Genomic DNA, 56,971 nt, shown 5'->3' on the forward strand with positions numbered 1-56,971 from the left:
AGCTGAAAATCAAACTGCATTTAGATTACAAATATGGCTTCTCAGTTACAAAACTCTACATTTCACTTGCAAAAGTGGCTTTTCGTTTACAAAGTCTTACTTCTCGAATACAAAAACTGCGTTTCGAATTACAAAGTGGCATCTCGTGCTACAACTCAGTTTTTATTTTTCCTACAACGTTATAATATCACTAATTCAAAATAAAAACAATATAAATTTATCGTAAATCGATATATTTATATTATAAAAGTATATATTTATTTAATTACAACTGAATAAAAAGCAATTCCCAATGCAATTCCCCCTATTTTTTGCATTTTATCATTAAAAACTTCATTGGTGGTTTATCTTTATTATCACTATCTATTTCATCGATCTCCGAAAATTCTACAAGTCCATATTCTTGGAATTCCTTTTTTATTGATTCTGTATCATAAAAAAAGATTTTTACTCCAGCCATTGTTTCATAATAGTTTTCATCAAGTTTTTTGCCTTTTCCAAACATAGGAGCTTTTTTTGAAACAGCTGTAAAAATCATATATCCACCTTGTTTTAATTGCGTATAACAATCACTAATAAACTTTTCTCTCTCACTTTCATTTAATAAATGAATCAGTGCATAACTAAATATCCCATCATAAAGTTTATTTTCAAAAGGCATACCAGCGACTGAACCATGATAAACATTACTATTAATCCCATACTGTCTTGCCAAATCAATAGCTGTTTTTGAGATTTCAATACCTGTAACAGTTATATTATTTTCAATAAATACTTTTGCATTCCTACCATAACCAAAACCCGGTATTAATATATCTTTTATATTATTTTCAATAAAAATATCCTTGGCAATAATGGCTGATTCAGATGGTGTAAATCCCCACATTATTTGTTTTTCTATAAAGCTTTTTTCCCAAAACTCTGTTATATTTGATCATTCCTTTCAAATAATTTGTTAACTACAAAATGACATATCAAAAGATTTAATACTATAACACTAAAAATAATAAAAGTAGCTTCAACTATATCTATGAAATGATAAGCATATAAATTTATCATCTTATAGGCTATATATATAGAAATACCTCCGGATATAATTCCAGTACTTAACCCCGGAATATATTTCTTGGCTACTAAAGCTTGAATAATATGAACTATTATATGAAAGGTATATCCTATCACAACTCCAACGAAAATAATATTCTTATCGGTTAATACTACATAAATTAGTGAACCCAATAATAATAAATATTCCTCTAGCACAATCAATCCAAATTTCACTTCATCCATTTCTTTAACAATCTTATTGATAGGTCTCTTTCTAAATTTATTTTTTAAAATGTTGCCATTTTTGTTTAACCACTTGGTCAAAAATAATACTTCTTCAAATTCATGCATAGTAAAAACTATTAAAAAAAGCAGATAATACACAAAGATCTCTTTCACTATATTTTCCTCCATGATTAGAATAAATTCAACTTAAAGTATACTTCATATTGATCTGTACATAATAACTTTGTAGATTAAGGTTACTCACTCAAACTTCACATTCGAAGTTTCCCTTCGTAGCTAACAGCTATAAGCGAAGTTTTTTATGTTTGAAGTTTGAGTTAACCATAATAAAAATAAAATAGGAAAAGGTATAAATTATGGATAGCCAAAACTCAAGTGTAAGTAATAAAAACAATTCAGGTAAAGGAAATGGTAACTCGATAATCAAACACGAAGCCCCAAAGAATTCTACTACTAATTATGTAAGTGGTGAGGTTCCAACTTCAACAGCCCACAAGTTTCAATCAAGTACTCAAAACGAAGCTGAAGATATGAAATAAAATTCACTTTTATTTATCAAAAAATGTTACACAAGTTCATTTACCTGTGTAACATTTTTTATCATCAAGTCGTAATCCATTACACGATATTAAATTCCTTCATGCTTACCTGATGTCTTATAATCGTCTCTTGCCCAGTTTGGAGCATTAATAGTACCAGCCTTAGCATGCCCTGTTTTAGCAGCTCCCTGGATCTCAGGTACCTGTTCCTGAACATTCTTAGGGTGATGCATACTATGTTGATTCTCTGTTCCATGATTTTTTGAGTCATAAGGACTTGGTCTTCTCATACCTGCTTTTGCCATCGCGATACCTCCTATTCCTCAAATAGTATTTGTAGCTTACGAAAAACTATTCACTCTAGGGTTTTCTGTTTTCCATATATCGAAGCATTTCCACTAAACACATGTGCAATTGCACATACACCTAAAAAGTATGGCAAATAAGAAAATCCAAACACCTCTGCTCCAATCAATACCGGCGCTAAAAATGTATTCGTTGCACTACCAAATACAGCTGCATATCCTAAAGCTGCAATCATCATACTAGGAAGTCCCATGATTGAACCAAGCACACAGCCCAAACTTGCTCCTATAGAAAAAAGAGGAGTAACCTCACCGCCTTGAAAACCAGCTGCCAAAGTCAGAATAGTTATTACTAGTTTTAACGCCCAGTCCCATCCGTAAATAGTCTGTCCAGTAAAACTTGCACCAATTAGATTGGTACCAAGGCCTGCATATCGACCGATACCAAACAATACTATATATATTGAAATAATACAACTGAGAGTGGCGATCTTAATATATGGATTCTTTATCTTTTCTGAAAAAAACGACTTAGTATATTTCAATCCTTGTGCAAAGGTTGCTCCCACCAATCCAAATAAAATTCCACAGACAATTAACTTAATTAAGACATTAGGTGTGAAATTCAGTGTATCCTGTAACACTACTGTAAATTTCTCAAGTCCACAAAGGTGAGCTGTATAACTTGCCGTATATGAAGTAATCATAACTGGAATTAATACAGAGTACTCCAACTTCCCTATTGTTAAAACCTCAAGTGCGAAAAAGGCTGCTGCTGCCGGTGTCTGAAATAATCCAGAAAAGCCAGCTGCCATACCAATAACGATCATCTCACGTCTTGAAGCAATCTTTGTTTTTCTCTCTACTGCACTAGAGATAGTAGCTCCGATTTGGACTGCAACACCTTCACGTCCAGCTGAACCTCCAAGCAAATGTGTGATCCAAGTTGACAGTACAACTAATGGGATTAGACGAAATGGTATCTTCTCTTTCTCATGATGTCCCACAGAAAAAACTAGCCCCATTCCTTGCATACACTCAGCTCCAAACTTCTGATAAAGAAAAATCGTAATGAAACCTCCAACTGCCAAAAATGGTATTAACCATAAAACATGGGCATCTCGAAATACTGTAATTCCCAAAAGTATTCTTCCAAAAAAGGCATCTAATAAACCAACACTAATTCCTATAAGACCTGCAAGTAAGCAAAGTACTATCTTCCTCTTAATTATCAATATTCTTTCTTTTTTATTATGTAAGACTAAGTAATTTATTTTCATTTGTTTTACCTTTAGCTTTAAATTAGAATGATTAAAGAATTCCTATATCACTCAAAACTATACCCATTATATTCCTCAAAAGTAATTCTAGCAAGTCAACTTTTTTGTAACCCTTTTCTCTCCTTCACTCCACAAATAAATCATCATATTTAATATAATCCTTGACATAAAAAAAAACTTTGTATATCATGTGTAAGTGAAAATTTTTATTTATTCAATAACTGAAGAAAAACGGGTTGAAAGTTTACAATGAATGATTTGAAGACAGAAAATTTATTATCAATTATTAATACAACAATGAATTATATGAGTAAGGATCTAATAGGGCATTGTATGCGTGTGACTTATAATCTAGTTTGTATATTACAAGACGATCCTAGGTTTACATATCAAGAAGTTTGTAAAATTGCTTGGACGGTTTTATATCATGATATTGGTATTTTAGAGGAACGATCTGTTAGAGATTTATTAGAAGAAGAGTTAGAAATAAAGAATGGTGGCTTTTCTCATGCTGAATATGGATGTTTATTTGTTAAATATTTTAGTTCGTTTCCGGAGTACTATGAAATTATTAAGTTCCATCATTCTGCATATAGAGAATTCAAAGATTTAGACATCGATGATAAAATAAAAGATGTAATAGTGACATTAAAAGTAATAGATACTATTGATTTATACAATATATATAAACAGCAATTAGATATAGGTAAAATGAAATGGGATGCTTATGAAGTTGCTATTGCAAAGAAAGTGAATACTTATTTTGAAAATAAAAAAGAAATGTCACAAAAAGAAATAGAAAATAATTTAGCATGTTTTTTAAAAAATATGATACTTTCTCCAATTCAAAAGTATAAGATGTTGAAGATACTCGCTTATTCTTTTGATTTTAAAAGTCGTGTTACCGCTGTGCATTGTACTACTGTAGTAGAGATAAGTAGTATGCTAGCGAAATTATTCGAAGTGGATGAGCGTACGTATAAAAACATATGTATGGGGGCTTTGCTTCATGATCTAGGTAAAATAGCAATTCCACATCATATATTAGAGTCTACAGGAAAATTGAACGAAGAAGATTGGGCAATTATGAAATCTCATGTAACGATTACGGAAGAAATATTAAATACCAATGTTGATAATGATATTCTTCAGATTGCAATTAGACACCATGAAACATTGGATGGTATGGGATATCCATATGGAATCATTGGTAGTCAGTTAACATTGCCACAAAGAATAGTTGCTGTTTCAGATATCGTAAGTGCTTTATCGCAAGAAAGAAGTTACAAATCACCTTTATCATTAGACAAGATATGTAGCGTCTTGAATGGTATGTGTCAAAATAATAAAATTTGTCCAGTGGTGTTACAAATGTTTTTAAAGAATAAAGATAAGATTTATAAAAGAATACTACACATAACTTATGAGACAAATATAATGTATCAGAAGATAAATGAAGATTACAATGATGCTATGAGACAAAAGGTATGATTAGTACTGCAAATCACTCTAATACTGGACCTACTAAAACCGTATCACTTAGTTGTGATACGGTTTTAGTGCACTGATTTTCTTTAGATAAGCATCATGCTCTTCCCGGTTTCTGGTAATGAATTCATACGTGATATATTCAGGTTTCATCTCCTCTATAAACTCTTCCAGCCCTTCACAGACAAAAGGTTTGTGTTCATCCAATTGAAAGATATATTCATAAACCTGATACATTCGTTCCCAATAGTACTGTTTCAGTTCAACCTTACTATAACTTATTCCTTTTACTCTTTCACCAGACAAAGACTGATGAAGATGGAACCCCTTAATATATTTTTGCAATGAACTATGTTCCTTAACAATTGTTTTGATATATTGTAAGGCTTCTTCTGGTGTCTTTAATTCTTGATTCGTATTCATAAGATGCCCAGTATCAAGCATAAGTCCTTTTTTAGCATAGTTCACCCCAGCCATTAGTCTTTTTGTTACGAAAGGATTCTTATAATTTAATCCTGGCCACCAAAGGTTTTCCATTAAGAAATCAAACTGATATGTTTTACCATCTAACAACTCGTTTATTAAACTACAAGATATATCAATAACTTCCTCATCCGAATGATTGAACTTACCAGTAAACGATTCCTCAATCGATACATCGCAAATATGAAATACAACATATTTAGCTCCAATGCGATCTGCGAACTCTAATTGTTCGTTATATAATTTTATTAAGGCAGACTTATCGGAGCCTCCATAGATTTGTTCTACTACTTCCATGGTTCCATATTCTTTTAATACCTTATCCATTTCACCTTTGTAAAAATCCACCCATGTATTAAAAAAAGGAAGATGTATCCCCATAATCATATCCTGATGCAGATACTTATCCTGTAGTTCCTGAACTTTCTGCAATTCAATTCCATCTATCCCGTACTTAGAATAAAATTGGATTAGATCTTCTTTATCTGCAAAACGCTCAAGTTCTGAATCATAATTAACTAAATTAATCATTCGAAGCATCCTATTCACCTATTAGTTTCTTAATCTTGTTATTCATTAGCATTATGCTAATACTGTTCATAATATTCATCTAGATACTCATTATCAGTAAACGCTGTCTTAGCATGTGTGTTGAGATGTACCTTTTGAGTATCAAACCGTTATCTCAATCTGATTTCCCTCAATTCCTATAATGCAACTTTCATAATATCCATCACCAGTAGTTCTTGGTCCACTTATCACATCATATCCATCTGATTTCAATTTCATTGTTAGCATATCAACTTTTTCAATACTTCCTACACTAAATGCTAAGTGTATATAACCTGTTCTTGTCAGAGTTTTCTCATCATCTTCCATTTGTGGTTTTTTCATAATTTCTAAACGTGCTCCATCGTCAAATGTTAGAAAATATGATTTAAAATCCGTGTTTGGGTTATGATATCCAGTATTTGATTTGGCATCAAAATACTTCTCAAAAAAAACCTTGGCATTCTCTAAATTATTTACATACATCGCAATATGTTCTATCTTCATAATGTCCTTATTTCTACAAAGAATTGTTGCTATTTCTGATTATAAGTGCTTTATCCCTAGACAGAAGTAACAAACACCTTTATTTATCATTATCTGTTCCAAATTTATTTAACAAGTTACGGTTTAATTTTTCACGATAATTATCGGTCCATTTTTTCGTATCACGTATAAATTCGTCGCAAAAGCCAGCAACATCTTCACCTGTCACTTCAAGAACATGCTTGCCCTCTGCTGCGCTAGTCTCAAATAACTCTATCAATTCCTGTTGGGTTTTCAACATATCAGAACCGTCTCCTCCCGCGAAACTCCACATGTATCCCTGCATTTTTTCAAATACAAACCTATAAGCTTCTGGCATTGCTTCTATTCTTGCCATTTGCTCTTTATACTCTTTCTTGTCACCAATCATTTTTTGAATACGCTTTATCAATATTATCGCCCCTCCTTATTAAATTTTTCCATAATCTCATTATTTAGTTTTTCTCGTAATGTATCAGAATCAGTAATATGTGCACACATAAATTCATCACAAAACTTATCCACATCACTTCCAATAACATCTATAACCTTTCTTCCATCTGCCGCGCTAACTTCAAACAGTTCTACTAAATCCGTAAACGTGTTCATATTCGAAAATATTGCCATGCTACCGCAAGGTGCGCCAACCGTATACATATACTTTTGTATTTCTTTTAATGCGAACCTATACTCTTTTGGTAATGCATCAACCCTCTTCATCACTTGTTTATATTCACGCTTCTCATCTAAGTCTCCTATTACCAATTTGATGAAATTATCAATCATTTTTTCTCTCCTCTTTTAATTGACTTATTTTGGTCGCAACAAATTCCCATTTCTCCCAGAATTTATCTAATTCTTCGCGTCCCGCATCATTCAGAGTAAAAAACTTTCGTGGCGGTCCCAACTCGGATTTCTTTTTCGTAATTTCTACTAATTTATTTTTCTCTAATCGCAACAAGATAGTATATACAGTCCCATCTACAACATCTGTAAATCCAATCTCATTCAGCCTCCTAGTAATCTCGTAACCATATGTTTCCTTATGACTGATTATCTCAAGTACACAGCCTTCTAATACACCTTTTAGCATTTCTGTAATATTTTCCAAATAAGTCACCTCTTCACTATCTAGTATTACTTGTATTCAGTAATACTTACTACCGCTATATAGTATCACTTACTAGTAATGTTGTCAATAGATAATAAAAAAGTAGGAGCATCTGCTCCTACCCTTGAAGTTCTTTCTATAAATAAGTTCTTATTAAAAATATTTTTTTCTACTCAATAAATTCCTATATAACTTTTAGTATTTATCAAATCACTTTGCTATATGCAATTACATCTATGCATTTCTTAAATCCTACACTGCTATATAATCCAATAGCTGCTTCATTATTTGCCGATGTATCAACATATGCATAATGGAATCCACGCTCTTTTAAGATGTTAAGCCCATACTGGATTGCCCTTGCCGAAATACCTTTTCTCCGATGTACATGAATACAAGCAACTGGATTTAGCATTGCAGTATTACTTTCCTCATCTAGCCACCAAGAATAATATCCCATAAGATTACCTGCAACCTTATCGACCACAACAAAATCTATAACGTGTTTCGCATCATCCGTATTCAGATATTTCTCGAATCTATCCTTAGTAATCATTGACCCTGTTGGTAAGGAAGAATACTTTACCCTTTCGTCAATGTCTTGCTCACTTATAATCCTTATTACTTCTAAATCCCATTGTACTTCTTCTGGACGATAATTATTTAAATCGATAGAAGCCGAAAACGTTTCTTCACCATCACTAACGTATCCTAAGTCAATTAACTGCTTCTTAACTAGTTTATCATTGCATACCGTACGAATACTTTGTCCTTTCTTAAACAGCTTCTCAATCTGTGGTACAATTTCTACTATCTGTTCTCTAAAGCCGGATAAAAGCCACATATTATATTTATAATCCTCCAGATAAACAAGAGCATACCCAACTAGATTATTCTCTAGATAAATCAACTTTCCATATTCATAAATCTCATCATTTTTGTCTCCAAAGAAATATCGATCTATCCCAATCCCTCCAAAATGACAGTGCCAACGCTCTGGCGTCTCCTTACAAATTAAACTCTCAACAGAAAGTAGTAACTGATAATCTTCTTCATTTTTTACTGGTGCTATTTGAACCATATTTTCAACTCACCCCTTCCAACTATCTCCTATTATACTGTGCTCAGGGTTCGCTGCCAATCCAAAATCCAATAAAATAATTCTTCTTTTATATCCCTTTTCTACCGTTCACTCCATAACTAAGAAAAGAGCGCTATCATGCGCTCTTTTCTTAGTGTTACGGTTCCCCATATCGTATAACTGCCTAGTTCGTTGTTTACATAAACAATCTTGTTTAATTACTTCCGTAAAATCTTATCCATCGCTTTTCCCTTGGCTAATTCATCTATCAACTTATCCAGATATCGAATTTCCTTCATAGTTGGTTCTTCAATGTCTTCTACTCGGACACCGCAAACTACACCTTTGATTAAAGCCCTAGAAGGGTTCAGCTTAGGAGCCTGCTCAAAGAAGGTTTCAAAGTCAGTCTGTTTTTCTAATTGTTCTACTAACCCTTCCTGGCTATATCCTGTCAGCCAACAGATGATTTCGTCTACTTCTGTTTTCGTCCGTCCTTTTCTTTCCGCTTTCGCAACATAATGGGGATAGACACTAGCAACGCTCATTGTATAGATATTATGTTTAGTCATGTTACCTCCTTTTTATAAAGTTTCCTTTATTGTATTACGAATAATATTTATATTCAAATTAAATTCGCCTGTATTTTATTCATACATTTTATTAGACAATAAACCCTCTAATATCTGGAGGGCCGTGTCATTTTAATAAAATTATTATACCACTATCTTTCTTCTTCTATTAAAGACTTCATCGTTTCTTTATTCATAGCACCTGGAATATATCTTGTTATAAATCCTTCTTTATTAATGATAAATGTGGATGGAAATGCACTTATCCCATATCCATAAACCATTGAGGCTTCATCATCAAAAACTACTGGGAATTTGTGATCATTTTCTTCTAAGAAATTCTTAATATGTTCTTCTGATCCTTCTCTTCCTAAATTAGGTGCTGCCACTCCAAGTATGACTACATCATCTTGATTCTTATTATACTCTTCATACAATTCATCAATATACGGCATTTCTTCTTTACATGGTGGACACCAAGTTGCCCAGATATTTAGGAAAACTACCTTGCCTTTATACTCACTAAGTGTATGTGTTTCTCCATACTGATCATATAGCGTGAAATCTATTGGTAACAATCCACTGTCTTCATTTGTTTCGTCTGTTTCATCAACTTCATCTGCTTCACCTTTTTCATCGTCTTCATCATTTACAGTTTGACTACTTTGACTTTGATAATTATTTTTATATGCTAATGTTCTATTTATATTAGTAACTCCATTTATCAACATAATTACACCAGCAATTATAATAAAAGCACCGCTTAGCTTTTTAATTTCGTTCATATACTTTTTAATTGTATTAAACCTTTTATAAAGTTTACTATAAAATAAAGATGCAATTATAAATGGTACTATAAATCCAATCGTGTAAGTTAATATTAATAAATTTGATGTAACAATATTGTCTGAACCTGATGCCATAACAAGTACTGATGCCAAAATAGGCCCAATACAAGGTGTCCATCCGAAACTAAATGTAAAACCTAATACAAATGCTGAAAACGAAGACATCTTATTATGCTTAACATTTAATTTCTTTTCTCTATTTAACAAATCAATTTTTATTATTCCCATATGGAATAATCCCATAATGATTATTATAAATCCACCTAAAATCATTATAATATATTTGTTATTATTAAAGAATGAGCTTAAAACACTTATTGATGAACCTAATATAAAAAATGTAGTAGAAATACCTAGTACGAATAATATGGTATTCTTTATTAATACTTTACTCTTAAAATCTGAACTCTGTATATCATCTATACTACTATTCGATAACATACTTAAATAAATCGGCAATATAGGTAAAATACAAGGCGAAAAAATTGATAAAATCCCTTCTACAAAAACTATAAAAAAATTAATATTCTCCAAAACATCTCCTCCTATTGTTACTGTTATTATTTTTCGTTTTTCTCAATTCCACATCCTATTCCTATTAATATTTCTTCAAATAACTTATCTTCATTGAATTTATTTATGTCCTCTACAACTCTAATTGCACCTACTAAGCTATAGTCAATTATTATTCCGTAATTTTTATCTGTATCTAATTTGGCCTTTGTTGAAAACTTATCATCTATATATTCCATAGGAATCATACTTCCATCTGAAGGATCGATTATATATACATTCCTATCTGAACTTACTTCTTCAAGATAAATAGTAAAATTGTCTTGAACCCTAGCAACGGTAATAAAACTGTCTAAATATTTTCCATCGTATTTTTTATTAATTACATCTTTTTCAATTATTTCAAAAGAATAACCTGATACAACCTTCCTATTACTTCTTCCAGAATTAACTACAATTCCTATAATTCCTCCTGCTATAACAACTACTATTAGAATAATTATTGTTAATTTTTTTCTATTCATCAAATCACCACACTATTAATTAATCATCTTCATCAGGTAAACTTTGGTCGATAATATAAATATTATTAAATAGATGTGTAGAAAATATGTAAATCGAACAAATAGTTGATACAAGAAAAAAGACATATGAAAACCATCAAAGATTTCAAATGTCTTTTTCAAGTAAAGCTCATCCACTACAATTACATAACTCTAATTTTCTACAGCACTAACACCATATTTTGCTTGTTCGCTTGTAAATCCTTCAAACACAAGTTGATCTATTAAGCCACTTTTTGAATATGAAGATATTGATAAGTAATCCTTTGCTTTTTTAGCCGCTTGTTCATTCCAATCAGCTCCACATTGTTTAACGCCGTATTCTGCTTCTTTACTTGTAAATCCTTCAAACTCAAGCTGTTTTACTAAGCCACTTCTTGAAAAAGCACTTAACGATAGATAATCTATTGCTTTGTCTGCTGCTTGTTCTTTCCAATCAGCTCCGCAATTATCTACTCCATATTCCGCTTCTTCGCTCGTGAATCCTTCAAACTCAAGCTGTTTTACTAAGCCGCTTTTTGAAAAAGCACTAAATGATAAATAATCTTTTGCTTTATCAAGTGCATTTTTTTCTCCCATTGTTGCTTTATCTGTTTTATCTTTTGTTTCTTCTTTTTCTTTTTCTTTTTCCTTTGTTTTGTCTTTTTCTTCTTTATCAGCTTTTTTCTCTTCTTTTTTGGTATCTTGTGTATCTACAGCTGCTACATCTGTTGAATTGTTTTTGTCTTTATAATCATTAAGTTCAGAACCACCTACAATTCTTGCTACGATAATAACTATAACAACCCAAAACCACCATCTTTTTAATATTGACTTTTTTACCTTTGTTTGACTCATCTTATTAATAAACCCTCCCTATGATTAATGTTTCCTAATAATGATAATTCCCAAATGGAAATACCTGTTCTTTATATTACCACATTTAACCATATTATGCATGCTTTTATGCACAATAATTGTATTTAATAACTTAATCGCATAAACTCTAGTTGCTATTGTATCCCATACTGGTCGAACGCAAAAAAAGGACTGTCACACTAACCGATTAAAATCAGCAGTGCACAGCTCCTTTTATCTTTGCTATATCTGAAATCTTTTCACAATCTGAGCACCGATTCGTTTACCGATGCTGACTAACAGCTCTTCTCTTTTCTCCTTAAGAACCTCTTCCTCATCTTTTGCTAAAATGTAAATATAGAAGACAGGCAGATAATCGGAATCAAGTTGTAAAATATCAGCAATCCCACTGATATCTTTTAAGGTAGAGATTGTTCCCTTATGGTTATAGAAATAAATTGGAGAATCTAATCCAAGAGAAATCCGTTTAAATAAAGTAACCGTATCATAAGTCTTAAGATTGGTCACGATACGGTTTGTCTCCTCTTTGACAATTTCACTAACCATTTGTTCAAAAGACTCAATTTTCATCTCCTTACTATGTCTCGTAATAAAAGATAATACAAATCCAGAAGAATTTTTCACCGTATTCTCTAACATTTGATGAACCAGCTCCGTAGACTTTTCCCCAGAAGATAGTTCATTTTCTTTCTCTAGAAATACTTCAATCTTGTCTTTATTCTTCATTAACTCCAGTTTTACAGCGTCATCAATAATCTTAAAATTCTCACTCCGCTTAATCAGAGAATGATACCGTTTGCTATTACGTAGCAATTCCGCCAGACGTTGTGCTAACACAAAGTCCTCCGTACCCTCTATAATCTCTTTATTATGATAATATTCGGTATAATAAATCTGACGGAGTACGGTCGTTAACCAGGAATCATTCCATTGAGAAAGTGCATTTGCTTTGATTGCTGACTTTTTATCCCCAAGTGGAAACCAAAGTCCTGAGATGTCAAATGGTATTAATACTTCGTTGTCACGATGTTTTTCCAACACTGATTCATTCAAATATTTCTTCACCAAATCTTTTACGATTCCTTCCAAAATATAATCAGATTGGATGACTCTATGATGATAAATAATATCTTTATAGCTATTATATCTACGCTTAACAAAATCCTCAACCGAACTTACAGCTTTTAATGGAACACAGAAAAAAATCTCTCCATTCTCCACAATCAACTGCATATCATTAATAATTCTGCTATACTCTATCTTTCCAGAATCCTTTCCCGAATTGATTACATCTCTCGTCGCATAATCCAATCGGTCTCCGTCCAAACTAGAATCAATAATTCTATGAAGATACCCGAATGCTCCATCTTCTGCAAATATTCTTTTTACACTCTCTAGTACAAGCAGTTCAAATAAATTCTTATCGTATTTCTCATCATCCTCTGAGATAGGTGCAATAATTTTGCTTAAAATACCCTCACTGATCTCGTCACCCATTTGTTCGTGTAATTTCTTATCACCCTCAAAGTATTTCGACATAATCTCTACGAATTCTTTTGCATTTTTCTTTTCACTAATTTCTTTGTCTTTATATTCTAGGTAAACATCCTTAAGCGCATATTCGACAATATGACTAAATGGAGGATGTCCAATATCATGTAACAATGCTGCTGCCCGAATGGATTGAATGAGGATAAGGTACATAACCGTATACTCATCCGGGATATTGTTTGGTATAAGGGAATGTTGTAACTTATCTAGCTCAATCTGTGGCATTGCCTGTGGTAGTCTACTACCTAATTTTTCTTCACAAACCTCCGTCTGCTGTCTTACTCTATCTAAAATCATGGCATATTCTCTATCAAAGATATCAAAGAACTCACCTAGCATGGAATCCGTTGTATTCAGTAACGATTGAAAAAACATATCAGAGCAAAGTTTCATCGTACCAATGGAGTGTTCAAATCGTTTGGTTCGGTTAGAAGGAAATGTAAGATATACCGTAGAATTTTGATATACGTCATGGAGACGATTAAATCCAAGTGTTGAAACAATTCTTCTTTCATATTCGGTTAATGGAATCAGTCCATGAATAGAATCGTTTAAATAAATTCCTTTTTTCAAGTTAAGCCTCCTATTGTTTTTTTCTTTATTATAAAGTATCTCCGCTTATAATTCTAGTGATTCAGTGTAAATGTGTCACATATCAATTATATTTCAATACGCCTAATCAATTATAATTTAAATTATAGTTTGCTTCTTGCTAACCTTATTATAAATAATCAACATTATAAATAAAGCTATTATACCTACTATTGTCATTACATAAGGATACGCTACTATCTTTCCAAATAAATTAAAGGTAATATATTCACCGAAAATACACTTTCCTCTAAGTAATTGAGTAAAGTTTATATTATAAACAAACCTCATTATAGTCGCTGGTAGCCTTAGCATATCGGGTAACAAAAATATTGCTAATGGTAAACCAAATGATACTAATATATTTTTAGTAAGTAATGATAATAAAACAATTAATATGCTAAATGCTATAGTTCCTAGATAACTTAAAACCAATGTTCCTATATAATATTCGTTTATGCTCATATTATATAGCGAACTAAATATATAGCTTGCAGACTTATTTCCATTTGGTAATCCCAGTGTAAATCCTCCAATATGATATAAACTACTTACAAATATAAATACCAAAGTTCCATATATCAAAGCTGAAATTATTTTGGCTGCGTTTAATTTAGTCTTACCTTTCTTTGTGCTTAGATTTAAATATGCTACTCTTGATTTATATTCTTCAGAAAAAACACCTGCTAATCCCACTACTAAGAGTATTAGCTTCATAGTTGCTGCTACATTAAAATCAAAAACAGTATTCCAATCTCCTAAATATAAGCTTTCCTGCTTATCTAAATTGGTTAGCATTTCTTTCTCTTTTAATAAACTCTCATAATCGGAGGTATCTTCTTTGCCGTTGTTTTTAAGTTCTTCCAACCTATTATCTATATCTTTTAACCCTTCTGTTCTTATATCCTTATTAACTTTAATAAAGTCACCTGAATAATAAAGCAAGAACTCCTCATCTTTGCTTAACTCTCCTTTATTATTGATCTTATTTATCGCACTTTGACGAATATCATTGATATCCTCAACTGTATATTCATTACTGATATACTTTTCTGCTAACACTTCTATCTCTTCTCTTCCATTGAACGTCTCCTTAAACTTACTATATCTTGAAAAGGGATAGATTAAAACAAATATAGATATGCCTATTGCAGCAATATAAATCAGTTTATTGTTAAATATCTTTTTTAATTCGAACTTAATTAATTCTATCATTCTTGCTGTCCTCCTTCCCAAAATAATATAAGAACAAATCCTCTAAATTTGGTTCTTGTAATACTGCCAAATCACCTGGCTTCTTATCACTAACTATTCTAACTTTAATACATTTTTCTTCTAGCCATGTATTTGCTACCTTGTACTCTTTATTTAAAATATCAATTTCATCTTCGTCTACTTCTAAAGTCCATACTCTTCCTCTTATTTTTTCTGTTAGCTTTGAAGTTGTATTCTTCTCAAGTAATTTCCCATCTTTCATGATTATTATATCATTAGCTAAAAATTCAATATCAGACACTATATGAGTAGACAAAATGACTATTCTGTTTCTAGATAGGCTAGCAATAAGATTTTTAAATCTTATTCTTTCATTGGGATCTAATCCTGCCGTTGGTTCGTCTAAAATTAATATTTTAGGGTCATTTAGTAAAGCTTGTGCTATTCCTAACCTTTGCTTCATTCCACCTGAAAATCTACCAATTTTTCTTTTTCTATCTTCTTCCAAATTAACAAGTGCTAATAACTCATCTATTTTTTCTATAGCATCTCTTTTTTCTATCCCTTTTAATGCTGCTACATAATATAAAAATTTCTCAGCAGTAAAATTACTATAAAATCCTATATCTTGAGGTAAATATCCTATTAAATCTCTATATTCTTCCCCCATATTCTTTTTATCTCTTCCGTTAACATAAATTCTTCCTTTAGTTTCATTCAACACATCTGCTAATACTCTCATTAATGTTGTTTTCCCTGAGCCATTAGGCCCAAGTAAACCATAAATTCCATTATTTAGAGTAATAGTTAAATTATCTACCGCTATTTTATCCTTAAAAGTCTTTGTTATAGACTCAAGTCTTAACTCCATGATAGTTCCCCCTCATATTTTTCTGCATAATTGTAAAACTTAGATATTGTAAGTAAAAATCCCCCTATAGAAATTGATATTGTAATAATTAATGATAACAATTTAGCTCCTTCTATAAAATTAATTATTTTCTCACCGCCTAATACTAAAGTTATAATCCAAAGAGCTGTCGTTATCATCATTGAATAATTGCTTGATACCTTGCTTGATATTACTATATTCACCAAAAATATAATAGAAATTGGCGCTATCCAAGCTGTCATAATCCTTATTAATTCACCTGATTCCTGCCCGCTACATATAAGTAAACTTATAAGCATGGTAAGTATGGTACTGAACGATAGGATTATTAATATTTTTATAACCATAATCTTGCTATAAGAATGCTTAAAACTCTTTTCTAGCTCCCACATTTTTTCTCTCTTACCTCTTTCAGCTTCATATATACCAAGGATTATTGGGATTGGTGAAATACATAATAATGTTTCATAGACAGAATAGTTTTGTTGGTTTGTAATAATAAAACCAAAAATAATTACTAACATTGATATTATCCAATACATTCTATTTACATATGTAATTTCGTTTTTAAATAATTTTAATAATTTATATTTCTCTTTTGCTCTTGGCATATATTCTCTTAATACATCAACTGTTTTATCTATCTTCTCTTCATCTACGGCTTTAGCAGTATAAGAAGTTAAAATTTCACTTATTTCTACCTCCCAAGTAGCATCATTTAATAAATCTTTTTTCCCATTCATCCTCATCACCCCCAATAACTTTCTTTAAATTCTTTATTGCGTTAAATAATCTCGATTTCACAGTACTCTCTTTATATCCTGTTATTTTGCTTATCTCATTAATCTTTAAATCATGATAATATCTAAGTATAATTGCTTCTCTTTGAAGATTCGGCAATTCATCAACAGCTTTTTTAACAGCTTTCCTTTTTTCATTTTTCTCTAAAATATCTATTACAAACTCTTTAGCTTCAATATCCAAATCCTCTATATTCGAACTTTCATTTCTCTGCTTAAAGCAATTACTCCTAAAATAATCCTTGCAATGATTACTAGCAATTTTAAGTAGCCAACTTTCAAATTTTCCATCTTCAAACTTAAACTTGTTTAAATTCCTCATCATCTTAATAAAAACCTCTTGCGTCATATCATATGAAAGGTTGTAGTCGCCAATAAATCTATAAATAAAACTTTGAACCATACTATAATTTTTCCTTACCAAAAGCTCCATTGCAGCTTCATTACCTTTTAAAATTTCTTTTATCAGTGCTTCCGAACCTTGCCCCAAATTAACTCCCCCTTTCACTAATATAACGACTGTTACTCTAAAAAGGTTTTATATTTTTTAATTATTAAATCTTATTCTATAAAAATATCTCTTTTATCTAATCAACCTATTACTTATGATACGGTATTTTTGTAAATTAAAATAGCCTTAACCAAATAATTTCAATGGTTAAGACTATAAACCTTTCATATTTCTAAAACCTTCACGTATACTATTATCTATCTACTTTAGCGAATGCAGTTGTAGAGCTACTACCCTTTCAACTTTACCTCCCCAATACTGCTATATGTCAAACTTCCATCCCTATACTCCGATTTCATGAGATTAATTGTTGTTACCTTCATACGTATTGGTACTATCATTTTTGCAAATTCTTTTTCATCAAAATTAGAATTCATTCTACATCTTCGTCCAAGTGTAATATGTGGCTTAAACGGCTTATCATCTACTAAAAATTCATTTGCTTTTAATCCTTGAATTAACGATTGTTGTAACTTGTCCAGTGTTTCATTTTCACGAATTCCACACCAATATAGGAACTCCCCTTGATTGATAAATTTACCTAATCCGCCTATTTCTATCTCAAAAACATCGAACCCAAAAGCTGTTTGATTTATTATCTTCCTTATATCATGAAGTCGATTTGAAGATACTTCTCCTAAAAACGCAACAGTCAGATGAAGATTTGAGATTCTAGTAAAATTACCACTTACCGCTTCTTTACTTAAATCCTGTATTGCTTTATATAATTGCTCTTTTACTTCTGGTGTAAAATTAATTGCTATAAATAGTCTCATGTTAATCACCTCTTTCCTAAGGTGTTATCTTATCTTTGTTTCTTAATGTTACTTTTTATTTATATATTATAATCATAACTTTAATATTGACATCATATGCCCCCACTACTCATTTTTTATCCTATATTATATTAACAAAGCAATGCACTTAAAGTCACCCATTATTTGGATTTTTCCATAAAAAAGAAGCCAATCAACCAACCATAAACCTAAGGTCAGTTTATTGACTCCAATAGTTATAAATACAGTAAACTACTCTTTATCTATTTTTACCCTTAACATTTCATTTTTTACTTTAATTGCATACTTCAATTCATATGCTGGTTCACCCAGGCTAATAGCTTCTACAATTTCCTCCATTTCCTTTTTTATATTTTCTTCATCAGTATACCAACCAAGTACAATTGATTTTTCTCCCCATATTGCTCCGCTATTAACACCAATCAACCAATATTTTGGCTCATCATCTTTTGCTTTATACATCACATGTGATGCTAAAACCTTATAGCAATTTACAATTGATTTTCCATCATATGATTTAATCGTAATTTTTCCGGTTGGTACAATTATATTATTAGCTTTATTCCTTTCGATTGACTCTACCTCGCCTAACATTAGATAGTCTAAGGATACATTAAGTTTTTTAGACAGCAAAAGTAATTTTTCTATCTCGGGATAACCACTTCCCTGTTCCCATTTAGAAATTGCTTGTCGACTTACCCCCATTATTTCTGCTAATTCCTCCTGTGATAAATGCCTTTCTTTCCTTATTGACTTTAAATTCTCCGCAAAGCTCATAATTACAAACCTCTTTTCTTAATTATTATGTTAAAATTATAATAATTTTTGCATATAGTTAACACCAATCTGCATTTGCATATTTGCAACCTGAGGTTGCAGTTGTTAGGATAATTTACTATTTAATAAATCTTTTCCCAATACCTGCATTGCTTCTAATATAGGCATAAATTTTTTCCCTTGATCTGTTAATGAATACTCCACTTTTGGTGGTACAACTTTATAAACTTCTCTGTGTACAAGCTTATCTTCCTCAAGCTCTCGTAATTGTCTAGTTAAGATTCCTTTTGAGATGCCTGGTAACATTCTCAATAATTCATTAAATCGAATTATTTCATTTTGACTCAAATGCCACAGTATAATGATTTTCCATCTTCCTGCTATAACATTTTGAGTAACAGTTAATGGGCAAATTTCTTCCTTTAAATCCTCTGAGATAGGTTCCTCTCTATAGCTATAGCGCGCCATATATTACTCTCCTTCCTTCTAGGTACTATTTAGGCTATTACGAAACTCTTAGTAATGTCGACAAACATATCAATGTGTTTTATGTCTACCTTTACCATTTCCCTGAATTGTGTAAACGACCCATACAATGATTTTTATTGTATGGGTAAGTAACACAATTTTAAGAGAAGTGTAGTAGGTAGCCTTAAAACACAGATATGTTGTCGACATGGAGAAGAGTTTCGCAACAGCCCAAGGTACTATTTTTGTGACTAGGTTATAAAATAATGCCTACTTGTAAAATCATTCCCTAAGAATTATTATATACGAAAATATATAAAATAAAAACAAACTTGGAGGATATAGAATGAGAATTTTAGTAACAGGTGCAAATGGTAATTTAGGATCAAAAATTGTTGATAGTTTATTACTTAAAACCTCAAAAGAAAAAATTATTGTCGGTGTTCGAGATATACAATCTGAAAAATCACTTAACTACAAAGAACAAGGTCTTGAAGTTCGTGTAACAGATTTTGAAGATCAAGAAACACTAACATCAGCGTTTCAAGATGTAGATCGCGTATTCATCATATCAACTTTCGGTGATTTTGAAACGATCATGCGTCAACACTCAGATGCGATAGAAGCGGCTAAAAAAGCTGGTGTAAAACAAATCGTTTATCCAAGTGTGGTACGCGCGGATGGAAATGATTTCTATCTAGCGGCTATGCACCGAGCACGTGAAATAGCTTTAATTGAATCAGGTATTCCATATGTTATATTACGTAATAACTGGTATGTAGAAAATGAACTAGGAACAATACAAGGCTGTATGTCTGGTGCTCCTTGGGTAACTTCCGTTGGTGATGGAAAAATCGGCTGGGTATATCGACCAGATTTAGCCGAAGCAACCGCTAATGTATTAATAGCTGATGGTCACGAAAATCATATCTATGAATTATCTGGTGAAAACTTAACACAGAAACAATTTGTTGATACTTTAAGCGAAGTAATAGGCAAAGATATTCCTTTCATTGAGGTAGATGATGCTTCTTATCAGGAAATGCTAAAAAATTCTGGGGTCCCTGAAGCATATCTGCCAATGTTAGTTATGAATCAAAAAGGTGCACGTGAAGGTGGCTTAGAAGCTATGCATACAGATTTAGAATTCTTATTAAATCATAAACCTACATCTTTAAAACAAGCCCTTACAATCCTCTTAACAAACACAACTAAATAACTGGTTAGGGTGTCAAAGCTAATTTTGTTTTCGTCAATTTGTTCAGATTTTGGTTCTAGTATAGAGCAAATTGACGAAGACAAGTTTTACGAGAGGCAATGGCACCCTAACCATAACTCAAACTTCGAACTTGAAGATTTCGAGGATTAGCTATACATTGCTGACGTGTTCAGATAGTTTACCTTAATCCCCCCACATTACAGTTAATAGGTAATTTAATATTTATTGTGATTATCTCTCCATCGCATTCAGCCTCAATTTGCCCATTATGAAGTTCTACAATTTTTTTAGAAATTGCTAGGCCCAGTCCTGATCCTTCGATATTACTTGACCTTGATAAATCAACCCTATAGAATTTTTCAAACATTCTACTTAATTTATCCTGCTCTATATATTCACCTTTATTCGATATTGATATTACAACATTATCTCCCTTATTATCTGCCTTAACGATTATATCTGATGGTTTGAAACTGTATTTTTCTGCATTACTTAAAATATTTTCAAATACTCTGACCATTTTTTCAACATCAATCTTTACTGGTAGTTCTGCATCAGAGATCTGTGTTACTACTCTTAATTCTTTACTTTCAAACATAGGAGCATATTCTCCTACTAATTGATTAAGAATTGGGCATATATCCACCTCCACCAAATCCAAAACAACTTCCTTACTTGACAGTTTTGTATATTCAAATAACTCATCGATTAATTTTTTTAACTTTATAGAAAGATTGTAAGAAGAATTCAAATATTCCTTTTCCTCTTCTTTGGTCCTAAACTTTTCATTTCTTAAAATATCTAAATATGCAATAATTGGTGTAAGTGGTGTTCTTAAATCGTGAGAAACATTTGTTATAAGCTCTGACTTTGTTCTTTCTAACTCTCTCTCATACTCAAATTTATCTTTTAATTCTTTGGACATGGAGTTTATGTTTATGCATAACTCACCAAGTTCATCCTTACCCTTAACTTCAAGGTTTTTCCCTAAATTCCCACTAGCAATAAGATTTACTTCTTTCGCTATATACTTAATATACTTTATATGCCTGTTTGACATTAATAAAAAACACATCACAAAAAATAAAAGAGCTGATATTAAATATATTGATATCAAAAAATTACCAAACTCTACATCTATATTATCTTCATGTTTCATAAAATAAGGAACAAGAAAATACCAAGCTATAGTACCAAGATAAACTATAGTTAAAATAAAACTAAACACGATCTCGGTCAAAAGCTTTAATTTTAGACTTATAATAATGTTGAATTTTTTCATATCTTATATCCAACTCCCCAAACAGTTTTAATATAAATCGGCCTTTTAGGATCTTCTTCTATCTTTTCTCTTATTTTAGTAATATGAACCATTAACGTATTATTAGACTTGTAAAAATCCTCCCCCCATACTCTTTCATAAATCCTATCTATACTAAAAACAATTCCTTTGTTGCTTGCAAGAAGCTGTAATATATCAAATTCTTTAGGAGTAAATCTAACATCCTCATCACCTACAAACACTTGTCTTGTGTCAGTATTTATAGTTAAATTCCCAATTTCAATAATATTTTTAGGAGTTCTTGACTCCGTGGTATACCTAGTGTACCTTCTTATCTGAGACTTAACCCTTGCAATTAACTCCATTGCACTAAAAGGCTTGGTAATATAGTCATCAGCCCCCGAAGATAGACCTTGAATCTTATCTAAATCTTCTGATTTTGCTGATAGAAAGATTATTGGCATAATACTATCTTCTCTAATTTTCATACAGACTTCTGTACCATTCATACCAGGCATCATAATATCCAAAAGCACAAGGGCAACTTCATTTTCAGCTATAAGTTTTAGGCCTTGTTCACCATTTTCTGCTTTAAGTATTTCATAACCCTCGTTTTCCAAATATATACCTATAACTTTTCTTATTTCTGCATCATCATCAATTATTAGAATTCTCTTTGACATAAACTAGCTCCCTTCTATTAAGAATTCTTACATTTCAAAACATAAGCGGGCGGCACATTAAGTACAACTCTATCTAGTTCTATTTTTTTAAAATGAGCTGCAATAAATTCTTTCTTTAGAAGAGTGTACTGAAATGTTATAAATAATCCATTTTTTTTTAATATGGTTTTTGTTTTCTTTAAAATCATGTTTGAAACATTCTTAGGTAGGCTAGCAAAAGGTAATCCTGAAACTACATAGTCAACATTCTTAATTCTATACTTTTCTAGATACATGTCTATATTTTCCGCAGAGTCATTGATTACTATAATAGTATCATCTTCATGATATATCTCTTGTAGATGCTTACAAAAATCTTTATTGTATTCTAATAATAATAGTAAAGTATCTTTCTTTTTTCTTTCAACAAGTTTCTTAGTAAAAACTCCTGTACCAGGACCATACTCAACAATACATCTTGAATTTTCAAAATCTATATCGCTAATCATTTTCATTGCCAGTCTTTCAGAACTAGGAGCTACTGCGCCTACAGTCCTTGGTGCTCTAAGATATTCTAATAAAAATTTTATATGCTTCATACTAATTTCTCTCCTGTACTTTTCAATCAAGAACTTTAAAATGTTCTATTTTTGATAATTATCAGGCTTTAGTATAAATACTAAACATTAAAAATCTATTTGGAAATATCTTAAGAATTCTTAAGTTTAAAAATCCAATTATAATTGACAAGGGCTTTTGCTCCATAGCTGATTACTCAACTCCATTAAATAAAAACATATGCACCGTCTACTTTAAAAACCCAAATTCTCTCCAACGATTATAACCTTTATTCTTCCTTTAATAAATTGACCTTTAATAACCACAAAATCATTACAAATTCTATTCGGACTTTTGCAATCAATGCAATATCCGAGTTTTGCACAAGGTGTATCTTTATTTAATCTTTTTGCATCAATTGGTGCCGCATATTGCCTTACTCTCATCTCTGCTTCTTCTAAGTTTTTAACAATTTTATTAATACCAGCTACAATTATAACCTGTTTCGGACCATACAGCATTGGAGCAACTCTACTTCCATTCCCATCTATATTATATAATTCACCATTTTCAGTTATTGCATTTGTACTACTAATAAACGTATCAGCAGAAAAATTCTTAATATATATCTCTCTTTTTTCATCCTTTGTTAGCTTTTCTTCATATTTATCTAAAAAATTGAAACTTCCATCTCTCAGAAAGTCTATTATTTTAGTTTCAAACAGGGTCATTGAGTCCCCTACACCAATAGTAGAACCTTCTACTATAAATTCTTTTATTTTCTGAAATAGCTGCTCTGTATTATTAACATAATACCCTTCCATGTTACGACTATTTAGGTTCTTTATAGTCCGCTCAATTTGTTTCTCAATATACCATGCAACGTTCTCGTCCATATTTATATGCCTCCTAGCGTAAAATAAAAATATAGACAGTTTACTACCATATCTAACTTAAAGTCAACTATCTATGAAAACCTTTAATAATTAGCATTCACTCTCTTCCTTTTATTGTATATTAATAGTCACATCTTACTCAAAATAAAGTATAAAATAAAATGCTATACTTATTTGTAAATATAGCATTTTATTGATGGTTTACCATACTAAAACTAATATATTAACATTACAAACTGGAATACTATTAAAGAAACAGAAAGGAGATTTAATATGTCAGATCCAAGAAATCCCAAAGCAGTTCCTACGAAATCTTCGAGATCCATTCATAATAATGAGTTTGGAAATATTCCTATGGAAGACAATTATGATGATGGTGATATCCCAGAAGTTGATCTCCCAATGAACACAGAATATCAATTCCACAACCAAACACTGAAAAATTTACTTCGATAATACTATCCTTTCATATTAAAACAAATGAGCCTACAGAAACGTAGGCTCATTTGTTTTCTAAATAAACACAATTATTAAGTTTTTCGTTTATCTATTCGTTTGCGTTAATAGATTCATGGGATTGGTACATTAAAAAGTCATTCAGATTTTGATTCCTCAATGGCTTCCAATTCAGAAGTACAGTGTGGGCAACGAGTTGCAGCAATTGGAATATCTGAATAACAATATTGGCATTTTCTAGTTTTGGGAGCTTCTTCTTTCGGTTCCTTTTCTTTTCCTATATTAGATAACCTATTGATTGCCTTCAAAAATAAAAATATAACTAATGCCATGATAATAAAGTTAATCACAGCTGTCAAAAAAGAACCATATCGTATTTCCACGCCGCGTACCGTTGCAACCATAGCAGTGAAATCTGTCTTGGCAAACAAGCCAATCAAAGGAGAAATCACATCCTCAGTCAAAGACTTAACTATCGATTGAAATGCACCACCGATAATAACACCAATTGCAAGATCCATTACATTTCCACGTAATGCAAATTCTTTGAATTCTTTTAAAAATTGTTTCATATTCACCTCTTCTTACGTATCACACATTAATAAAATCGGTTTCCGTTTCCTACCTTATGATACCACATATTGAATTAGGTGTAAAATAATTATTTGATCTACAACCGTGTTACCACTTAATATTTCTATTTCGTTATCATACATCTGCAATCTTATCAATCATAAGGTTCAAAATTGTAACATCTGTGGATTTCATACCTACTTTCCCAATGTAACCAACATTTCGTATTGTCTCTTCCACATTGTTCTTTACAATTCCATCCCCCGGATGGAAACAGAGATTTTCTTCTCCCAAAAAGTGAGCCATAATAGCCGCTTCCACTGCTGATGCGATTTTAGCTGCACAAGAGGATTTTGCACCATCACAGACAATTCCACCTACATTTGCAATTGTATTGGTGATGGTTTTTGATATCTTCTGATAGTCTCCGCCGTATAAATAGGTAATTGCTGCTCCTGCTCCACAAGCTGCACTAACAGCTCCACAATAAGCAGATAAGCTACCTATGAACTTCTTCTGGTGAATGGAGATCAGATTGCTCACTACTAGGGCGCGATACATCTTCTCTTCGGGAATATTGAGACTTTCCGCAAACTCCACAACGGGAAGAGAACAGGTCATTCCCTGATTACCACTTCCCGAATTAATAACAACTGGCATGGAACAGCCGTTCATTCGTGCATCCGATCCTGCCGCGGCTCTAGCCCTTGCTCTGACCTTGATGTCATCTCCGTATATATTTAATAAGGTTCTACCCACCTCTGCTCCGTAACGGTTTTTTAGACCTTCATCAGAAATGGCTTTATTCATTTGTATCTGTCTTCCTATGACATCTCTTATCTCATCAATGTCTACTTCATCTGCAAATCTTAATATGTCCTTTACATTCAAAAGAGACTTATCTCCCTGTACCTGAGAATTAGACTTATCCTCTTGTAATTCAAAAACTACTTCATCGTCTTTCGTAATACGTGTTATTCTCGTATGCTTATCCACGATGGTAACTTCAGCAGAATGACTTCCCTTTGTTAAGCGTGCACATATGTAAAGATTTTCGACACCCTCTTCCAAAAAGCATTCGCAAAAGTTTTCTTCTAACAATTCATGTGTTCTTTTAATATTCTCCGGTGTAACACTTTCCAAAACTTCCAGTTTCCTAGATGGATCTCCGCCTGTTACTCCTAAAATAGCCGCAGCATCAATGCCTTTGAGCCCTCCTGAATTTGGAACTGTAACACCTTTAATATTCTTAATAATATTCCCACTGCATCGAATCTCCATATAATCCGGAAATTCACCAAGCACTTCTCTTGCCTTTGAAGTCGCATAAGCAAGCGCAATTGGCTCTGTGCAGCCAAGAGCCGGAACCAATTCTTCCTTTAAAATCATCAGATAATTCTGATATAATACTTTATCCATATTCAATCCTCTTCATCTTATTGTGTAAGAACAGTTATTTTCAGCTATGCAAAAAGTAGTGTTATCTTTATGGAAGCATTTTCCCAGCTGCCAAATATAATTCATACCATTCTTCTCTTGTCAAATGAATATCCGAAGCTTTACAAATATCTTTAATTCTATTTTCATTCGTACTCCCCACAATCGTTTGAATACGAGCAGGATGACGCAAAATCCATGCTATTGCAATTGTATTTGCAGTAGCATCATACTTCTTAGCAAGACGATCCAAACTTTTGTTTAACTCCGCATATTTATCACTTCCGATAAAGGTTCCTTCAAACATTCCATACTGGAACGGAGACCATGCCTGAATTGTGATATCTTTTAATCTGCAGTATTCCAAGACACTACCATCACGATTAACTGCTGCGTCACTGTGAATGTTTACGTTCAAACCAGAATCGATAATACCACAATGTGCGATACTAAACTGTAACTGGTTAATCAAAATCTTATGATTGCAGTATTTATTCATCAGCTCTAACTGCATGGAATTCTGATTACTTACGCCAAAATAACGTACCTTACCTGATCTTTCCAATACCTCAAAAGCTTCTGCTACTTCTTCCTCTTCCATCAATGTATCTGGTCTGTGAAGAAGTAGAATATCAATGTATTCTGTGCGTAGTCTTTTTAAACTTCCCTCTACAGATTCTATAATATATTTTTTAGAAAAGTCATAGCAACAACCTGGACGAATTGAACATTTTGTTTGCAATATCATCTCTTCACGAAGATTGCTTGGAACACACTCTCCAAATATTGCTTCCGCATCTCCACCAGCATAGATGTCAGCATGATCAAAGAAATTAATTCCCTCTGCCATTGCTGTATCAATAAGGGAGCGAACTTCCTCCTTTCCCTTTAATCCATTAATTCTCATACAACCAAGTCCGATTTCTGGAACTTGTATTTTCCCATTGCCTATTGAAATTGTTTTCATATGAATCCTCCTATCCGTACATCTCTCTGTACAGCATCATCTTTTATTTAATCTTTGCAGTGCGCGCACATAAATTCTCACAGCTTTTTTTAAGTTTGTAATTGACTGTGCCTCATCAGCGCAGTGGCATTCTCCATGACCATTCGTTAAACCAAGTTCTGTATACTCTACCTTAAGACCAGGCCCGAATCCTACCGCATTCGGAATCTTTCTGGCATACGTTCCGCCACCCATAACATATGCTGGTTTGTCATCACCGGTCTCTTCTCTATACGCATTCATCAGTTCTTCTACGAGCGGATGACTGGGCTCGATATAGTTCGGTGGATTATCTACTATTTGCGTAACCTTAAAGCCCTCTTTGTTAACATAGGCTCTTAATTTATCTAAGATTGTCTCAATATTAACCGTTACCGGATATCGAATATCCATACCAATATGAATGCATTTATCCTGCATTGAAATTACTCCAGGATTACAAGTTAATGCACCAGATACTTTATCTTCGCAGGCAATTCCAAGTCCGGTTCCGAATCCATCACTACATATTTCTTTCAAAAAATCTGCTACTCTTCTCTCATTGGTACCAATATCTAATTTTTGCAGTTTCTCACCTAATACGCCAATAGCGTTTTTTGTTCCTTCTGGGAAAGCTGCATGACCTGAAACTCCTTCTGCTTCAATACAAACTGTTTCTGTCAATTCTCCATTCTTAAGAATAGCTTGGGCACTTGAGGGTACACTGTTTAGAGCATTTCCTCCATCTAAATTAAGGATATTTCCCTCCATCTTTTCCGATTTTATATGCACATGACAGATGCCTTTTTCTCCATGACATACTGGAAATCCACAATCTGCGATAAAGGACCAATCCGGTGCTTTTTGATGTGCTAGATAATAGGTAACATCATCCATGCCACTCTCTTCATTACAGCCAAAAATCAAAGAAATCTTGACATTTGGCTTTATTTTCTTTTCCTTTAGGTATCGCATTGCATACAGTACCGCTATAAGTGGTCCCTTATTGTCTTGTACACCTCGCCCAATTATAAAGTCTCCTTTTCTAGTACAGGAGAAAGGCTCATAAACCCAGCCGTCACCAGCTGGCACTACATCGAGATGTCCCCAAACTGCAATTTCTTTGTCTGCTTCACCAAAGCTGATTCTTCCACAATATCCATCACAATTCAGTGTTTCGAAACCATACTGTTCTCCCATGGAAAGCATTCTCTGAAGCACTTTGGCACAATTCTTACCGTAGGGGAATTCATCCTCATCCAAGTTCGAAACACTTGGTATCTCTACAAGTTGTGCAATATCTTCTAAAAACCCTTCTTCCAAATCGTTTAGCCATTGATCCAGTTCAGCCATACTTGTTTGAATCCTTTCTCTTCTTTGACTTTTCCATCTGAATCCAGTCACGATATTTTTTAGGTGTCATCCCCGTATCCTGCCTGAAAATCCGAATGAACTGGGAGGTATCATTATATCCTGACATCGAAGCTATCTCCGTAATAGATAGCTTACTACCTGTAAGAAGCTTCTTAGCATGATCCATTCTAAGTCCTCTTAACCAAGTCGAAAAACTGATTCCTGTTTTTTCAACAAATGCATGGCTTACATAGGTCGGATTCATGAATAATACTTTCTCTGCCAGCTCTTTTACTGTAATATCTTGATTAAAATGTACCTGCGCATACTCTGTCATCATAGCTACCACATCTCTAGTGCTCTCTTCACCAGCTTTTTCACTCAACTTACAGATATTCCTTCCGATTGACTGAAAATAATTCTCCATCTCATCAAGATCAGAAAAATCCATAACACTCGTCCTGCTTTCTCTCAGACGAAGCTGGTCATCTCCACTAATTTGCAATGCCCGACGCATGATAATACTAATTTGTGATAAGAGTAATTCTAGGTAGTCTATTTTTATCCAACCTTGTTCTCGCACTTCTTCAAATATCTGTGTCAGAATGTATTCCGTCTTGCTCGTATTTTTCCTTTCCAATGCATCCTTAAGAAGCGTCTCCTTATCTTTTGACAGGCAATAGCTTTTCAGCATATCCTTATTAATCTGGCTACCAGTGATAAGCTGCCCTTGAATAAATATTCTATATTCCAATAATTCCATCGCTTCTTGATATGCTTCCTTAATTCTCTCGGGCTCGGTATATTCCCCACTCACACCAATATAAACTTCGAAACCAGCATCAGTAAAGATACGTAGAATCTTTCTTGGGATAAAGAAATTTTCTCTAGTAATATTAATTACTAATGTCCATACCTTCCCTTTTGTTTCTACAAAACGGAACCCCGTCCACATTTCTTCTCCTAATATATTCCCAATATTTTGTAAGATATCTTCCTTATTTATCTCCTGATATCTAGGTAAAAAGATTGTGAGTACCTGAAATTTATGAAATACCTTTTGAAACATATTTTGTTCTATAAAATCAGGTTCTCCATCATTTTGAATGCACTTTAGGATATACCGAGTTGTTATATCCTTACCGGTCATCATTATTTCCCTTTTCTCTGTTCGACTTTTATTCAGAGATTTATCGATGCACTCTTTGAGTTTTTCATCCTCGATAGGTTTTAGAATATAATCACATGCTCCGTCCTTTAGTGCCGTTCTGGCATATTCAAACTCCGAATAGGCACTAAGCATAACAACTTGAGCTTTCGGATTCTTCTTCTTAATAACCTTTAAAAGTTCTAAACCATCCATCTTTGGCATCCGAATATCAGTAATAACAAGATCAGGTAGATACTCACAATAGATTTCGAATCCACGTTCTCCATTTGTCGTTTCCAAAATTTGAAATTGTTTTTGCACATCATATTCTTTAATTTTTTTAATCAGTGATTGCCTTGCATATTCTTCATCTTCAACAACTAAAATAGTAATCATTAGAATTCTCCTCTGCAACCCGGGAAAATATTAACCTTTCACAGACCCTGCGGTCAAGCCTTTGATGATATATTTTTGGCCCATGCAATATATTATTAACATTGGTGCCATTGCCATTAGGTAAGCCGTAAATGCCATCGTATAATTAAATGAATATTCTGTCTTAAAGTTATACTGGAATAATGGTAATGTCCAAATATCCTGAGACCTGTTTAACATAAGTAACGGCAACATAAAATCGTTCCAGATCCATAATGTATCCATGATAAGAAGTGTAGCAATCATCGGCTTTACAAGTGGTAGTATTATTTTAACATAGGTCTGAAATACGTTACATCCGTCAATGTGTGCTGACTCTTCAATTTCGTAGGGAAGTCCTTTAATATAATTTACAAAAAGAAATATTCCCTGTGTCAAGCTAAAAGCTAGATATAGAATAATCAACCCAGTATGATTGAGCATGTTAAGACCTGTCATCATCTTAGTAACTGGCAACATAATAACCTGTGAAGGAATAAACAATCCCATTAATAAATAGTAATAAATACTTCTATAATACTTTTTATTAAAATTTCTTGCAATAGCATATGACAAAGAAGGTACGAATATTAAAATTAATCCCACTGATATACAGGTAATTTTAAGCGAGTTACTTAAGAAGACCCAATAATTACTATTCGAAAACAATTCAATGAAATTCGTAAAATTCAAACTGGATGGTAGAGCAAAGAAATTCTTTCCTGCTTCCTCTAACGTTTTAAAGGAGTTGATTACTACTAGATATAATGGGCATAAAATCAGAATGAGTCCGCTAAGAACCAAGATATTTCTTAAAATTCTCCATCCCAATCCCTCTCTTTTTAATTTCATCAATCATTCCCCCTTTTACTGGTTAGTTTCAACTGTGTCAATGAGAATATAGCAACTACAACAAATAAAAGACACGCCTCTGCATTGGCTGTAGAGAATTTGAGATTCTTAAACGCATCATTATATATAAGAATACCTATTACTTCTGTAGAACGCACCGGTCCACCACCAGTAAGTGCATATGGGAAATCGAAAGAAGTAAATCCCTGCTTGATGATCAGTACTAGGTTTATCGTTACTGTAGGTAGTATGTAAGGCAATGTGATATATCTGAATCTCTTAAAAAGCGTTGCACCATCAATCTGTGCAGATTCATACTGTTCATCTGGAATTTGCTGTAATCCTGCTATGAAAATGATAGTAGGAAGTGCCACTGCCTGCCATGCATGAACAAATACTACTGCAGGTAGTGCCGTTTTCCCGGTCATTAAAAGACTTTGGGAAAGCCAATCGATTCCTAATGCCTGCCCGATTACAGGAACCACCCTATAATACATCTGATCCCAAATTAAAGCGATTGTCACACCACCAATCATGGCTGGTACAAAAAATAAAGATTTTGTAAATGTTTTAAACCACTTTAAGGAATTCAGTGAAATAGCAAGTGTAAGAGAAATCGAAATAACACAAACTACAAGCATAACACTATATAACAAGGTTGTTTTCATAGAATTCCAAAAATACGGATTTTTTAATAATGAAATATAATTTTTAAATCCAACGAAATCATAGTTTTGGGCCATACCATCCCAGTTTGTGAAACTATATCGAATGCCATTAATGACAGAAAACACATAAAAGAACGTATACAGTAATACTGGTATTATCGTAAATCCAAAGTAGGTTGCTCTTGAGGATGTTGCCAACCTGTTTGGTTTAAATTTCTTCATCTCATCATTCCTTTCTCTGAAGAAAACTTGTCATTGCTCAAAATGTCTTTTATTAAAATAGCGGAAGTATCGTGTACACTTCCGCTATCCTTTATTACTATTCGGAATTATTCTACAAGGAATTATCGTAACTATTCAGGACTCTGTCCTTCATAGTCACAAACGATGCACACAAATTGCAAAAAACGCAATTTGGCGCAATCAGAACTCGGGATTTTTATGCAAAAAACGCATAAAAACACCTCGCGGAATAGCGGTTCTGAATAGTTACGAATTTATTACTAATTATTCTGCGGATGTTACTGCGATGGATTCATCCATATTCTTAAGAACTGCTTCTACATTTTTGTCAGCCCAGAATCCTTGTACTACATTGTACAAGTCTGAAATAACGTTATTACTAACTGTTGATGCCATCCAATCATGTGTCTGTCCATTGTTAATGAGTTCGACCATAGGCGCAATTCCTTTGTCGTCATTAACAACTCCATTGATACAAGAAGGTGCTCCATCATTGTCACAGAACGTCTGTGCATTCTCTGTTTCTGCTAGATACGCTAAGAATTTATACGCAGCAGCTTTTTCTTCATCACTTGCTTTTGCAGATACACAGATAGCGGCATCAATACCAGAAAGCGTACGTGTTGTTTCTTTCGTATCGTTTGGAAGTGGGAATACGCCTAGTTTCATGTCCGGATTACTAGATAATAATGTACCTCTTGCATAGGAACCTGTAATGCACATTGCATACTGTCCATTTACAAAGTTTTCATAACAAGCAGTATCAGAAAGTGCTAGTGCATCCTCATTTGCATAAGTAAATAATGTTGCCATTTTATTAAATTCATTTGTAAACTCTGGGTCGCCTTCAAGTTTGGCCTCTCCAGCTGTAGCTTTTGCTATGGTTTCAATTCCGTTTGGTGCCCAAGCAACGGTTGCACATTGGAACATGTGACCTACACGACCAGGATCTTTACCATGGAGACCCATTGGTGTAATACCTGCTGCTTTTAACGTTTCACATACATTTACGAATTCTTCCCATGTCGTTGGTACAGTTAATCCGTTTACATCAAACATATCCATATTGTAGTAAACACCTATGTAATTTCGGCTATAAGGTAATGCATAATAACCGCCATCGTCCTGCTTTGTCATATCTAGAGAGGACTCATTCACATTCTTAAGGAACTCTTGACCAGAGAGATCCTGAACGTATCCATTCGCTACCTTCTGTTTAAACTGTTGCTGTGTAGGATAATCGGAGAAGATAACTGGTATATCGCCAGATGAAATTCTAGAGGTCAGTACTGTACCAGGGTCTGGAACCGTATTCATCTCAATTTTAATATCAGGATTTTCTGCATTAAACTTATCAATAATAGTCTTATACCCCTTCTGTGGTCCCTCTTCCCCTTTTTGTTGGAAGAATTCGATGGTAAGTACATCCCCTTTGGTTTCACTCGTAGAATCTCCTGTTCCTTTTTTACTACATGCTGCTAAACTGGTGACAGTGAGCATCGCACATAATACTAGTGCTAACTTCTTTTTCATGATTCTTACCTCCTGTTTATTTGTGGTAGTTATGAGCGGCGTCAACCGCAGCTTTTATATAATCTAGGCGGATGTTTTCTCCTTGTATTGTACAATCCGCACCAATCATAATTCCAGTGGTTCCAAATCTGTCTAAGATTAACTTAACTTCTTCTTCAATCTTCTCTTTCGGTCCTTTTAAAACATTTCCTTTGTTATCCATACCACCAAGAATACCTGCATGAAAGAAGTCTCTACCTCTCTCTAAGCTGTATCCATTATCCTTCACCGACCAGTTCACTAAATCAGCTGGATAATCTCCAAATCGATCGATATGTGTTTCAAAATCATATTCTGGTTCACCACATATATGTAGAATATTATATTTTCCATCTATTTGTTTTGAAACATTGAGAACTTGAAGATCAAAAGGCTTTACAAGCTCTTCCCATTCTTTCTTTGTAAATCTTCCTAGTTCACCATACTGAGCAGAATAGTAAATTCCATCCGCTCCTATCTCAAGATACCCTTTTGCCCATTGCTCCAATCCGTCTGCAATAATCTTGATACCTGCAATGACTGCCTCTGGAGCTTCTTTACTATACTTCATAAGAACATCTTCACCAAATGCGATAGATGCGGCTTTAAAAGGTCCAAACATTGTTTGGATTAAAAGTACATCTTCGCCTGCTCTAGCACGAATCCCTTTGATAACAGCCGCCATCTTTTCAAACTCTTCTGAATCCACACCTTTGATTTTAATGTTGTACCAGTCCTGTGCGCAAGTTATTTTTCCGCTAATTGGGTAACTATAATCTTGCATTATTTTGATGATATCCATTCCCGTTTCATTATAGAGTTTCATGTGGGCATCTATCATCTCTTCTACAGTGTAATCAGAGCTATAATGAAACCAAAACCCTGCTGGAACATAATCTACTGGTTCCCCTTTTATCACTGCTTGTATTCTCTCTACATTATTCATTTTAACACCTCTCCTATCTGTGTATTACACACCCTTTTTTTAATGAATCAATTGTTTCATGTATTTCTTAAGACAACCTTATTATATCGAATCATCTCGGAGTAAAATAGAACTTTACTTTGGTGTCCTATGGTACTTTACTTAGTTTTTTCATATTTAATTGATTATCATTATGGTATAATAACTTTAAAGTCTAACAGAATAATCAACAAAGGAGACTACAATGAAGTTTAAAAATCTTTCCTATCGTACTCAACTTTTTCTGGCAGCCTTGCTGTTAGTCACTATACCAATTACTTTAGTCGGTGTCATTACAGCAAAGCGCAATGCATCCACCCTAGTGTCCGATTACAACACTTCGATGGAAACGATTATTTCACAAGCTAATCTAGCCCTTGATACCTTACTAGCAGATGCTACAAAAATTGCTGATTTACCACTTCTAAATCAGGATATTAAAAAAGCAATGGTTACTAATTATAAGGATAATTATCTCGCCTACTCTCATGATTCAACTAAGTTCAAGACTCTTTTTAGTCAGACAAATAGGCTGAATCAGAACCTAGTTACCTGTGTCTTTAAAAACCGCTTTGGTTATACATTTGATTATAATATTATTGGTGTCCAACGCCAGACTCAAATTACTGAAAATATAAGAAACTGGAAAAGCATTGCACAGAGTGCTCCTAACTATACATATTTTGCACCTCTTCAACAGACATCTATTGATTCCCAGAAAAACGTACTACCCATGATTAAAATACTATTTGATGGTTATGACTTTAAGGAAATTGGTATCTGTTATGCAGAAATAAACTTTGAATCAGTAGAAAACATTCTTGTTTCTGCCCAAAACGCAGAAAATACCATTCTAATATATAACGCAGAAGGAGATCTTACCTTTTCCTCCAATGAAAGTTACATACAAAACCAATCCTCCTATACTGAACTATTGTCATCCTTATCGGAATTTAATAAATCTATTGTAGACAGTGATTCCATCAAAACTCAGAAATTTGAGATTGGGAAAAAAACCTACTTGATAAACGGGGTATATAATAAAACAACTGGCTGGCATCTAGTTCAACTACTTGATAGCCATATCATAAACCAGATTTATCAAAATAATTTCCTAAATTATCTTGGTGTCTTTTCTCTTATTCTTATTCTGGGACTAGTACTTGCAATTATATTATCAAAAAAAATGACTGTTTCTATCTCCAAGCTGTGCGACGAGATGGATTCCTACAATACGGATAGTTACAGTGCTATCAGTATGGAAGCTTGTGTTTCCAATAAAGAACTTAGAAAGCTTGTTACCAGTTTTAATAATTTGAATCAACGTCTTACAGACAGCCTTCAACAAAATTATCAAATTCGTTTAGCCGAACAGCAAATGCACATACAGATGCTTCAGTTTCAAATTAATCATCATTTTCTCTATAATACACTAAATGTAATCAAATCATTAGCAAACATTAACAATGTCCCTGCTATTGAGACAGTAGCGGTCTGTATGTCTGATCTTCTTCGCTATAATTTGGACAAATTTCCAATTGCCAAATTAAAAGAAGAAATTGCACAAATTAATCGTTATATGACCATACAAAATATCCGTTTCCCAGATAAGTTTATCTGTGACTATAGCATTCCGGAGCAATTGCAAACTCTGGATATACCAGCCTTTATCTTGCAACCTTTTGTGGAAAATAGCATTGAACACGGATTTAGAAAAAAAGAAACTGACTGCTATATCAGTATCAGTTGCAATATAGAAAATAACATTCTTCATTTCTTTATTGTGGATAACGGTTCTGGTATGTCGAAAGAAACACTGCAACAGATTCAAGACAGATTATCTCAAGATAATCTCTCTGCTACTTCCTTAGAGGATTTGAATGAGCGTAAACATCACTCCATCGGTATTCGGAACGTACATCATCGTATACAGAGTTATTATGGAAAAGAATATGGCCTAACCATAGAAAGCAAGGAAAACTATGGTACCATCATTGATATCAAGCTTCCATTTGAACGGGAACATCCTACTAACTAAAAAGTAAATATCGTAACACGCAAAAGACCGGTTAGAATGCTTCTATTACACTCCAACCGGTCTATTTTAAATTCCAAAGGGTTTATTCTTACAATCTCAGAAGGTTCTTACCCTTCCATATATCTCGTTAAGAATTGCTTGGTTCTTTCTTCTCTCGGACTATCAATGACTTGTTTTGATGCCCCCTGCTCCACAATCATACCATCATCCATGAATATAATTTGATCTGCAACATCTCTCGCAAATGCCATCTCATGAGTTACGATAATCATCGTCGTCTTCTGCGTCGCTAACCCTCTTATCACCTTTAATACTTCACCTGTAAGCTCCGGATCTAAGGCTGAAGTTGGTTCATCAAAGCAAAGTATGTCAGGCTTTAATGCCAATGCTCTAGCGATAGCAACTCTTTGTTGCTGTCCACCAGAAAGTTGATGAGGATAATGGGATATACGATCCGCTAATCCCATTTGTTCCAATAAAGCTTTGCCGTGTTCATCTATTTCCTCATAAATATCTCTTTTATGCTGCTTAAAATCTGTTCTTTCTTTTGCTAACAACCGTTCTGCTAAAGTAACATTCTCAAGTGCCGTATATTGAGGAAACAGATGAAAGGATTGAAATACCATACCAAAATGAAGTCGCTTTAATCTCAAGTTCTTCTCTTTTTGTGAGGCTTGCCAACTAGCATCAAATAAAGTCTCCCCTTTTACTTCAATACTTCCTCTACTTGGTGAGTCTAAAAAATTCAGACACCTTAATAACGTAGTCTTGCCTGAACCAGAAGAACCAATAATGGCTAATGCATTTCCTTCTTCTAGTGTAAAGCTAACATTTTTTAAGACTTGAGTACTACCAAAATCTTTTTGTATGCCATTTACCTCTAAAATCGCCATATTTGTCCTCCTTATCTGAAATAATCTAGTTTTCGTTCAATGTAATTAAATAGTAACGTAAGTATACCTATAAATAGTAAATAATAAACTCCTGTATAAAATAGTGGCCAAGTAAGTCCTGCTGATTTCATAAAGGAATATCCTGCAAATGTAAGTTCATACGCTGCAATAATTCGTGCTAGCGAAGTATCCTTGACAAGCGTAATAATCTCATTGGACATAGGTGGAACAACATGTTTTACCATTTGCAATAAGGTAATCTTAAAAAATATTTGACTCTTTGTCATACCAAGTACTTGCCCAGCCTCTCGTTGTCCTGCTGGAACACTTTTGATACCACCGCGAAAGATAACTGAAAAATAGCACGCATAATTGATGGTAAATGCCACCACAGTAGCCATCATTCGTCCAGTCTCATCACCACTCCATATATTATGTTTTAACCATAACCCTGGTCCATAAAAGATAATAATTAATTGTAGCATTAACGGTGTACCACGAATCACCCAGACGATGACCTGTATTGCACTACGTAATAATCTCCATTTACTCATTGATGCAAACGAGGTGATAAGCCCCAATGGAAGAGCAAATAAAAGAGTCAGTATAAAAATCTGAAAGGTGGTCCATAAACCGTCAAGCAATGCTTGCGTTACAGTAAAAAACATAACAATTTCTCCTTTGTTTTAATCCAATATAAGACGAAGTGTTTATTTATCCATGACAACAACGACTTGTGCATTGTTGCAATAAGCATTGCTACATTCCATTGCTTCTAGCACTTCATTGGTTAATGTCATACCATTCCATACAACATCAATGTTCTTAGATTCTAATTCCATAATTTTGTTATCCCAATCAATTTCAATAAATTGTACTTCTACACCCAATTTTTCTGCTACTAGACGAGCCATATCTGCGTCAAAACCTATCCATTCACCAGAACCATCTTTATAATCCATTGGTTCAAAATCCGTAATACCAACGATTAATGTACCTTTTCCTTGAATATAAGATACATCACTATCTTCTGCCTCTATGTATTCTACCTCTTTTTGCTCAACAAGAGATTCTTGAACACCATATTTTTTAGCGACCTCTTCCATAGAGCCATCTGCATAAGTGTCTGCAAATACTTTATTGATATAAGATGCAAGATCAGATCCCTTACGGCAACCAACACCGTATTCTTCCGTTGTTAATTCGTTGGTATGTATCATATCTGGATAACTTGTACCTTCTCCTATCATGGCTCCTGCCATTAACAAATCAATGATGGCTGCATCGGAAGTCCCTGAAGCTACTTCCATTAATGCATCTGCCTGGGATGCTACCGAATTATATTGATATCCTTTTTCTTTTGCTGCTGCTTCACCAGCAGAACCAGCTTCTACTGCATATACAATATTTCCCCCATCACTACTTGTTTTCTTTGATTTCTTACTACAGCCTACAAGTGCTAAACTCATGACTAAAACTAGAATGAGTGTAATTGCTATTTTGTTTTTCATAATTTTTCCTCCTGTTATATACTTGGCTTTGTTTATTTACCATAATACCATAGTAGCATACTAAAGTAAAGGTGGTAATACAAATGACTTTTACTCTCTAGGGCAACTCCAGGTACATTTACTCAATCCATATTTTAGGATTTACGTTTTATACTTGATTATATAAAAACATCTGTATGCTGTTAAGAGCATACACCCCTGGCATTTTACTATATGACAAAAGAAAGCCTTAGAAATCACGCAAAGCGCCATCTCTAAGGCTCACCTTATCATTTAATAATCCCTTTACTAACTCTCTTGCATCATCTCTTGCTAAATTTTGTATAGCATCCCTTTAATTCAATATCACCATATTGGATCAATATCGGTAATTGAAATTTTATCAAAATCTTTCTTCTTCGAATGCTCCAAAAAAACTATTCTTATCTTCTCTCTGGTTTTTATAGGGAGCAAATAGTTCATCGATCTGCTTATCTTAGTGAGACCATATGTAACATGTATCGATGTTTGTTTTTATTAAATGCCTTGTATCGTATCGTCTCACCCATTCAATGTCATCAAGATTAATAGATATACAGGGAATTTTAATGACGGTATTAACTAAATCTATAAAGAGTCCAATTGCCTGATTTTCAGATTGAGGTTTAATTTTATATATAACTAATCGTTTGTTTGTGAAGGAAAATCTACAGCTTGAAAACTTATCGACATACTTCTTATTATCATTATAATAAATGTATCCACCTGATAATAGCATAAGCTGTTCTATCATGGCATCGCTAAGATTTACACCACATCGTTTGCAAATCATTTCATTGTTTTTTGCTTTGCAAATATGACATTTGATTTTTTTCATAAGTTACTCCTTTAATTACCAAAGATGGTGTCAAGGATATATGGAATAAGCAGATTATTCTTATTACTCCATACAGAAGAATTCCAAAGACGTTCGCCTGCTTTATCATATACAGTTACAGCTGAGCCGTTTGGAATCAGACTCTCACGATAATTTTCTTTATTTATGACAACCGTATTTTTTCCTGATTTATTTATTGACTTAGCCTCTAAACTATTAATAGTAAGCCCACCAACCGCAACAGTGTCTCCCCTCATTATCGCATCTACATATCTTTGTGCCATTTTCCATGCTACAATAGAATGAACCGCATCAAACAACGGTGGAAAAAGCTTTGCGCTTTTGCGGGGATTTCTAATGAATGGTATTCCGAACATAGACATCGAATTCATATTGATACCGTGTGTCTTACCGTCATTCATCTAAAAGACTACCGCACCGTCAAAGCTTCGACCAAGGGGAATGCCACAATAAGTATGAATCGTAGTTCCTCCGCAACCTGCCATTAATATCGCAATATCATCATAGCGAATAATTTTCTTGTTAAATTCTACACGGTCATTATAAAACCGCGCACTTTTACCGTTTCTCTTATACGGTATATCTTCCAAATAATTCTCCATGTTATTCAAATTAAATCCCCCCAAAGCAAATATAGTTTTAAACAGTATAACAATATAAGAAAATATTGTCAATTATAGGCAGGGATATAGCAATATTTATTGCTAGTATTGGAAAGCATGTTCGTAATGTTTTCTACACAAGCAAGATGCTGCCTATTCACTGGCACCAACTAAAACTGCTTTCGCCATAGCAAATAAAACGTGACAAGCTGTAATTAACAATGCAATCCTAATTTTCTTATGCCAATAGCGTAATTAACTTTGGTTAAATTATGCAGTTGGATATCATCTGAAGTCATTCTTGTAATACGCATAAAAACGCACCTCTTTCACAATAAAATTTGTTTTAATAGAAGTGCGTTTATATCAGCATATTCGAACTAAATTTTTTCTTGTTAAAAAATAATTAAAAGTATTCTTTCATAATTGCCCATACTTTTTTTACTTCATCGTTATATCTTTCATTTAACTGGTTTCTCACTTCATTTTCGTCATATATAACAAAATCACTCAGTCCACCTCTAGATACAAACAGACGATTATAACTCTCTATAAGGTATTGCATTTTTTCATCATCATTTTCATCTGAATCAATACAATTCACTTGTCCCATAAGTATATTTAATACTCCGTTATACTGTCCATTCCCATATTTTTGTACTAACTTACCTATTTCTATATATGATGTACGCAATTGCAAAATTTCATCATTTTCCAACATTCTTTTTTTCTCCTATTGCAATGGTGTCTTTCCTACAATCTCAAACAACCACGGTGAATCTATATATGTTTGCATAATGTCATGTCCTCCTACATATGTGCCCCCTTGCGGTCCGACAGGTCCAGTATACACAGTCGTTCCTTTTGGTATTTAACAGATGCAGGCGGTTCACTAGTAAACCATCTTCCATAAGGATTTTGTGAATTACCTGCACGATACATTATTATACCTTCTTGTAATACTTCCATGTTATATCTTCCACCATAAAAATTCTTTGCAGGTTGGTTTGGCATTTCAGCTAATGGTCCAGGATTTTCAATCATATTATACTGATAATTTGCTATATCATCTGTTCCATATACAACGGAAGATTTACCACCCCTATTAAACATCTTCAACTTCAATGACGAAAATGCCTTTGATAATCCATAAGCAATACCCGCAAATGCTACTCCTGTTACCCCGGCAACTACAACATCAATTACTATTTTCTTCAGTGACATTACTTCTCCCTTAATTCCAATATCACCTAAATCACCAAGCAAGATGCTGCCTATTCCAGAAGCTCCACCACTTAGTAATGTTTGTCCCAGGGTCATTGATACACCTTTTACAGCTCCAGTAAAAGCGAATCCCAACAAAAGAATTCCAAAGACGTTCGCCTGCTTTATCATATACAATTATAGCTGAGCCGTTTGGAATCTGACTCTCACTGTAATTTTCTTTATTTATGACAACCGTATTTTTTTCTGATTTATTTATATAAACAGTATTACAATATATGGAAATATTGTTAATTATAGCAAGGATATAACAATATTTATTGCTAGTATTGGAAAGCATGTAATATTTTCAAAAAGTGGTGGGTTCTCTTGGACCTCTCAATGTCTCTACAGTATCTTTCAAGTCTGTTCTCATCATAAGCTTTTTTTATATCCTATAGCATTCCCTCCTCAAATAACTTTATATTTTTCTTTCTATCATCTATATCGCTCAAAAGAAATTTCCTTTTTAGTCCAATATTATTAGTGATTTCTTGCAAATCATATGGATTTTTTATAATTCCTTTATTATATAAAATTCCTGTAACAGCTGTACTTCGTATAACTTCATTATCACTATTAATATAAATGTGTACTAATAAACTATATGCTTTTTCTGAAGGGCTACAATATGCTAAGTTTGAAACAAACGAAATATTACCTGGCGCTTTTTCAATATTTCTCATTATGCTGTCTAAATACTTTGTTTCCCTTGTGTTTTCATATAACACTCGAGATATTAACACACTTCCACCACTAGGAACATTAAGTTCCTGTAACTTTTTTTCAAGCGAATCCAAGCCATTATATTTTTTTAACCAAGGAAGAAATATTGCCAAGTCTATATCATTATTGCAAAAATTATGCCAAATGAGATTTTCTACCTCTTCTCTCTCCCATTCGAATATTTCATCCAATGTTTTCGATTTATATCCAGCCATTTTCTGGTTTCCTGTTGCTTTAATCTGATTTGTAAAATCAATATATGCCTGACTATTTTCCATTAGTAAACACCTCCAATAGCTGTATGTCATTTGTGTCATACAGCTAATAGTACTTAATTGAAGGATTATTTAATCCTAAAGTATAATCGTAAATAAAAATCAATTATAGTTTTTATAGTTGTCAAACTCTCCATTTTCAAGTTTTTTTATCATATCTATTTTTTCATCTTTTTGCGCATTTTTAAGTATTATTCTCAATTCCTTTTTACTAGAAACTTCTTCAATATCGTCGATATCTTTTATAAATCCTTTATTATATAAAATACCATCTATAACGCTTCCACAAGCAATTCTATCTAAAGGTTTCTCATAAATAGTCACCAATAATTCATATACTTCTTCGCAGGGATGACATTCTGCTAAAATTGATATATATGTATAATCAAATTTTGATTGTACTATATTTTTTTCCATTAGTTTTAAATACTCATTTTCTTTTGTATTATCATATATCAAAGAACACAATAGCATACTTGTATAGCTTGGTATCTTGCATTCGGAAACTGTATTTTTTAATGCTTGTATTCCATCATATAATTGTAATTTAGGTAAAAGTACTGCTATATCCATATCTTTTTTATAAATAAATGTATTCCAAATTACTTTTTCTACTTCTGCCCTTTCATTATTATTGATTGAGTTTAGTATATTTATACTATATCCACTTAATTTATCCGCACCAGTCGCATTTATCTGACATAATAATTCTTCATATGCTTTACTTTTTTGCATTTCATTCACTCCTTAATAACATGTGTGGTTATATTAGTAACAATTCCATCATCTTGTAAATCTTTTAAAATAGGAAATTCCACGGTCTTCCATACACTCTTAGGATTTGCATAACCCTCTTTTACAGCATATGTAACATTTCCAGATGCACCTTCCGCATATTGACTAGATAATGCTGTCCAAATAGGTTTTTGCGGAGTTATTCCCATATCCCATTCAGGATACATTCCTTGCAATCCTCTCCAATTATCAAAGACCTGCCCTCCCGGAGTTTGTTCCATTATTGTACCACCTACGCTATTAGCATATACCGCAGCACCTTCTTTATTGCCACTCCAAAATACAGCACTATCAACTGGTGATGATGTATCAAAATAAGATGCCATCTTACTATAATCTCCAACCTTCATGGCACTATATGCCTCTGCTATTTGTGTACTATTTAATCCAGATGCACTTGCACGTTCAGAAAATTCTTCAAAGAATTTTGCTCTCCAGCTTGAATGGTTTCAAACGCTTTCAATCCCATCGCGGTTAATATTATCGTTCCTACTACAAAACATATTGGGTTCTTCATTCCCTTAGTAAAACCAGCAGTAAACACAGTCAATACACTTATAGTCATTTGGAACCCATTGTATAAACTACTTTCATGGAGTTTTAAGCTTCCCAGACATCTGCGCTATTTGATTTGAGTATAACGCAATCGTTTCCATAAATCTACTCTTTTTATTTGTTGTAGTCTTTATGTATTTTGAAATTACTCTTACTCTTCTGTTTTGATAAACCTTAGCTTCATTAAGCGATCTGCTTCTACATCATAGTAGTAACCATCGCCTTTTTCACATCTTGCATAATCCTCTTCTAATGATTTGACGTCCATACTACCAAAGATTGTTTTTTGTCCTCGATCCCCTGTGAACTCAGCGATATTGTCAAGTAAGAAAGCAAAGGAAATCGCATTATTAAAAAAGAAATTTTGCTCGGAATCGTTAATCTTCTGTAGATCTGTAAATACGAACAGATATCCTCTCTCTTCTGCAATCGCAGCTAGTTGAGGAAGATGGGAATTCATAAAGAACTTATTTTCATTTGCATTCAGATACACGAGCTTGCTTTGTATTACAAACACCGTAAAAGGTTGTTGCTCTATGGTGCAGTCTGGAATTTTACCAAATTCCTTGGAAAGTTTGAATTCTACCTGGCTTGACTCGTATATTTTGATGATATTTGAGTCAATCTTCTTAACACGCATAAAAACACACCTCTTTCTCAACAAAAATCTGTTTTAAAAGAAGTGTGTTAACAACATCGATTTGAACTAAATATGAGATTTTGATTCTGCTATGTTCGTATACCCAGATAGTAAATTTCCCCCTAATGTCTCTATATTATTAATTTACCACTTCATGAGATCACTGATGGTTCATTAAGAAATAGGAGTGTGGGGTGCCAGAAAGTATAAGCATTATTTGATATAAAATGGTTATTGATTTTCAATTGCATTTTTCCCAAAATCTGAACTGGCTGAAACTATATCAAAAAATTTCCCATTTAGAAATGGTCTACAAAATTCTGCTATCTGAGGATATAGTTGCTTTGGATGTATTGGCGAAGCAAAGACCAATAAATAACTTCCTTCTTTTCCTCTTACCATCCATAATAAATATGCTTTGTCTATCTTATTAGCCTTCGAAAAATAATTGCATAGTTCATCAACCATTTTAGTCGGATACTCTCTCGTTATTCCTACCATTACCTCTTCACCTTTAGAAATAATTTGCTCATAATTCATAACAGTTTCAAACATAGCTAGCGTTATTATAATATTTTCCCCTAAAGGATTTATGACCATACCATAATATTCTGAATTCGAGCGTCCTAAAATCAATTTGTAATCTTCGCAATTGAATACGAGTGTCTGTTGTTCTCCTTCCTTATTCCACTTTCGTAATTCTGTCCAATCAGTGAATGCCATCAGATATTTCTTCCTGTGTAGCATTGTTTTCTTTTAATCTTCTTATAGCATCCACCAATTCTGGATTTACAATTGGTTCATTAATGTTCATATCTACTCCTTTACTTGATATTTTCCAGCCTCAAATTTTCTAACAAAACCCTTGGCAGGAAAATCTGGATATTTAATTTCCCATAAAGTTCCACATTCATTACATTTATACCATTTATCAGCATACCATTTATATTCTTCTTTAACTTCTTCAGGTTCTAAGTTATAACCTTGAAAATATGGTGCTTCCACTAGTACTTCTAGAAATATTCCTTTATTTACTTGTTCTTCAAAGAACATTTTTAACTCTTGAAATAAATTCCATGATTTAATTTCTATACCAATTCTTTCATCACAATCACATCTTTTCATTGAAACCACCCCGCTTCTACTTTAGGAACACACAGTTCTACCTGTTCATATTGATTAATCATTACGGAATGCAACTGCGTGTTATTACTCTCATAGATCGGTTTTAACTGGTTACGTCCATCATCAAGGAAAACCACTCTTGCATCTGGTTTTTTGTCACATAGACCATTCATTAGCAATCGAAATCTAGTATTACCGGATAGATATCCACATAATTCTGAGATGGATACAGTGACCAGAAATAAAGCTCTGTAGGTCTGCTGATATCTGTAAAGAACAAAAGACTTACGAGCAGCTTTTGAAGTGTCTGTGATGATTATTCACATACATATTTGTCGCCAAAGTCTTTCTGAAAATGAGGGAACCTCCCCCTGTTATTCCAAGGTTACCCCAAAGACAAATTTCGCCCTCAGTGCTCCATCCCCACAGGTGATATAGCAACTGAATCTATCTTCTATGGTGCTAATGACATTTGTCACGCAGATAGAAAATAGATTCAGTATTTATAAAATAATTCAGTTTTATGGAGTTCTAAAGTATAACCATAATAAATCTTATTATAATTGATGCTTTTCAAACTTCTCTATTATTTTTTTTCTTTCAGTAAGATCATCTGAATCAAATTTTCTTTCCAAATCTATGTTCTTTATTATTTCTTGTAAATCAAGCGGATTTGTAATTATCCCTTTATTATATAATATACCAGTCACTGCTGTACTTCTTATAATATCACTCTCACTGTTAATATATATTTCTACCAACAATTCATATATTTTACAATTCGGCTTACAATATATCAGCTTTGAAACATTAGACATCTTATTTGGCTCTAATTCTATATTTTTCTTAATTATCTCTAAATAGGTTTTATCTTCATTTATTTCATATAAAATTATCGAAAGAGTTACACTACGTTCACTTGGTACAGTACTCGTTAATAACATCTCTTTTAATTTTTCAACACCTTGATATTTTTTTAGTTTTGGTAAAAATGCTGCCACATCAATATCTTCTTTTTCACAGAATTGTTTCCACACTATGTCTTCTATTTCATCTCTTTCCCAATCATATATCTCTTCCATAAGCTTAGGGTAATACCCATCCATTCGTTTAGTACCAACCGCATTAAGTTGCTCTATAAAATATGAATATGCTTTGCTATTTTCCATCAATCTTAATCTCCTTTATACCTGTTATCAATCCTTTTTTTATTCCATCACTCACAATTGGCAGCTCAATTTCCTTCCATACATTTCCTATATATCCATCAGGATGTACATATGTAACAGACCCCTCTACTCCATTTGCATATTGACTTGATAATGCTGTCCAGATTGGTTTTTGTGGAGTTGCTCCGGTTTCCCACTGCGGATACATTCCTTGTAATCCTCTCCAACCATCAAAGACCTGCCCTCCCGGAGTTTGTTCCATTATTGTACCACCTACGCTATTAGCATATACCGCAGCACCTTCTTTATTGCCACTCCAAAATACAGCACTATCAACTGGTGATGATGTATCAAAATAAGATGCCATCTTACTATAATCTCCAACCTTCATGGCACTATATGCCTCTGCTATTTGTGTACTATTTAATCCAGATGCACTTGCACGTTCAGAAAATTCTTCAAAGAATCTTGCTTCATTATTAGTTATGTACCTTGCAGCATCTTCCGGAGACATTCCATCAGCAAAATTTGAATAACCTTTTACATCTAAATTAGTACCACCCTTATTAATTATCTTCAACTTCAATGCCGAAAACGCCTTTGAAATTCCATAACCAATGCCTGCAAATACAACTCCTGTAAGTCCGCCAACAACTACATCAGTTACTATCTTCTTCAGTGACATTACTTCTCCCTTGATTCCAATATCGCCCAAATCACTAAGCAAGATGCTGCCTATTCCAGAACCTCCACCACTTAGTAATGTTTGTCCTAGGGTCATTGATACACCTTTTACACCTCCAGTAAAAGCGAATCCCATTCCACCACTTATGAGTCCAGCGATTGCTCCCATAAATGCGCCATCTTCTAAACCTTTCCAGAAATCACCGCCCGTTAGAGCACTGATTGTTCCTCCGATCAGTCCTCCGATACTGGCACCAACTAAAACTGCTTTTGCCATAGCTACTAGTAAAGCACCAGCAGCAGCTGGACATACTACAATTACTACAATTGCTGCAAGCACTAATACAACCGTTGCAATTGCTTTCCAATGTTCTTTACACCATTCCCCTGCTTTCTTACAGCCATCTTTGAACTTTTCCCAACCATTCTTCTCACAGTCTGGTTTAAGGTACTTGTATTGATCATAAAAATCGTCTTTTCGTTTATTCACAAGATCCGCTACATTACCGTCAATGCGATAGGTATCCTCTATAAACTGTTCGCTGCTTCCTCTAGCCTGCTCTAGAGAGTCAACTTTCTCTTCCTGTACACTTGTAGATGCTTGTATGGAGCTTATAACATCTTCCATATTACATATGGATTGCTTGATCGCTAGTGCCTTTGTTTTTAAAGAAAATAATTCTGATTTGTAATCGTTAACTGTTTTCTTTACCTCACCAAACATTCCAGACATCTGCGCTATTTGATTCGAGTATAATGCAATCGTTGCCATAAATCTACTCCTTATTTTTCAATTTGTTGTAGTCTTTATGTATTTTAAAATTACTCTTACTCTTTTGTTTAGATAAAATTTAGCTTCATTAAACGATCTGCTTCTACATCATAGTAGTAGCTATCGTCTTTTTCACATCTTGCATAATCCCCTTTTAAAAATTTGACGTCCATACTTCCAAAAATTGTTTTTTGTTTTACTGTTCTCGGTTTTTCTATTATCTTTTCCTTTATATGTAATTATAAGTATTTTTTTATATGTAGTCAATAAAAAGACTGGGAAAGTTTATCTTTAATTCATAAATTAGGGTGGATTCACTGGCATATGATACACCAAGCACATTGGATACATAGAAAAAATTAGAACTTTCACTGTCAGTCTGTATTAATTCCAGAGACAAAACACACTGGGTTCTTCATTCCCTTAGTAAAACCACCAGTAAACGCAGCCATTATACTTATAGTTATTTGAAACCCTTTGTATGTACTACTTGAATGGAGTTCTTTATTAAACTGTACTATAGGATTTTTAGGATTAAAAAGACTAACGCTCAAAAATTGCAAATCAAGCCTTCCATTCCAAGTGATATTCCAACAGATATTTGGGAAACTGTAGGAACAATCTTGGCTATTTTTCCAAGGTGTTCTAGCACATATTGGGTTCTTCATTCCCTTAAATTATTTCTTATGACCCTTTTTTGAATATAAAGGAATTTTAGACTATGTGATTTACAGTAATCTGTAATGCTGATTACTACCTTCCCCTTCATTTTGGTATTCCACTCGTTTTCCTTGTTTGATTTCAACCTTTGCTAGACTAATAATATAATGGTGCAGTCATCTTAGTCTTCAAGTTTTATTCTTGGGTTTCATATAACATATTTAAAAGTTCTGCAAAGTTATTACATATATGGGTAATCGCACTTCCTTTATCACTGAATGCTTTTTCATGTTCCCAAAATACTATCAACGGTTGACTATTGTTTCTATAATCAAAACATATCATATTACCAAATAGATCTTCAGCGAACGGAATTACTTTTTCAATTAGTCTATCCTTTATATCACTATAAGTATTTATAATATTACTGTAATCTCCTTCATCAAAGCTTAAGAGATTACCAAACACTTCCTCATTACCTTCCAAATCAAACCTATTTGGTTTCGGATATCCTCCATCATTTTTCACTGCGATTTCAATATAATCTTTTGGAAATTTCACCCCCAATATTGTTTCTACTTTTGAGATAGTTTTAATTTCAACATTATCATTTTCACATATCCACCTTATCCTACACATAATTTTCCCTCCTTTAATTATTACTTGGTCCCTATATGCTAAATCCACCATCATGACCTGTTTGTCTATGTATTACTCTATCAACTAATTGCATTAGACCTTGTTCAATTATTTATTGGAATTTTGCTCGGAATCGTTAATCTTCTGTACATCTGTAAGGGTCAGGTTTACTAACTTGTGGACACCTTTTGTTAACTCCTGCAGAAAATTGAGCTTATCTCATATTTCCCGCTGTTTTTAATTTTACTTCGGTCTCCTCGTGGAGCATAATTGATTTTGAATCAACTTTTTTAAATCGCATAATAAAACGCACCTCTCGCAACAAGTTTTTTTGCTACAAAAAGCACGTTTATATGAGCGTATTGGAACTACACCTAAAAATCCAATTGTATACCTAAGACAAAGTTTATCGCTAAAGACTCTTAATTCATATCATAGATGACGTCACTTCGTGAGAGTCATGATATTGAATTAAGAGTCTAGATTTAGGTGGTTGGAAGCCCTAAAGTAAAACATAATTAATGTTAATTAATGTTCACTAACCCTATAAAATAATATATTTTCACCATAATGCTCTATCAAACTCTTCTGTTTCTAATTCTTTAATATATACAGATATCCATTTTACCGTATCCGTTTCAGGCTCCGTTTCAACAAATACACCTTTATCGCTTACATATACTTCCTCAAATTCATCATATTCAAAACTAGTATCTACTCTTAACATTTCTTCTGTTTTTTGCCCTACATATATTTCATCAAATAATAAACCTTTATATTCTTCTAAAGTTGTTATCTTAAATAACTTTCCATTAATTAGATTGAAAAACATGTATATTTTCCCCTTAATTTCATATCGAACAAGAAATTTATCATACAAAAAACACTCGACTTTTTCACTTTCAAGCAATGATTTCAATTCACTTATATGACTATATAGCTTTATTCCACCCATGCCAATCCATGGTATAATAGGTGCTTCCAAATTAATCATTATTACTTACCTCCTGTAAATATAATTGTTGAAGTTTCTTTTCCATCAGTTTTATAAACATCTTCAATTCCATCAACTATCTTAATTATTCCTTGATCACTAGTACTTATTTTTACGTATGGATTTGCTCCATGTCTTCCACCGCCTGGTGAAACTTGAACTTGGGTAATATTTTTTCCTCCACCAGGATTATTAATCTTTATTATTTTAGCACCAGAACTTGACCGTTGTGAAGCTTTAACAGTTACATCGTAACCTGCATCTTTAAGCATTTGAGCAATTTCATTAGCTGACTTTCCTGAAAAAGCATCTGGATTAGACTTTATGTCATCTATTGTTATCTTACCATTTTTAATAACAGTATCTAAACCATCCTCAGTAGGAGCTTTACCCTCCGGACAATCATTATGTACCAGTATACTGTTTTCCCCAACAAAATAAGTATGATAATCTTCTACTTGGAAATTATACACGACTTCTTGTCTTTCTTCCAATTCAACACATTCTACTGGGTAACTACCACCGGATGCATTCATAATCTCATCACCCTTAGAAAGTTTACCAGCCGCTATAAATCCTTGTCCTTTCACATAAAATGGATGATTCATTGTTGTACATATCACTTCATTCTGAATGATGATCTTTACGATACATGTTGTCTTATTTATATATGTTTCAATTACTTTTTTCTTTATTTAAAAAAGACATGTCAATCATCTCGTGGCTGACATGCCCTTAATTTTAAAGGTTTCTTAGAATTTACGATCCTCTGCAGCTTCTTTAATAAAAACAGTGAGGAGTTGATTTTACTAGGTTAAGTGATGAATTGTGTATTACTTAAGATGCTTTTTAGAACATTAAGACATTTTAGGGCTTATTTTATAATGGGTACATTATTTTGAGTACTTTTTATACTGATTTTATTTTTATTATCCATAATTTTAATGAATCTAATCTAAATCCTTATTCATATCCTACATTTGATTCATACTTACTATAGAAAAAATATCATTATTCAATATTATCAAACATTTTGACACAGAGTTGCAATCACAATACATTCTTAATTCTTTTCCATGTCAATTGCATAACTAATATCTTATTCAGTATCATATAAATATTGTAAAAATTCTTGAAAAGTTTTTCCTAAAAATTCTGCATCTTCAATATGGATTGAATCATCAGGTATTGCCACTATTGATATTTCCTTATCTCTTTTATCGAAGGCATATGCCATTCCCCCTCCATCGGAAGCGAATTGTACTAATTCAGGGGTGAACTCTTCAACTTTCCCATCAATATTAAGTGAAACAATCTCTTCAATAGACCAAATTGCAAGATATGAATTTTGTCCAATATTCCCTTCTGCACCATTAGTCTCCAGCATAAACTCTCTATATTGTGTGGGAAATATCATATCAATTTCTAACTCAACACTTTTTATAGTTTCTTCAGAAGAGAATGAATTATACTTCATAGTTTGTGTTAATTTCATAATTTCTTTGTTCATTTTATTACTCACTTTCCAACTACGGCAAAATTGAATAATCCACCCATTAGATCACCTATAATAATTAATAACTTTGACATACAACTTTCATTTTTCCACAAACATTGCATTTAAAAACATATGCAACAGTATTATATCCTAAGTCCTCCCACAGTACATTAATATCATCTACTTTATTCAAAGTATCTTCATCTAAGTTTTTTTCAAAAAATGCTATTGCATTTTCATTATTTGAGTTTTCTCTAAAATTCTCTTGTCCCCATTCACCGATGTATTGCATATAATCATTACAGCAGACTTGCCAGTCATTTGACTGAACCCAAGGAATTGGAGGATTAGACGCTAGCTCTTCTACTTTAGCATAATCAAATCCAACTCTTTTTATTATATATTCAGGTATATCAACTACTGCTTTTTTTAAGTCAAAACATTCTAAACATATAGACTCCACATTATCCTGTTCAAAATATACCCCCTCTAAGCAATTATTATTACTGCCGCAGAACTGACAATTTTTTTTTGTAAAATCTGCATTTTCCTTAACATTACAAAAGTATTTATAATTCTTCATATCTATTTCCACCTTCCATTATCCCATTCAGAATTCCAATATTCATTTTTCCACTTTCTAAACTGAGTTCTATCAACTTTTGATTTTTGATTATAGTTAAAATGGTTTTTCTTATAATTTTCTCCATAACGATGGTCTGACGGATGCATCTCCTTAAATGGCCCATTCGGATTTTGTTCATCATGATGTATCTCTATAGGTTTTCCATCCTTCTTACTTGTTGGAGCATTTCCTCGTTTATTAGGAATTTCAACCTCACTATCAGGGACTCTGCTTTCCATATTATCAATTACAGGATTTTCACAATCATTATGTACCAGTACACTATTTTCCCCAACATAATACGTATGATAATCTTCTACTTGAAAATTATACACGACTTATTGTTTTTCTTCCAGTTCAACACATTCTACTGGGTAACTACCGCCGGATGCATTCATAATCTCATCACCTATTGAAAGTTTACCGGCTGCTAGAAATCCTTGTCCTTTCACATAAAATGGATGATTCATTGTCGTGCATATCACTTCATTCTGAATGAAGATCTTTACGATACATGTTGTCTTATTTATGAATGTTTCAACTACTGTTTTTTCTTCTGTCTGGAATGTATCTGGATTCGTTGCTATTACTTGATCTCCTGCTTGAATGGTTTCAATCGCTTTCAATCCCATCGCGGTTAATACCATCGTTCCTGCTACAAAACATATTGGGTTCTTCATTCCCTTAGTAAAACCATCAGTAAACACAGCCAATACACTTATAGTCATTTGGAACCCATTGTATAGCTTACTTGAATGAAGCTTTTGATTAAACTTTATTAAGTACTTTCAGGATTTAAAATACCAACACCCAAAGATAATAAGTCAAATCCAAACATCCCCAATGATATTACACCAGATACTATTGAAACTGTTGGAATTATCTTTGCTATTTTGCCAAGGCACCAATTTTACTTTGCTCGACTACATAGTTTAACAGCATCTGAATTTACTTTTCTTACACGCATAAAAACGCACCTCTTTCGCAATAAAAATTTGTTATGAAAAAAGTGCATTAAAATCAGTGTTTTAGAACTCAATATGAAGTTTTGATTTTGTAAGGTTCGATTGTATACCCAACTGAAATATTTTCTAAAGTCTCTTTATTATCCATCCCTACCCATCCTTTTCGCCTTCGGCGATAGTAATTTTAGTTTTGAAATGGGTGAGGGAGGTGGGCGTCTGAAAGTATAACCATAATTAAATATAATTATTCAATTTCTAATTTATACTTTTTCACTTGTTCACAAATATAGCAATCCAATTTTTTTAATAAATAACTTCTATTTTCTTCCAAAGAATGCTCTTTTAAAATATATTCATCATCCATAGGCATATATGAAATAAAGTTTTCCATATCCTGTGGATAATCAAAATCTGCATATATCATCTCAATTTGTGCAAACAATTTAGCAACGTCTTTTTCTGTCTTTCTATAAAAAATAATTATTGCTACACGAATTTTTTCCTTTGCCTTTTCCATGTTTTCTTCGATATTATTTTGAAATTTTGGTATTTTTTCTATAATTTCTAAAACATCTATCAAATTATCCACCTTCCAAGATAGTTCTAATTCTTCTTCTGAAACAGCCTTATCTTTTTCCATTTTTCTACAGACGTAATCTTGAGCTGTGTCAACACTTAATATTTTATTTTTTATTCCCCAATAAACTACATACCAGTCTATTGGCATATTTATACTCTCAAAAATATCAATTTTATACATAAACAATCCTCCTATGGTCTAGCATTAGGCTTTCCTGTTATACCAATACCTTCTATAAATCTACGATGAGTCACTCCTTTTGCTGGATCAGGATCCACAATCCACTCAAATATTCCCTGCTTACCATTTAGAGAACCTTCTATCTGATATAATGAGCGTTCCACTCCATCTCCACCTACTAATGAAAATTTCGTAGCATCACCAGCATAATTATCAATAATATCATTAAACGCATGTAAAGAATCATCTTTTAAGGCACTCCCTGTTCTAATATTATCTAAAACAGGATTATTAATTTCTACCGTTTTACTTCCACCCTTATTAATCATCTTCAACTTCAACACCTTAAACGCCTTTGATAATCCATAAAAAATGCCTGCTGTACACTTGTAGATGCCTGTATGGAGCTTATAACATCTTCCATATTACATATGGATTGCTTGATCGCCAGTGCCTTTGTTTTTAGTGAAAATAATTCTGATTTGTAATCACTGACTGTTTTCTTTGTCTCTCCAAGCATTCCAGACATCTGCGCTATTTGATTCGAGTATAACGCAATCGTTGCCATAAATCTACTCCTTTTTATTTGTTGTAGTCTTTATGTATTTTGAAATTACTCTTACTCTTCTGTTTTGATAAACTTTAATTACTCTTACTCTTCTGTTTTGATAAACTTTAACTTCATTAAGCGATCTGCTTCTACATCATAGTAGTAGCCATCGCCTTTTTCACATCTTGCATAATCCTCTTTTAATGATTTGACATCCATACTTCCAAAGATTGTTTTCTGTCCTCGTTCCCCTGCGAACTCCGCGATATTGTCAAGTAAGAAAGAAGAGGAAATCGCATTATTAAAAAAGGAATTTTGCTCAGAATCATTAATCTTCTGTACATCTGTAAATACGAACAGATATCCTCTCTCTTCTGCTACCGCAGCTAGTTGAGGAAGAAGGGCATTCATAAAGAACTTATTCTCATTTGCATTCAGATACACGAGCTTGCTTTGTATTACAAACCCGTAAATGGTTGTTGCTCTAGGCTACAATCTGGAATTTTACCAAACTCCTTGGAAAGTTCTTTGCTAACACCATATATCCCTGCCAAAAATCGTTTATCTATCGTTACATAATTCTCATTCAGGTACACGTAGAACTGCTGAAGGGGAGACAACTTTTTACTTTTATTTGTATCATCATTGAAGCACAGTTCTACCTGTTCATATTGATGGATCATTACAGAATCCACCTGCGTGTTAATACTCTCGTAGATAGGCTTTAACTGGTTACGTCCATCATCAAGGAAAACCACTCTCGCATCTGGTTTTTTGTCACATAGACCATTCATTAGCAATCGAAGTAAATTCGTCTTACCAAATTCCTTCTTTCCGTAGATTGCAACGACCTGTGAGTGTTCAAAATCTAGTGTTACCGGGTAGAAATCTACATAATCCAATCCAACACTAATTGCGGTCTTTGCATAATCCATGTTTTCCTTAACATGTTGTAGAAGGTAATCGTATTCAGATCTGGTCAATTCTTTTGGGAAGGTCTGATACTTTTTCACTCTTTTTACATACTGACCATCAGAATACTCGAATTTATCCTTTACCTTTTGAAGGAATTCACTTTCTGTATCTCGGGCGGAATCATTGTCTCCATAAGGGTACGTACATTGCACTTCATAAGGTAGGTTCATTCGAAAGGTTCCTGTCACACCATCTGGTTTAACGGTGACATTCGCAAATCCATGCCCCGGATTATTGCCAATCACGTCCACTTTTCCATTGAATATCTCTGAATATTTATCCTGAGGCATCTCAAATGCAATCTTTTGTTTAAATCCTCCAAGATAGGAGGTGATTCCCTTAGTATCAACCGCCGTCATAACAATCGTAATCCCTTTTGATAACCCATCCCTGCATAACTTCGCAAGTTTCTCCTGATATGCCAGGTACCTTGGCTCACTTATGAATGCATTCACATTATCAATCAAAAATGTAGTATGAAGAAGTCGCTCATCAGAATCCCTAAAGTTT

70 protein-coding genes are annotated in these 56,971 nt (G+C 33.2%); 5 read left to right on the forward strand and 65 right to left on the reverse strand.

Going from position 1 to position 56,971, the window contains the following annotated elements:
- Positions 1-304: 304 nt before the first annotated feature.
- Both BUB90_RS21760 and BUB90_RS21765 read right to left on the reverse strand, forming a co-directional pair.
- On the reverse strand, positions 305-928 hold the full coding sequence (locus BUB90_RS21760; protein WP_073291506.1) for a class I SAM-dependent methyltransferase: 624 nt from the start codon (positions 926-928) through the stop codon (positions 305-307).
- The gene (locus BUB90_RS21765) at positions 925-1,446 is read right to left on the reverse strand and encodes an HXXEE domain-containing protein (RefSeq protein ID WP_073291508.1); all 522 of its coding nucleotides are present in this window, start codon (positions 1,444-1,446) and stop codon (positions 925-927) included. The genes BUB90_RS21760 and BUB90_RS21765 overlap by 4 nt, the downstream gene beginning before the upstream one ends.
- A 203-nt stretch (positions 1,447-1,649) precedes the next feature.
- On the opposite strand from BUB90_RS21765, the gene BUB90_RS21770 reads away from it, so the two are divergent.
- Positions 1,650-1,832, forward strand: coding sequence for a hypothetical protein (locus BUB90_RS21770; RefSeq protein ID WP_073291511.1), 183 nt, complete (start codon positions 1,650-1,652; stop codon positions 1,830-1,832).
- Between the two features lie 89 nt (positions 1,833-1,921).
- On the opposite strand, the gene BUB90_RS21775 is transcribed toward BUB90_RS21770, so the two are convergent.
- Positions 1,922-2,137, reverse strand: a complete 216-nt coding sequence (locus BUB90_RS21775) for a hypothetical protein (RefSeq protein ID WP_073291513.1) — start codon at positions 2,135-2,137, stop codon at positions 1,922-1,924.
- Between the two features lie 50 nt (positions 2,138-2,187).
- Positions 2,188-3,417, reverse strand: coding sequence for a chloride channel protein (locus tag BUB90_RS21780; RefSeq protein WP_073291516.1), 1,230 nt, complete (start codon positions 3,415-3,417; stop codon positions 2,188-2,190).
- A 249-nt stretch (positions 3,418-3,666) separates the two neighbouring features.
- On the opposite strand from BUB90_RS21780, the gene BUB90_RS21785 reads away from it, so the two are divergent.
- Positions 3,667-4,908 (forward strand): HD-GYP domain-containing protein, encoded by a 1,242-nt coding sequence (locus BUB90_RS21785; protein WP_073291518.1) that lies wholly within the window; start codon positions 3,667-3,669, stop codon positions 4,906-4,908.
- 48 nt (positions 4,909-4,956) lie between these two features.
- Here the strand turns inward: BUB90_RS21785 and BUB90_RS21790 are convergent, their stop codons facing one another.
- The 18 genes from BUB90_RS21790 to BUB90_RS21875 all read right to left on the reverse strand — a co-directional run bounded on the left by BUB90_RS21790 (position 4,957) and on the right by BUB90_RS21875 (position 19,607).
- Entirely contained in the window at positions 4,957-5,919 is a 963-nt protein-coding gene (locus BUB90_RS21790) for a TIM barrel protein (RefSeq protein WP_073291520.1), read from the reverse strand.
- A 141-nt stretch (positions 5,920-6,060) separates the two neighbouring features.
- Entirely contained in the window at positions 6,061-6,444 is a 384-nt protein-coding gene (locus BUB90_RS21795) for a VOC family protein (RefSeq protein WP_073291522.1), read from the reverse strand.
- A 79-nt stretch (positions 6,445-6,523) separates the two neighbouring features.
- Positions 6,524-6,874, reverse strand: coding sequence for a DUF1048 domain-containing protein (locus BUB90_RS21800; protein ID WP_073291524.1), 351 nt, complete (start codon positions 6,872-6,874; stop codon positions 6,524-6,526).
- A 2-nt stretch (positions 6,875-6,876) separates the two neighbouring features.
- Positions 6,877-7,248, reverse strand: a complete 372-nt coding sequence (locus tag BUB90_RS21805) for a DUF1048 domain-containing protein (RefSeq protein ID WP_073291525.1) — start codon at positions 7,246-7,248, stop codon at positions 6,877-6,879.
- A complete protein-coding gene (locus BUB90_RS21810) occupies positions 7,241-7,573 on the reverse strand; it encodes a PadR family transcriptional regulator (RefSeq protein WP_073291527.1) in 333 nt (110 codons plus the stop codon). The genes BUB90_RS21805 and BUB90_RS21810 overlap by 8 nt, the downstream gene beginning before the upstream one ends.
- Before the next feature lie 205 nt (positions 7,574-7,778).
- On the reverse strand, positions 7,779-8,654 hold the full coding sequence (locus BUB90_RS21815) for a GNAT family N-acetyltransferase (RefSeq protein WP_073291530.1): 876 nt from the start codon (positions 8,652-8,654) through the stop codon (positions 7,779-7,781).
- A 218-nt stretch (positions 8,655-8,872) separates the two neighbouring features.
- Positions 8,873-9,223 (reverse strand): DUF2200 domain-containing protein, encoded by a 351-nt coding sequence (locus BUB90_RS21820; protein ID WP_073291532.1) that lies wholly within the window; start codon positions 9,221-9,223, stop codon positions 8,873-8,875.
- Positions 9,224-9,375: 152 nt separating this feature from the next.
- The gene (locus tag BUB90_RS21825) at positions 9,376-10,605 is read right to left on the reverse strand and encodes a cytochrome c biogenesis protein/redoxin (protein ID WP_073291535.1); all 1,230 of its coding nucleotides are present in this window, start codon (positions 10,603-10,605) and stop codon (positions 9,376-9,378) included.
- Positions 10,606-10,631: 26 nt separating this feature from the next.
- Complete coding sequence (locus BUB90_RS21830) at positions 10,632-11,108, reverse strand: hypothetical protein (RefSeq protein WP_073291537.1); 477 nt, start codon at positions 11,106-11,108, stop codon at positions 10,632-10,634.
- A gap of 192 nt (positions 11,109-11,300) precedes the next feature.
- Positions 11,301-11,984, reverse strand: a complete 684-nt coding sequence (locus BUB90_RS21835; protein ID WP_073291539.1) for an Ltp family lipoprotein — start codon at positions 11,982-11,984, stop codon at positions 11,301-11,303.
- Between the two features lie 243 nt (positions 11,985-12,227).
- Positions 12,228-14,129: an HD domain-containing protein gene (locus BUB90_RS21840; RefSeq protein WP_073291541.1), complete on the reverse strand. Its 1,902-nt coding sequence runs from the start codon at positions 14,127-14,129 to the stop codon at positions 12,228-12,230.
- A 117-nt stretch (positions 14,130-14,246) separates the two neighbouring features.
- The gene (locus BUB90_RS21845; RefSeq protein WP_073291542.1) at positions 14,247-15,362 is read right to left on the reverse strand and encodes a hypothetical protein; all 1,116 of its coding nucleotides are present in this window, start codon (positions 15,360-15,362) and stop codon (positions 14,247-14,249) included.
- Positions 15,346-16,233 carry an ABC transporter ATP-binding protein gene (locus tag BUB90_RS21850; RefSeq protein WP_073291544.1) on the reverse strand — a complete coding sequence of 296 codons (888 nt, stop codon included), beginning with the start codon at positions 16,231-16,233 and terminating at the stop codon, positions 15,346-15,348. Before BUB90_RS21850 ends, BUB90_RS21845 begins: the two co-directional genes overlap by 17 nt.
- Positions 16,224-16,997, reverse strand: coding sequence for a hypothetical protein (locus tag BUB90_RS21855; protein ID WP_073291547.1), 774 nt, complete (start codon positions 16,995-16,997; stop codon positions 16,224-16,226). The genes BUB90_RS21850 and BUB90_RS21855 overlap by 10 nt, the downstream gene beginning before the upstream one ends.
- Positions 16,969-17,544 carry an RNA polymerase sigma factor gene (locus tag BUB90_RS21860; protein ID WP_073291549.1) on the reverse strand — a complete coding sequence of 192 codons (576 nt, stop codon included), beginning with the start codon at positions 17,542-17,544 and terminating at the stop codon, positions 16,969-16,971. Before BUB90_RS21860 ends, BUB90_RS21855 begins: the two co-directional genes overlap by 29 nt.
- A gap of 251 nt (positions 17,545-17,795) precedes the next feature.
- Positions 17,796-18,341 (reverse strand): RNA 2',3'-cyclic phosphodiesterase, encoded by a 546-nt coding sequence (gene thpR, locus BUB90_RS21865; protein WP_073291551.1) that lies wholly within the window; start codon positions 18,339-18,341, stop codon positions 17,796-17,798.
- Between the two features lie 252 nt (positions 18,342-18,593).
- Positions 18,594-19,139 carry a helix-turn-helix domain-containing protein gene (locus BUB90_RS21870; protein WP_073291554.1) on the reverse strand — a complete coding sequence of 182 codons (546 nt, stop codon included), beginning with the start codon at positions 19,137-19,139 and terminating at the stop codon, positions 18,594-18,596.
- Positions 19,140-19,244: 105 nt separating this feature from the next.
- Positions 19,245-19,607 (reverse strand): winged helix-turn-helix transcriptional regulator, encoded by a 363-nt coding sequence (locus tag BUB90_RS21875; protein WP_073291556.1) that lies wholly within the window; start codon positions 19,605-19,607, stop codon positions 19,245-19,247.
- A gap of 346 nt (positions 19,608-19,953) precedes the next feature.
- Here BUB90_RS21875 and BUB90_RS21880 point away from each other — a divergent pair, with 346 nt between their 5' ends.
- Entirely contained in the window at positions 19,954-20,826 is an 873-nt protein-coding gene (locus tag BUB90_RS21880; protein WP_073291559.1) for an SDR family oxidoreductase, read from the forward strand.
- A gap of 178 nt (positions 20,827-21,004) precedes the next feature.
- On the opposite strand, the gene BUB90_RS21885 is transcribed toward BUB90_RS21880, so the two are convergent.
- The 4 genes from BUB90_RS21885 to BUB90_RS21900 form a co-directional block, all read right to left on the reverse strand.
- Positions 21,005-22,108, reverse strand: a complete 1,104-nt coding sequence (locus BUB90_RS21885) for a sensor histidine kinase (RefSeq protein WP_073291561.1) — start codon at positions 22,106-22,108, stop codon at positions 21,005-21,007.
- Positions 22,105-22,791 carry a response regulator transcription factor gene (locus BUB90_RS21890; RefSeq protein ID WP_073291563.1) on the reverse strand — a complete coding sequence of 229 codons (687 nt, stop codon included), beginning with the start codon at positions 22,789-22,791 and terminating at the stop codon, positions 22,105-22,107. The genes BUB90_RS21885 and BUB90_RS21890 overlap by 4 nt, the downstream gene beginning before the upstream one ends.
- A gap of 17 nt (positions 22,792-22,808) precedes the next feature.
- Positions 22,809-23,369 carry a class I SAM-dependent methyltransferase gene (locus tag BUB90_RS21895; RefSeq protein WP_073291565.1) on the reverse strand — a complete coding sequence of 187 codons (561 nt, stop codon included), beginning with the start codon at positions 23,367-23,369 and terminating at the stop codon, positions 22,809-22,811.
- Between the two features lie 213 nt (positions 23,370-23,582).
- Positions 23,583-24,224, reverse strand: coding sequence for a lactate utilization protein (locus BUB90_RS21900; RefSeq protein ID WP_073291567.1), 642 nt, complete (start codon positions 24,222-24,224; stop codon positions 23,583-23,585).
- 273 nt (positions 24,225-24,497) lie between these two features.
- On the opposite strand from BUB90_RS21900, the gene BUB90_RS21905 reads away from it, so the two are divergent.
- On the forward strand, positions 24,498-24,680 hold the full coding sequence (locus BUB90_RS21905) for a hypothetical protein (RefSeq protein ID WP_073291570.1): 183 nt from the start codon (positions 24,498-24,500) through the stop codon (positions 24,678-24,680).
- 137 nt (positions 24,681-24,817) lie between these two features.
- Here BUB90_RS21905 and mscL read toward each other — a convergent pair whose 3' ends face one another.
- From mscL to BUB90_RS21950, 9 genes are all read right to left on the reverse strand, one after another.
- Positions 24,818-25,252 (reverse strand): large conductance mechanosensitive channel protein MscL, encoded by a 435-nt coding sequence (mscL, locus tag BUB90_RS21910; RefSeq protein WP_073291572.1) that lies wholly within the window; start codon positions 25,250-25,252, stop codon positions 24,818-24,820.
- A 136-nt stretch (positions 25,253-25,388) separates the two neighbouring features.
- On the reverse strand, positions 25,389-26,672 hold the full coding sequence (locus BUB90_RS21915) for an L-cysteine desulfidase family protein (protein WP_073291574.1): 1,284 nt from the start codon (positions 26,670-26,672) through the stop codon (positions 25,389-25,391).
- 67 nt (positions 26,673-26,739) lie between these two features.
- Positions 26,740-27,657 (reverse strand): aldo/keto reductase, encoded by a 918-nt coding sequence (locus BUB90_RS21920; RefSeq protein ID WP_073291576.1) that lies wholly within the window; start codon positions 27,655-27,657, stop codon positions 26,740-26,742.
- Positions 27,658-27,693: 36 nt separating this feature from the next.
- A complete protein-coding gene (locus BUB90_RS21925; protein ID WP_073291578.1) occupies positions 27,694-29,028 on the reverse strand; it encodes a Sapep family Mn(2+)-dependent dipeptidase in 1,335 nt (444 codons plus the stop codon).
- Complete coding sequence (locus BUB90_RS21930; protein ID WP_073291580.1) at positions 29,021-30,574, reverse strand: response regulator; 1,554 nt, start codon at positions 30,572-30,574, stop codon at positions 29,021-29,023. Before BUB90_RS21930 ends, BUB90_RS21925 begins: the two co-directional genes overlap by 8 nt.
- Before the next feature lie 30 nt (positions 30,575-30,604).
- Positions 30,605-31,444 (reverse strand): carbohydrate ABC transporter permease, encoded by an 840-nt coding sequence (locus BUB90_RS21935; protein ID WP_073291582.1) that lies wholly within the window; start codon positions 31,442-31,444, stop codon positions 30,605-30,607.
- Complete coding sequence (locus BUB90_RS21940; RefSeq protein WP_073291584.1) at positions 31,444-32,334, reverse strand: carbohydrate ABC transporter permease; 891 nt, start codon at positions 32,332-32,334, stop codon at positions 31,444-31,446. Before BUB90_RS21940 ends, BUB90_RS21935 begins: the two co-directional genes overlap by 1 nt.
- A 285-nt stretch (positions 32,335-32,619) precedes the next feature.
- The gene (locus tag BUB90_RS21945; RefSeq protein WP_073291586.1) at positions 32,620-33,888 is read right to left on the reverse strand and encodes an ABC transporter substrate-binding protein; all 1,269 of its coding nucleotides are present in this window, start codon (positions 33,886-33,888) and stop codon (positions 32,620-32,622) included.
- Between the two features lie 16 nt (positions 33,889-33,904).
- Complete coding sequence (locus tag BUB90_RS21950; RefSeq protein WP_073291589.1) at positions 33,905-34,852, reverse strand: uroporphyrinogen decarboxylase family protein; 948 nt, start codon at positions 34,850-34,852, stop codon at positions 33,905-33,907.
- A gap of 223 nt (positions 34,853-35,075) precedes the next feature.
- Between BUB90_RS21950 and BUB90_RS21955 the strand changes: the two genes are divergently transcribed.
- Positions 35,076-36,908: a sensor histidine kinase gene (locus tag BUB90_RS21955; protein WP_073291591.1), complete on the forward strand. Its 1,833-nt coding sequence runs from the start codon at positions 35,076-35,078 to the stop codon at positions 36,906-36,908.
- Positions 36,909-37,015: 107 nt separating this feature from the next.
- Here the strand turns inward: BUB90_RS21955 and BUB90_RS21960 are convergent, their stop codons facing one another.
- The 30 genes from BUB90_RS21960 to BUB90_RS22105 form a co-directional block, all read right to left on the reverse strand.
- Complete coding sequence (locus tag BUB90_RS21960; RefSeq protein WP_073291593.1) at positions 37,016-37,801, reverse strand: amino acid ABC transporter ATP-binding protein; 786 nt, start codon at positions 37,799-37,801, stop codon at positions 37,016-37,018.
- A gap of 11 nt (positions 37,802-37,812) precedes the next feature.
- A complete protein-coding gene (locus BUB90_RS21965) occupies positions 37,813-38,469 on the reverse strand; it encodes an amino acid ABC transporter permease (protein ID WP_073291595.1) in 657 nt (218 codons plus the stop codon).
- A gap of 42 nt (positions 38,470-38,511) precedes the next feature.
- Positions 38,512-39,312, reverse strand: a complete 801-nt coding sequence (locus BUB90_RS21970; RefSeq protein ID WP_073291598.1) for a transporter substrate-binding domain-containing protein — start codon at positions 39,310-39,312, stop codon at positions 38,512-38,514.
- A gap of 475 nt (positions 39,313-39,787) precedes the next feature.
- Entirely contained in the window at positions 39,788-40,168 is a 381-nt protein-coding gene (locus BUB90_RS21975) for a hypothetical protein (protein ID WP_073291599.1), read from the reverse strand.
- A gap of 11 nt (positions 40,169-40,179) precedes the next feature.
- Positions 40,180-40,590, reverse strand: a complete 411-nt coding sequence (locus BUB90_RS21980; protein WP_073291600.1) for a hypothetical protein — start codon at positions 40,588-40,590, stop codon at positions 40,180-40,182.
- Positions 40,591-40,800: a hypothetical protein gene (locus BUB90_RS21985; RefSeq protein WP_073291601.1), complete on the reverse strand. Its 210-nt coding sequence runs from the start codon at positions 40,798-40,800 to the stop codon at positions 40,591-40,593.
- 397 nt (positions 40,801-41,197) lie between these two features.
- The gene (locus BUB90_RS21990; protein WP_073291602.1) at positions 41,198-41,512 is read right to left on the reverse strand and encodes a hypothetical protein; all 315 of its coding nucleotides are present in this window, start codon (positions 41,510-41,512) and stop codon (positions 41,198-41,200) included.
- Between the two features lie 89 nt (positions 41,513-41,601).
- Entirely contained in the window at positions 41,602-42,186 is a 585-nt protein-coding gene (locus BUB90_RS21995; RefSeq protein WP_139241839.1) for a hypothetical protein, read from the reverse strand.
- Between the two features lie 263 nt (positions 42,187-42,449).
- Complete coding sequence (locus BUB90_RS22000; RefSeq protein ID WP_073291607.1) at positions 42,450-43,058, reverse strand: hypothetical protein; 609 nt, start codon at positions 43,056-43,058, stop codon at positions 42,450-42,452.
- A gap of 99 nt (positions 43,059-43,157) precedes the next feature.
- The gene (locus tag BUB90_RS22005; RefSeq protein WP_073291609.1) at positions 43,158-43,790 is read right to left on the reverse strand and encodes a hypothetical protein; all 633 of its coding nucleotides are present in this window, start codon (positions 43,788-43,790) and stop codon (positions 43,158-43,160) included.
- Positions 43,791-43,795: 5 nt separating this feature from the next.
- Entirely contained in the window at positions 43,796-44,200 is a 405-nt protein-coding gene (locus BUB90_RS22010; protein ID WP_073291612.1) for a hypothetical protein, read from the reverse strand.
- Between the two features lie 32 nt (positions 44,201-44,232).
- A complete protein-coding gene (locus BUB90_RS22015) occupies positions 44,233-44,415 on the reverse strand; it encodes a hypothetical protein (RefSeq protein ID WP_073291614.1) in 183 nt (60 codons plus the stop codon).
- 141 nt (positions 44,416-44,556) lie between these two features.
- Positions 44,557-45,045, reverse strand: a complete 489-nt coding sequence (locus BUB90_RS22020; RefSeq protein WP_073291617.1) for a hypothetical protein — start codon at positions 45,043-45,045, stop codon at positions 44,557-44,559.
- A 231-nt stretch (positions 45,046-45,276) separates the two neighbouring features.
- Positions 45,277-45,768: an enhanced serine sensitivity protein SseB C-terminal domain-containing protein gene (locus BUB90_RS22025; protein WP_242952590.1), complete on the reverse strand. Its 492-nt coding sequence runs from the start codon at positions 45,766-45,768 to the stop codon at positions 45,277-45,279.
- Positions 45,769-45,861: 93 nt separating this feature from the next.
- Positions 45,862-46,170 (reverse strand): hypothetical protein, encoded by a 309-nt coding sequence (locus tag BUB90_RS22030; RefSeq protein WP_073291620.1) that lies wholly within the window; start codon positions 46,168-46,170, stop codon positions 45,862-45,864.
- Complete coding sequence (locus BUB90_RS23740) at positions 46,167-46,343, reverse strand: hypothetical protein (RefSeq protein WP_170865564.1); 177 nt, start codon at positions 46,341-46,343, stop codon at positions 46,167-46,169. The genes BUB90_RS22030 and BUB90_RS23740 overlap by 4 nt, the downstream gene beginning before the upstream one ends.
- Before the next feature lie 384 nt (positions 46,344-46,727).
- On the reverse strand, positions 46,728-47,339 hold the full coding sequence (locus BUB90_RS22035; protein ID WP_073291622.1) for a hypothetical protein: 612 nt from the start codon (positions 47,337-47,339) through the stop codon (positions 46,728-46,730).
- A complete protein-coding gene (locus BUB90_RS22040; RefSeq protein WP_073291625.1) occupies positions 47,329-48,795 on the reverse strand; it encodes a hypothetical protein in 1,467 nt (488 codons plus the stop codon). Before BUB90_RS22040 ends, BUB90_RS22035 begins: the two co-directional genes overlap by 11 nt.
- 855 nt (positions 48,796-49,650) lie before the next feature.
- The gene (locus BUB90_RS22050) at positions 49,651-50,094 is read right to left on the reverse strand and encodes an SMI1/KNR4 family protein (RefSeq protein ID WP_073291631.1); all 444 of its coding nucleotides are present in this window, start codon (positions 50,092-50,094) and stop codon (positions 49,651-49,653) included.
- 562 nt (positions 50,095-50,656) lie between these two features.
- A complete protein-coding gene (locus BUB90_RS22055; RefSeq protein WP_073291633.1) occupies positions 50,657-51,088 on the reverse strand; it encodes a hypothetical protein in 432 nt (143 codons plus the stop codon).
- A 2-nt stretch (positions 51,089-51,090) separates the two neighbouring features.
- Positions 51,091-51,783 carry a polymorphic toxin-type HINT domain-containing protein gene (locus tag BUB90_RS22060; RefSeq protein ID WP_084139430.1) on the reverse strand — a complete coding sequence of 231 codons (693 nt, stop codon included), beginning with the start codon at positions 51,781-51,783 and terminating at the stop codon, positions 51,091-51,093.
- A 404-nt stretch (positions 51,784-52,187) separates the two neighbouring features.
- Complete coding sequence (locus BUB90_RS22065) at positions 52,188-52,598, reverse strand: SMI1/KNR4 family protein (protein ID WP_073291637.1); 411 nt, start codon at positions 52,596-52,598, stop codon at positions 52,188-52,190.
- A gap of 64 nt (positions 52,599-52,662) precedes the next feature.
- Positions 52,663-53,169, reverse strand: coding sequence for a CbrC family protein (locus tag BUB90_RS22070; RefSeq protein WP_073291639.1), 507 nt, complete (start codon positions 53,167-53,169; stop codon positions 52,663-52,665).
- 2 nt (positions 53,170-53,171) lie between these two features.
- Positions 53,172-53,546 carry an HNH/ENDO VII family nuclease gene (locus BUB90_RS22075; protein WP_073291641.1) on the reverse strand — a complete coding sequence of 125 codons (375 nt, stop codon included), beginning with the start codon at positions 53,544-53,546 and terminating at the stop codon, positions 53,172-53,174.
- Between the two features lie 3 nt (positions 53,547-53,549).
- A complete protein-coding gene (locus tag BUB90_RS22080; protein ID WP_073291643.1) occupies positions 53,550-53,939 on the reverse strand; it encodes a polymorphic toxin-type HINT domain-containing protein in 390 nt (129 codons plus the stop codon).
- Between the two features lie 481 nt (positions 53,940-54,420).
- Positions 54,421-54,936, reverse strand: a complete 516-nt coding sequence (locus tag BUB90_RS22085; RefSeq protein WP_073291645.1) for a DUF2247 family protein — start codon at positions 54,934-54,936, stop codon at positions 54,421-54,423.
- A gap of 11 nt (positions 54,937-54,947) precedes the next feature.
- Positions 54,948-55,271 carry a hypothetical protein gene (locus tag BUB90_RS22090; protein ID WP_073291647.1) on the reverse strand — a complete coding sequence of 108 codons (324 nt, stop codon included), beginning with the start codon at positions 55,269-55,271 and terminating at the stop codon, positions 54,948-54,950.
- Positions 55,272-55,273: 2 nt separating this feature from the next.
- Complete coding sequence (locus tag BUB90_RS22095; RefSeq protein ID WP_073291650.1) at positions 55,274-55,504, reverse strand: hypothetical protein; 231 nt, start codon at positions 55,502-55,504, stop codon at positions 55,274-55,276.
- Positions 55,505-55,588: 84 nt separating this feature from the next.
- Entirely contained in the window at positions 55,589-55,897 is a 309-nt protein-coding gene (locus BUB90_RS23845; protein WP_073291652.1) for a hypothetical protein, read from the reverse strand.
- A 47-nt stretch (positions 55,898-55,944) separates the two neighbouring features.
- On the reverse strand, positions 55,945-56,971 hold a 1,027-nt coding region (locus tag BUB90_RS22105), incomplete at its 5' end, for a hypothetical protein (RefSeq protein ID WP_330393823.1).

This window comes from Anaerosporobacter mobilis DSM 15930, assembly GCF_900142955.1.
Classification (GTDB): domain Bacteria; phylum Bacillota; class Clostridia; order Lachnospirales; family Lachnospiraceae; genus Anaerosporobacter; species Anaerosporobacter mobilis.

Coding starts and splice junctions, on each gene's coding strand:
- BUB90_RS21770 (WP_073291511.1), top strand. CDS start 1,650: ATGGATAGCCAAAACTCAAGTGTAAGTAATAAAAACAATTCAGGTAAA.
- BUB90_RS21775 (WP_073291513.1), bottom strand. CDS start 2,137: ATGGCAAAAGCAGGTATGAGAAGACCAAGTCCTTATGACTCAAAAAAT.
- BUB90_RS21780 (WP_073291516.1), bottom strand. CDS start 3,417: ATGAAAATAAATTACTTAGTCTTACATAATAAAAAAGAAAGAATATTG.
- BUB90_RS21785 (WP_073291518.1), top strand. CDS start 3,667: ATGAATGATTTGAAGACAGAAAATTTATTATCAATTATTAATACAACA.
- BUB90_RS21790 (WP_073291520.1), bottom strand. CDS start 5,919: ATGATTAATTTAGTTAATTATGATTCAGAACTTGAGCGTTTTGCAGAT.
- BUB90_RS21795 (WP_073291522.1), bottom strand. CDS start 6,444: ATGAAGATAGAACATATTGCGATGTATGTAAATAATTTAGAGAATGCC.
- BUB90_RS21805 (WP_073291525.1), bottom strand. CDS start 7,248: ATGATTGATAATTTCATCAAATTGGTAATAGGAGACTTAGATGAGAAG.
- BUB90_RS21815 (WP_073291530.1), bottom strand. CDS start 8,654: ATGGTTCAAATAGCACCAGTAAAAAATGAAGAAGATTATCAGTTACTA.
- BUB90_RS21820 (WP_073291532.1), bottom strand. CDS start 9,223: ATGACTAAACATAATATCTATACAATGAGCGTTGCTAGTGTCTATCCC.
- BUB90_RS21830 (WP_073291537.1), bottom strand. CDS start 11,108: ATGAATAGAAAAAAATTAACAATAATTATTCTAATAGTAGTTGTTATA.
- BUB90_RS21835 (WP_073291539.1), bottom strand. CDS start 11,984: ATGAGTCAAACAAAGGTAAAAAAGTCAATATTAAAAAGATGGTGGTTT.
- BUB90_RS21845 (WP_073291542.1), bottom strand. CDS start 15,362: ATGATAGAATTAATTAAGTTCGAATTAAAAAAGATATTTAACAATAAA.
- BUB90_RS21850 (WP_073291544.1), bottom strand. CDS start 16,233: ATGGAGTTAAGACTTGAGTCTATAACAAAGACTTTTAAGGATAAAATA.
- BUB90_RS21855 (WP_073291547.1), bottom strand. CDS start 16,997: ATGAATGGGAAAAAAGATTTATTAAATGATGCTACTTGGGAGGTAGAA.
- thpR (WP_073291551.1), bottom strand. CDS start 18,341: ATGAGACTATTTATAGCAATTAATTTTACACCAGAAGTAAAAGAGCAA.
- BUB90_RS21870 (WP_073291554.1), bottom strand. CDS start 19,139: ATGAGCTTTGCGGAGAATTTAAAGTCAATAAGGAAAGAAAGGCATTTA.
- BUB90_RS21875 (WP_073291556.1), bottom strand. CDS start 19,607: ATGGCGCGCTATAGCTATAGAGAGGAACCTATCTCAGAGGATTTAAAG.
- BUB90_RS21880 (WP_073291559.1), top strand. CDS start 19,954: ATGAGAATTTTAGTAACAGGTGCAAATGGTAATTTAGGATCAAAAATT.
- BUB90_RS21885 (WP_073291561.1), bottom strand. CDS start 22,108: ATGAAAAAATTCAACATTATTATAAGTCTAAAATTAAAGCTTTTGACC.
- BUB90_RS21890 (WP_073291563.1), bottom strand. CDS start 22,791: ATGTCAAAGAGAATTCTAATAATTGATGATGATGCAGAAATAAGAAAA.
- BUB90_RS21895 (WP_073291565.1), bottom strand. CDS start 23,369: ATGAAGCATATAAAATTTTTATTAGAATATCTTAGAGCACCAAGGACT.
- BUB90_RS21900 (WP_073291567.1), bottom strand. CDS start 24,224: ATGGACGAGAACGTTGCATGGTATATTGAGAAACAAATTGAGCGGACT.
- BUB90_RS21905 (WP_073291570.1), top strand. CDS start 24,498: ATGTCAGATCCAAGAAATCCCAAAGCAGTTCCTACGAAATCTTCGAGA.
- mscL (WP_073291572.1), bottom strand. CDS start 25,252: ATGAAACAATTTTTAAAAGAATTCAAAGAATTTGCATTACGTGGAAAT.
- BUB90_RS21915 (WP_073291574.1), bottom strand. CDS start 26,672: ATGGATAAAGTATTATATCAGAATTATCTGATGATTTTAAAGGAAGAA.
- BUB90_RS21920 (WP_073291576.1), bottom strand. CDS start 27,657: ATGAAAACAATTTCAATAGGCAATGGGAAAATACAAGTTCCAGAAATC.
- BUB90_RS21925 (WP_073291578.1), bottom strand. CDS start 29,028: ATGGCTGAACTGGATCAATGGCTAAACGATTTGGAAGAAGGGTTTTTA.
- BUB90_RS21930 (WP_073291580.1), bottom strand. CDS start 30,574: ATGATTACTATTTTAGTTGTTGAAGATGAAGAATATGCAAGGCAATCA.
- BUB90_RS21935 (WP_073291582.1), bottom strand. CDS start 31,444: ATGAAATTAAAAAGAGAGGGATTGGGATGGAGAATTTTAAGAAATATC.
- BUB90_RS21940 (WP_073291584.1), bottom strand. CDS start 32,334: ATGAAGAAATTTAAACCAAACAGGTTGGCAACATCCTCAAGAGCAACC.
- BUB90_RS21945 (WP_073291586.1), bottom strand. CDS start 33,888: ATGAAAAAGAAGTTAGCACTAGTATTATGTGCGATGCTCACTGTCACC.
- BUB90_RS21950 (WP_073291589.1), bottom strand. CDS start 34,852: ATGAATAATGTAGAGAGAATACAAGCAGTGATAAAAGGGGAACCAGTA.
- BUB90_RS21955 (WP_073291591.1), top strand. CDS start 35,076: ATGAAGTTTAAAAATCTTTCCTATCGTACTCAACTTTTTCTGGCAGCC.
- BUB90_RS21960 (WP_073291593.1), bottom strand. CDS start 37,801: ATGGCGATTTTAGAGGTAAATGGCATACAAAAAGATTTTGGTAGTACT.
- BUB90_RS21965 (WP_073291595.1), bottom strand. CDS start 38,469: ATGTTTTTTACTGTAACGCAAGCATTGCTTGACGGTTTATGGACCACC.
- BUB90_RS21970 (WP_073291598.1), bottom strand. CDS start 39,312: ATGAAAAACAAAATAGCAATTACACTCATTCTAGTTTTAGTCATGAGT.
- BUB90_RS21975 (WP_073291599.1), bottom strand. CDS start 40,168: ATGAAAAAAATCAAATGTCATATTTGCAAAGCAAAAAACAATGAAATG.
- BUB90_RS21980 (WP_073291600.1), bottom strand. CDS start 40,590: ATGAATGACGGTAAGACACACGGTATCAATATGAATTCGATGTCTATG.
- BUB90_RS21990 (WP_073291602.1), bottom strand. CDS start 41,512: ATGTTGGAAAATGATGAAATTTTGCAATTGCGTACATCATATATAGAA.
- BUB90_RS21995 (WP_139241839.1), bottom strand. CDS start 42,186: ATGATAAAGCAGGCGAACGTCTTTGGAATTCTTTTGTTGGGATTCGCT.
- BUB90_RS22000 (WP_073291607.1), bottom strand. CDS start 43,058: ATGGAAAATAGTCAGGCATATATTGATTTTACAAATCAGATTAAAGCA.
- BUB90_RS22005 (WP_073291609.1), bottom strand. CDS start 43,790: ATGCAAAAAAGTAAAGCATATGAAGAATTATTATGTCAGATAAATGCG.
- BUB90_RS22010 (WP_073291612.1), bottom strand. CDS start 44,200: ATGAAGGTTGGAGATTATAGTAAGATGGCATCTTATTTTGATACATCA.
- BUB90_RS22015 (WP_073291614.1), bottom strand. CDS start 44,415: ATGACTATAAGTGTATTGACTGTGTTTACTGCTGGTTTTACTAAGGGA.
- BUB90_RS22020 (WP_073291617.1), bottom strand. CDS start 45,045: ATGCGTGTTAAGAAGATTGACTCAAATATCATCAAAATATACGAGTCA.
- BUB90_RS22025 (WP_242952590.1), bottom strand. CDS start 45,768: ATGGCATTCACTGATTGGACAGAATTACGAAAGTGGAATAAGGAAGGA.
- BUB90_RS22030 (WP_073291620.1), bottom strand. CDS start 46,170: ATGAAAAGATGTGATTGTGATGAAAGAATTGGTATAGAAATTAAATCA.
- BUB90_RS23740 (WP_170865564.1), bottom strand. CDS start 46,343: ATGAATGGTCTATGTGACAAAAAACCAGATGCAAGAGTGGTTTTCCTT.
- BUB90_RS22035 (WP_073291622.1), bottom strand. CDS start 47,339: ATGGAAAATAGCAAAGCATATTCATATTTTATAGAGCAACTTAATGCG.
- BUB90_RS22040 (WP_073291625.1), bottom strand. CDS start 48,795: ATGGCAACGATTGCATTATACTCGAATCAAATAGCGCAGATGTCTGGA.
- BUB90_RS22050 (WP_073291631.1), bottom strand. CDS start 50,094: ATGTGTAGGATAAGGTGGATATGTGAAAATGATAATGTTGAAATTAAA.
- BUB90_RS22055 (WP_073291633.1), bottom strand. CDS start 51,088: ATGATTAATTTGGAAGCACCTATTATACCATGGATTGGCATGGGTGGA.
- BUB90_RS22065 (WP_073291637.1), bottom strand. CDS start 52,598: ATGAACAAAGAAATTATGAAATTAACACAAACTATGAAGTATAATTCA.
- BUB90_RS22070 (WP_073291639.1), bottom strand. CDS start 53,169: ATGAAGAATTATAAATACTTTTGTAATGTTAAGGAAAATGCAGATTTT.
- BUB90_RS22080 (WP_073291643.1), bottom strand. CDS start 53,939: ATGACTATAAGTGTATTGGCTGTGTTTACTGATGGTTTTACTAAGGGA.
- BUB90_RS22085 (WP_073291645.1), bottom strand. CDS start 54,936: ATGTATAAAATTGATATTTTTGAGAGTATAAATATGCCAATAGACTGG.
- BUB90_RS22095 (WP_073291650.1), bottom strand. CDS start 55,504: ATGGCAACGATTGCGTTATACTCGAATCAAATAGCGCAGATGTCTGGA.
- BUB90_RS23845 (WP_073291652.1), bottom strand. CDS start 55,897: ATGAATGCCCTTCTTCCTCAACTAGCTGCGGTAGCAGAAGAGAGAGGA.